A 57671-nucleotide genomic window follows, 5' to 3' on the forward strand; every position below is an offset into this window, starting at 1 on the left:
CGATAGAGCGGGATGATTATTGATTGAATCGGCCGCGATTTCCCTTCACCTACCCGCCCAACTCGGGTCTACCCGAGTTGGGCATTATATCGATCGAAGTCGGATATATCCGACTTCGATTGGGAGAGGTCGGCGCCAACGGGTCGCGCGAATGCGCGCCCGATGACAAGCTCCGCGCCGGGTGAGGGGTTAGGGCCTCTCGTTTGGCATACGAGCCCTCACCCGATTTGCACCGGACGATGCTTCGCATCGCCGGGAGCAAATCGACCTCTCCCCGCCGGGGAGAGGTGAAGGGAAGCAGCCCCGGCTCAATCTCATCTCATCGTGCGCTAGACGCCTACCCCGTTCGCGCCCGCTTCGACTTGAACGGCAGTGCCACGCCGGTCTTGATCTCCTTCAGGATCATGTTGGTGCGAACGGTTCGGATGCCGGGCAGGCGGAACATGAAGTCATCGAGGAACTGGTTATAGGCCTGCATGTCGCGCACCACGACGCGCAGATGATAATCGGCATCGCCGGTGGTGGCGAAACATTCCAGCACCTCGGCGCGCCGCGTCACTTGCGATACGAACTCGTCGACGAATTTGGCATCGTGACGCTCCAGCGAGACATGCAGGATCGCCGAGGTCGCAAAGCCGGCGCGCTCGCGCTCCACCAGCGCTGAGTAGCCGCGGATGACACCGGATTCCTCCAGGCCACGAACCCTGCGCCAGCACGCCGAGGTCGACATGCCGACCGCTTCGGCGAGTTGCTGATTGGTGGCCCGGCCATCCCGTTGCAGCGTCGCGAGAATCCGTTCGTCCTGCTCCTCAACCATGAAATCCTCGTAGATCGGTAGATATTGCCAATAGTACACAGTAGCCGAAATATTCTACCATTTCTCTGCCTCTCAGGAAATGAATAGGTAAGACCTACCGGACGACAGGCCCTACCGTGGATCGCGCAACATGATGCAGCGGGATCGGCCAATGGACGACACTCCAGCCCTCGACGCCTACCAGCTTTCCGACCGCTACGACCGCGAGCGCGGCCGGGTGTTCCTGACCGGCACGCAGGCGATCGTCCGCATCGCGCTCGACCAATCGAAGCGAGACCGCGCCGCGAAGCTCGATACCGCCGGCTTCATCTCCGGCTATCGCGGCTCTCCCCTCGGCGGCATCGATGTCGAGCTGTGGCGCATCCAGGAGCGGTTGAAGACGGAGCGGATCGAATTCCTGCCCGCCGTCAACGAAGACCTCGCGGCGACCGCCGTGCTGGGCTCGCAGCAGGTCGAGACCCAGGCGGGACGCACGGTGCAGGGTGTGTTCGGTCTCTGGTACGGCAAGGGGCCGGGTGTCGACCGCTCCGGCGACGCCTTGAAGCACGGCAACGCCTATGGCTCTTCGCCGCATGGCGGCGTGCTGGTGGTCGCCGGCGACGACCATGGCTGCGTCTCCTCGTCGATGCCGCACCAGTCCGACGTCGCCTTCATGAGCTGGTTCATGCCGACGCTGCATCCGGCCAGCGTCGGCGAATATCTCGCATTCGGCGAATATGGCTATGCGCTCAGTCGATTCTCCGGAATGTGGGTCGGCTTCAAGGCGATCTCCGAGATCGTGGAATCCGGCGCCTCGGTCGAATTGCAGCCGCCGCGGAATTTTGCAGTGCCGGACTTCACCCCGCCGCCGGGCGGCCTGCATTATCGCTGGCCCGATTTGCCAGGCCCGCAGATCGAGGAGCGGCTGGAGGCCAAGAAACACGCCGTCTACGCCTTCGCCAAGGCCAATCCGATCGATCGCCGGATCTACGACGTCGCGCAGGCCACCTACGGCATCGTCACCACCGGCAAGGCCCATCTCGACCTGATGGAAGCATTGCGGTTGATCGGCCTCGATGAATCGAGTTGCCGCCGTCTCGGCATCGACATCTACAAGGTCGGCATGGTGTGGCCGCTGGCGCTGCACGACGCCATGGCGTTCGTCAAAGGCAAGCGCGAAATCCTGGTGGTGGAAGAAAAGCGCGGCATCATCGAAAGCCAGTTCAAGGAATATTTCTACGACTATCCGGGCTCCAAGCCGGAGCGGATGGTCGGCAAACACGACGAAAGCGGCGCGCGGCTGATTTCGTGGACCGGCGAATTGTCGCCGCGCGGGCTGGCCTTCGTGCTGGCGCGGCGGCTCGATCCGATGTTTCCGGGACTTGCGCTCGGCGCCCGTGCGGCCGCGCTGAACCCGGACCTCCAGCGCATGATCACGGTCGCGGGTGCAACGCGCACGCCGTATTTCTGCTCGGGCTGCCCGCACAACAGCTCGACCAAAGTACCCGAAGGCTCGAAGGCGCTGGCCGGGATCGGCTGTCATTTCATGGCAAGCTGGATGGACCGCGAGACCTCGTCGCTGATCCAGATGGGCGGCGAAGGCGTCAACTGGGTGGCATCGTCGAAATTCACCGGCGGCAAGCATATCTTCCAGAACCTCGGCGAAGGCACCTACTACCATTCCGGTTCGATGGCGATCCGGCAGGCGATCGCGGCCGGCACCAACATCACCTACAAGATCCTGTTCAACGATGCGGTCGCGATGACCGGCGGCCAGCCGGTCGACGGACCGGTCAGCGTCCACGCCATCGCCCACAGCGTTCGCGCCGAAGGCGTCGCGCGCATCGCGCTGGTGTCGGACGATGCGTCCCAATTCGAGGCCGCCGACTTTCCCGGCGGCGTCACCCTCCATCCGCGCGAAGATCTCGACGCCGTGCAAAGGGAGCTGCGCGATGTCTCCGGCGTCTCGGTGCTGATTTATCAGCAGACCTGCGCGACCGAGAAGCGCCGCCGGCGCAAGCGCGGCGAGATCGCCGATCCACCGCGCTTCGCCTATATCAACGATCTCGTCTGTGAAGGTTGCGGCGATTGCTCGGTCGAATCGAATTGTCTCAGTGTCGAGCCAAAGGAAACGCCGTTCGGCCGCAAGCGCCGGATCAATCTTTCGACCTGCAACAAGGATTTTTCCTGCGTCAACGGCTTCTGTCCGAGTTTTGTCACGATCGAGGGCGGCAAGCGCCGGGCGAAAGCCGCAAGCGTGATCGATCCGCAGGCGCGCGCCGACACGCTGCCGACACCTGCCCTCGCGCCGCTCAGCCGCCCCTATGATCTCCTGGTGACCGGCGTCGGCGGCACCGGCGTCATTACCGTCGGTGCGCTCATCAGCATGGCGGCCCATCTCGAGGGACGCGGCACATCTGTGCTGGACTTCACGGGATTCGCGCAGAAATTCGGCCCGGTGCTGAGCTATCTGCGGATCGCATCGACCCCTGAGCAATTGTATCAGGTTCGCATCGATCAAGGCGCGGCCGACGCGCTGATCGGCTGCGACCTCGTCGTCAGTTCCTCGCCCAAGGCCTCCGGCGCCTACCGCGCCGGTATGCGCGCGGTGATCAACACCGCGGAAATGCCGACCGGCGACGTCGTGCGCTTCCGCGACGCCGATCTCGCGGTCGACGAGCGGCTGCGGGCCATCGGGCGCGTCATTGGCGACGATCATCTTGCGACGATCAACGCCAATGTGCTTGCCGAGCAGCTGCTGGGCGATAGCGTCTACGCCAATGTCATCATGCTCGGCTTTGCCTGGCAGCAAGGCCTGCTGCCGCTGTCGCTGCAAGCGCTGTGGCGCGCGATCGAACTCAACGGCGTCACCGTCGACCGCAACAAGCAGGCGTTCGCGTGGGGCCGGATCGCGGCCGCCGATCCCGATTTCCTGCCGCGTTCCACCGGCACGCCAGCCAAGGAGACCGAGACGCTCGACCAGGTGATCGCCCGTCGCGTGGCCTTCCTCGAGGCCTACCAGAACAGGGCCTATGCCGCGCGTTACGAGGCTGTGGTCGCGCGGGTGCGCAGCGCTGAGGCCGCGTTGGGAACTCAAGCCCTGACGGAGGCCGTGGCGCGGGCGCTGTTCAAGCTGATGGCCTACAAGGACGAGTACGAGGTGGCGCGCCTGCACATGGCAAGCGGCTTTCTCGACGAATTGCAGCGCGAATTCGAAGGCAACTTCTCCATCAACTACCATCTGGCGCCGCCGTTGCTGCCGGCCGGGCTCGACGCCCGCGGCCGCCCGCGCAAGCGCAGCTTCGGGCCGTGGATCCAGCGACCGCTCAAGATATTGGCGCGACTGAAAGTGCTGCGCGGCACGCCGCTCGATCCGTTCGGCTACACCGCCGAGCGGCGCGCCGAGCGCGGGCTGATCGGCTGGTATGAAGCGCAAATCGATCACCTGCTGGGCAAGCTCGATGCGAAGCGTTTGCCCGAGTTGCTGAAGATCGCGCGCGCGCCGCTCGACATCCGCGGCTACGGCCCGGTGAAGGAAGCCGCGATGCGCAAGGTGCAGGCCGAAGTGGCGCAACTCGCAGCGCGGCTGGCGTGAGCGGCGCGCGGTGCCGAGACGATTTAGCGGGCGGTGTTTTGCCCAGCTTCGCAATTTACGATCGGTTCCACCGCCGTCGTCCCGGCGAAGGCCGGGACCCATAGCCCCTGGCCTTGATGAATGCAGAAGGCATTTGCTTCATTGCCTAAACGTGAGTCCTCGCCGTATGGGTCCCGGCGCAAGGCCGGGACGACGGCTGGATATAAATCCGCATTCCCGCGACACGATGCGCCCGAGTTTTGCAAATTCATTCGCCCTCAAAAAACAGAGAGGGCGCAGGGAAGACCGGGTGCGCGCTGCACCCGCGGTCTCGTGTGCAAAAGTAGCGAACAAAAACACACACGAGCATACAGGTTCAGCGGAAACACTCCGGCCTTCCCTGCGCAATGGCTTTACGGCTTATTCCGTGCTCTCCCCGGCGAGACCTGGCTTGCTTGTCACCGTCGTTCCCGAGAGGCGTGAGCTTCCTAGGAACTTGACACCTGCCATCGGGGCGTCAGGACCACACGACTTTGCCGTACGCGATCGCTTGCGTTCGTCGTTCGCAAACTCCGCGTCCACCGCATCCCACCGCGCGTTTCGTGACGTGCGCAACGCCCCTCTTGTCGGGTAGGACGGCACCGAATACGCAACTGATTTGGGTCAAAAACAAAGCGGAATATTTTTGGCGCGGATACTGGACCCAGCGCTGGTGTGATCGGCTCGACGAGCAACGTAGGGATTGTGGGTGCTCGAACGTGGCAATTCAGTTCGTGTCTCGTAGGGTGGGCAAAGCGAAGCGTGCCCACCATGACAAATCCGGACTAAAATGGTGGGCACGGCGCAAGGCGCCTTTGCCCACCCTACCAGCTACGGTCTGCGTATGTATCACGACCGCGCGGTTGCAACTGCCCTCGGCGAAATCAACCCGACGACCAATGTGGCGACGGCGGCGACCACGATGTTGAGGATCAACGCGCCGAGCCCGACGTAAAACACGTAACTGACGCCCTCGATATTGATGGTCGCAAGCGGCTTCAGCCCGCTGCTCCACGCCGTCCACGATCCCCAGCCGATTCCGACCGCCCAGCCCAGCAGCAGAGCCTCGGCGCGGAACCAGCGCGTGAACAGGCCAAACACCAGTGACGGAAAGGTCTGCAATATCCAGAGGCCGCCGAGCAATTGCAGGTCGAGCGCATATTGCGTCGGCAGGAACAGGATGAAGGCCAGCGCGCCGACCTTGACCACCAGCGAGGCGATCTTGGCGACCGCGGCTTCACCGGCATGGCTGATGTCCGGGTTGACGTAGGATTTCCAGACGTTGCGGGTGAACAGATTGGCCGCGCCGATGCTCATCACCGCGGCCGGCACCAGCGCACCGATCGCGATCGCCGAAAACGCAAAGCCGGCAAACCAGGACGGGAACAACGCCTTGAACAGCGCCGGCACCACGTCATTGGGCGTATCGACCTTGATGTGGGCCGCGTAGGCCATGTAGCCGAGCAGCGCGATCAGGCCAAGCAGCAACGTATAGGCCGGCAGCAGGATCGCGTTCTTGCGGATGGTGTCAGCGGATTTGGACGCGAAGATGCCGGTGAGCGTATGCGGATACATGAAGGCCGCCAGCGCCGAACCCAGCGCGAGCGAGGCGTAAGGCAGCATCTGCGCCGGCTTCAGGGTCAGACCGGTCGCACCGCCCTTGGCCGCAAAGGCGTCACCGGCGGCGGCAAACACCGCGCCGTAACCGCCGAGCTTCCACGGCACCAGCACCACCGCGACCAGCACCACGATATAGATCATGATGTCCTTGACGAAGGCGATCAGCGCCGGCGCGCGCAGGCCCGAGCTATAGGTGTAGAGCGCCAGCACGATGAAGGCGGCGATGATCGGCAATTCTCCGGTGAGGCCCATCGCCTTGATCACCACCCCCATGCCGATCAGTTGCAGGGCGATATAAGGCATGGTCGCGACGATGCCGGTGAGTGCTACCGCCAGTTCGAGCCCACGCGAATGGTAAGTGCCCTGCACCACGTCGGCGGCGGTGACGTGGCCATTGGCATGCGCCACCTTCCACAACAGCGGCATGACGGCGAACACGAAGGGATAGACGACGATGGTATAGGGCAGTGCGAAGAAGCCGTAGGCGCCAACCGCATACACCAGCGCCGGCACTGCGATCACGGTATAGGCGGTATAGAAATCGCCGCCGACCAGAAACCAGGTGATCCAGGTGCCAAATTGCCGCCCGCCCAATCCCCATTCGTCAAGGTGCTGCTCGGTGGCCGGACCTGACTTCCAGCGCGCCGCGAAGAAGCCCATCACCGTCACGAGCGCAAAGAAGAAAACGAAAACCGAGAGCGCAACCCATTCGATTTGATCCGACATCGTGATGCTCTTTCCGGTCTTACTGCGCTTCGTCGGGGGTACGGCTGCGGTAGACCAGCCAGATCAGCAGCGCCGTGATCGGCACCCACGCGAGCTGATACCAGTAGAAGAACGGAAAGCCGAACAGCGACGGCTCGGCAAAATTGAAGAACGGTACCCACAACAGGCCAACAAAAGGCAACAACAACAGGACCCACATAGGCACCTCCCAGGCTTGCCGCCGATTGATGTTTCGGCGGCTCTCGCTCCAGCGATTTAGGATTGCGCGGCGGTTTCGTCCAGTCATTCCGCTGCTGCGGTGCGGTGCGGTAAACGAATATCGGCCATCCGAAACCGGATGCCGATGATTTCGACGAAGGCCCCTCGCCATTCTCTAGAGCATGATGATTATTGATTGAATCGGCCGCGATTTCCCTTCACCTCTCCCACCCAACTCGGGTTTACCCGAGTTGGGCATCATATCGATCGAAGTCGGATATATCCGACTTCGATTGGGAGAGGTCGGCGCCAACGGGTCGCGCGAATGCGCGCCCGATGGCAGGCTCCGAGCCGGGTGAGGGGTTAGGGTCTCTCGTTTGGTAAAGGGCCCTCACCCGATTTGCACCGGACGATGCTTCGCATCGCCGGGAGCAAATCGACCTCTCCCCGCCGGGGAGACGTGAAGTGAAGCGCGCGGATAGCTCCGGCCCAATCTAATCTCATCAGCTCCAGGCCGGTCGAGGCGTGTTATTTACCGTTCACGACTTCGGCGCCGACCTTGCAGATCGTGGCGTCCTGATCGCCGGTGCCGCCGCTGCAGCCCACCGCGCCGATCAGCTTGCCGGCTTCGACCAGCGGAAAGCCGCCGGGGTTCGCGGCCAGGGTCGGGTCGAGTGTCCCGGCAGAGGTATGGCCGGCTTCATAGGCATTGTAGAACAGCCGCGTTTCGCGGCGGAAGCGGGCCGAGGTCCGGGCCTTGTTGATCGAAATCGGACCGGACGCGATCTGCGCGCCTTCCATCCGCTCGAAATGCACCAGCTCGCCATTGGTATCGACCACGGCGATGTTCATCTTCCAGTTTCGCCGCTTGGCTTCGGCTTCCGCCGCGGCCATCACCTGCTTGGCCCGCTCCAGTCCGATCGAGACGCCATAGGGAATATCGAACGGCATCGCGTCGGGTGTTCCGCCCGCGGACGGCGGCGCCGGCGGGGCTGCGGGCGCCGGCGTCTGGGCAAAGGCCGGCGAACCCAAAGCCGCAACGGCGCACGCCGCCAGTGTCATTGAAACGATTGAACGCATGCTCTTCTCCAGGTTGACGTCTGTCGTCGTTTTCATTTGTCGAAGGATCGGTAAGCCGCCTATCACATCGGCGGCGTCAGGCCGTCCTTGCCGTAGGTGATGCGCGGGGTTTGCAGGGTGCCATCGGGCAGCTTCTTCGCGGCACCGACGAAAACCTTGATGCCCGGCTTGAGATCGTCCTTGCTGCCCGCGACATAGGTGACCACCGCGGTCTCCGGTGTCACCAACAGCTTCTTCTCGCCATCCTTGTACTTGACGGACAGCATTTGGCCATCGACGCCGCCGACCGTCTGCTCGACATTGGCGTTGGTCATCTTGGTGTTGGGCTTGAGGTCCCAGTCGTAATGGCCCTCGCCGGTGCCGCGCATCGATTCCGGAAAGATGTGGACTTCGATGGCCTTCTGGCTACCATCGGCCTGCGTCATGCCGGTGGCGCCGACGAACATGCCGGGCTTGATGTCGGCCATGGTCGATTTCACGATCGCGACGAACAGTGGATTATCGGTCACCGTCAGTTTCAACTCGGCGCCGTCGCGGTTCTTGATCAAATAGACCGGCCCGTCGACGCTCTCGATGGTGCCGCGGATACGGACGGTGTCTTCCGCCGACGCGGAAGATACCGCTCCCATCAGGACGAGACTGGATAGGACGAGGCTGGCGGCAGCGAGCTTGCGCTTGATCGTTCTGGACATGGTGATCCTCTCGGATTTGGGGATTGGGGGCTGGCGCTTCGAAGGAAAGGCACGACGATTTGAGTACCGCGGACGCTCCTCTGCAACCCCAGCGATGTCGGAATATTCCGAAAAAGCAACACGTCGCGGGCGAACCAGCTTGCCGCTACCGCGCCGCAACCCGCGATATCCTCTGATCATTCGACCTTGATTCCGGCATCCTGGATCAGTTTGCGCCAGCGCGCTTCCTCAGCCCGGAAATAACGATCGAGCTCCGCGGGCGGGCGCGCGACCATGACGAGGCCTTCGTCGACGCCGAGCTTCTGGAAGGCGTCGGATCGAACGGCCATGGCGGCCGACTGATTGAGGCGATCGATCGCCTCCGGCGGCGTCCTGGCCGGCGCGAACAGGCCATACCAGCTTTCCGCGGCATAGCCGGGAACGCCGGCCTCGGCGACGGTCGGCAATTGGGGAAACGCCGGCGAGCGCTCCGCCGAAGTCACCGCGAGCGCGCGCAACTGGCCGCTCGCGATCAGCGGCGCCGCACTTGCAACCGTCGTGAACATGACCTGGATCTGGCCGCCGATCAGGTCGGTGAGGGCCTGGGCTGCGCCCTTGTAGTGGATGGTCGCCAGATTGACCTTCGCCATGTCCTTGAACAGCTCGCCCGCCAGATGCGCCGAGGTGCCGATGCCGAATGTGCCATAGGACAATTTGTCGGGCTCGGCCCTGGCCACCGCGATCAGGTCCGCGATCGATGTGATCGGGGATTTCGGATTGACCACGACCACATTGAACGAACGCGCCACCAGCGCCACAGGCGCGAAATCCCGGTGCGGATCATACGGCAGCGTGGCTTTCAGGCTGGGATTGACCGCGTTGGCGAAGGTGCCCATCAGCAGCGTGTAACCATCGCCTTCGCTGCTCGCGACGGCCTGGGTGCCGATGATGGTCCCAGCCCCTGGCTTATTCTCGATCATGACATGGACGCCGAGATTTTGCGCCATCTCCTGCGCCAGCGTCCGCGCCACCACATCGGTGCCGCCGCCCGGCGGAAACGGCACCACGATTTTGACGATCCGATCGGGATATCCGGCCAGTGCGCGCGTGGTCGAAGCCACCGACAGCAGCGCGAATGCTGCGAGCGCGAACAAGACGTTGGTTTTCAGATTTCGTCGAGGCGACATTTTCAACGCAACCACCAGAGAGGACATTTTCATACCCTGAAACCCGAGACTTCGTTGCGGGCCATGCGCAAGGCGATGAACGGTCATGACGCGGATTTCAGCAGCAAAGATGGACGTCAGCACTTCCGATAGACTAGAACCCGCCGCAAAGACAAAAGCAAAACGAGCGCCCTGGAGAGCGAGCATGAAGCATTGGCTGGTTGGATTATTGTTGCTGGCGGCATCGCCGGCTTTGGCACAGCAGAATGTGCCGGTGATTCCCTTCGAGTCCGTCCCCAATCCGTTAAAGCTGCCGCCCAACATGTATTTCGGCGAAGCATCCGGCGTCTCGGTTAATTCCAAGGGTCACGTTTTCGTGCTGTCGCGCGGCAACACCAGCGGACCGGCCTATGCCGCGGCCGCGACACAGCTTTTGGAATTCGACGCCAAGGGCCAGTTCGTCCGCGAAATCGGCAAGAACCTCTACGCCTGGTCGTTTGGCCATGCCGTCAAGATCGATCCCCAGGACAACATCTGGGTGACCGACAAGGGTTCCGACATGGTGATCAAGTTCGATCCCGAAGGCCGCGTCATCATGGTGTTCGGCCGCAAGCAGGAAGCCTCCGACGAGGATACCGAACCGCTCAAGCATCCGAAGCCGCCGCTGCCCGCCGAGGACGGCAAGTTTCGCCAGGTCACGGATGTGGCCTGGGACAAGGCCGGCGACACCTTCATCAGCGATGGCTACATCAATTCACGCGTCGCCAAGGTCGACAAGGACGGCAACTGGCTGAAGTCATGGGGCGAGCGCGGCAAGGAACCCGGCCAGTTCAACACCCCGCACTCGATCGCGACCGACGCCAATGACAACGTCTACGTCGCCGATCGCGGCAACCACCGCATCCAGGTGTTCGACAAGGATGGCAAATTCCTGCGCCAGATCGTGATCGACGTGCCGGTGCCGCCGGATGCCAAGCCCGCGATCGGCAAGCTTCCCGATGAAGCGATGATGGCCGGCGGCACCTTCCATCCGGGTTCGCCGTGGGCGATCTGCATCACACCGCCGCCGCACCAGGTACTCTACAGCTCGGACTCCTGGCCCGGCCGCATCTACAAGCTCTCGCTCGACGGCAAGGTGCTCGGCATGCTCGGCCAATCGGGCAAGCAGCTCAAGCAATTCGGCTGGATCCACGCACTGGCCTGCCCGTCGGAAAACGTGATCTACGCGGCTGAGCTGTTGAACTGGCGGGTGCAGAAGCTGATTCTGAAGCCGTAAGGGGCGCGGGGCTGATACTGAAGTCGTCATTCCAAGAGCCATCTCTGCCGTCATCCTGAGGTGCGAGCTCTTGCGAGCCTCGAAGGATGTTGTTCCGCTCAGTGCGTGCAGCCATCCTTCGAGACGCGCGCGAGAGCGCGCTCCTCAGGATGACGGTGGTGCACCTTCAAATCATCCGCGCCACCAACGGAATCCGTCGTAGCAGCACGGTCAGCGCCCAGCTTCCCGACAGCGTACCGATCAACACGATCGCGGCCTTGACGCCGGCGGGAAGTGCTAGGCCGTACATCACATATTGCAGCCAGATGATGAAAATGTAGTGCAGCAGATAAATCCCATAGGCCTGCGGCCGCATCGCATCGAGCAGACTCAGGCTGGTCCGCGCCAATCGCAACGAGGTCGCCAGGATCGTAAACGGCATCGCCGCGCTGAACAGCGCAAAGGCCATGCCGTACGCCACCTTCCACCACAGCGCCGGCGAATAAAAATCCGCCAGCCAATTGTGGTGGGCATAGACCAATAGCAAAATCGCGCCATAAAACACGACCGCAAAGCCAAGCCAGACGGCCCAGCGCTTGGCGATTGGGCCTTGTTCGGCGAGCACGCCTGTCGCAAGGCTGACGGCGCCGATGCCGATGCCGACAAAGAAGAACGCCGGATACAGCAGGATGCGGCTGGTCTGGATCGGGAACGGATAGTGGCCGGGCTCGAACCAGGCGCCATCGCCGAACACGAGATGCATCGGCAGATAGACTACGACCGATAAAACAGAGAACGCGACAAACGCCGCGACCGGCCGCGCGCGCAGCGCGGCGATCCATTGACCGAGGCCCGTGAAGATCTGCGGCGCCGTCGACCAGATCGCGGCGGCGACAATATCGAACACCAGCAGCACCCACAGAAACCACGACTGTCCCGACGGCCATGGTCCGACCGTCAGCATGTGCCACCAGAAATGAACAAAATTGAAATCGGTGGTGCCGGCCGGATGATAGCGCAGGAACGAGGCATAATAGGCGATCGGGATCAGCACGAAGATCGAGATCAGCAGCGGCACTCCGAGCCGCCAGGCACGGTGGCGCAAATAACCCGCCGCGCCCCGGCGCGCCAGGCTGTCATGGACGAACAGTCCCGAAATCAGGAACATGAAGGCCATGAAGAAGCTGTCGCAGAACAAGGCCACCAGATCGAAGCCGAGCCAGCGCATGCTGTCGCCGTTACCGAATACCGTGTAGTCGATGACGGAGTGGTAGAGCAGTACTAAGAAGGTGCCAAAGGTGCGCGCGCGGTCGAGCGCGACGATGCGCCCCTGCACGATGGCGGCCTGCGCGCATGCGCCGGTGTCCTCCAGCGTCGATACGGTCTCCGAAACCGACATTCGATCGCCCCTCAAATCATCCGCGCCACGAACGGGATCCTTCGCAACGCTGCGACCAGCGCCCAGCTTAGCGACAGCGTAGCGGCGAACACGATCGCCGCCTTGACGGCCGCGGGAAGCGCATAGTCATAGAGCGCGTATTGCAGCCAGATGATGAAGATGTAGTGCACCAGGAAGACGCCGTAGGCCGAGGGCCGCAGCCGATCCATCCAGCGCCAATCGGCGTTGGCAAAGCGCAGGAAAATCGTAGGCTCCGCGAAGGCCATCGCGGCGCTGAACAGCGCAAAGGCAAGCCCGTAGCCGACCTCCCAGTCCAGCGGCGGCGAATTGAAATTGGCCACCCAATTGTGGTGCGCATAGACCAGAAGCAGGATCGCGCCATAAAACAGCAGCGCGAAGGCCGACCAGACCAGCCAGCGTTTTACGACCTCGCCGTTTTGGGCCAGCAGGCCATCTCTCAGGTTGAGCGCGCCGACACCGACGCCAACGAAGAAGTACCCGCCATAGAGCAGGATACGGCTGGTCTGGATCGGAAGCGGATAACCGCCCGGCTCCAGCCAGCTCGAATCACCAAACGCCATCCGCATCGGCAGATAGATCACGACCGAGAAAACCAGAAACGCAGCGAAGGCCGTGACCGGCCGGTTGCGCAAGGAGAATATCAACCGGCCGAGTGCCGCGATGGGGCCGGGGGCAACCGACCAGACCAAAGCTACGATCGCGTCCAGCGCCAGCAGCACCCACAGGAACCAGGCCGGCCCCGACGGCCACGGCCCGACCGTCAGCGTGTGCCACCAGAAATGAAAGAAATTGAAGTCGGTGGTCCCCGGCAGATGATAGCGCAGGAACGTCGGATAATAGGCGATCGGCATCAGCACGAAGATCGACAGCAGGAACGGCACCCCCAGCCGCCAGGCGCGCTGGCCCAGGTAGCTCGCCGGGCCATGCCGCACCAGGCTGTCACGGGCGAACAGACCGGAAAGGAAGAACATACACGCCATGAAGAAACTGTCGTTGAACAGCACGACCAGATCGAAGCCGAGCCAGTGTGCGTGATCTCCGTTGCCGAAATAGGTGTAGTTGACGACGGAATGGTGCACCAGCACCAGGAGCGTGATGAACGTCCGCGCCCGGTCAAACGCTGCGATACGCGCCGGGGCCGTCGTGACGTCTTCGCCTGTGTCTGATTTCCGCAGCATTGCTTCCGTTCCACGCAAAATATCGACCGGGTGAAATATCCACCGGGTCGATGGATCAGTTCTCGAACGCGTCGTAGATGATCTTCTTGACCGTCGTTATGACGTGTATTCGCCCCGACGGCGAATCCTGCATCACGACGAAAAACATGTCCTCGGCGCGATCGACCACGATGTAGCAGCCGGTGGCGCCGTCCCATTTGATTTCGCCGAGCGAACCCGGCGGCGGCGGCACCGCGTTGCCGGGGCCGGTGCGGACACCGAAGCCATAGCCAAATCCGAAGCCGTCGCCGGGGTAATAGAAGTAATTGCGCGCCACGCCCGACCCCGGCCCGATATGATCCGTCGTCATCGCCGCAAAAGTCGCCGGGCTGAGATAGGTTTTTCCGTCGAGCTTGCCGCCGTCGAGCAACATCTGGCCGTAGCGTGCGAAATCGCCGACGGTCGAGACCATTCCACCGCCGCCGGATTCCCATCGCGTGACGTTGAGCGAGTTGCGCTCGACATGGCGGTCCTTGTCGAGCGGCTGGGCGTAGCGCGCCCGTTCCGCCGGATCGGTCAGGAAGAATTTGGTCGTGGTCATGCCGAGCGGATCGAGCAGATTTTGCTTCTCGAACTGATAGAGCGACTGGCCGGAGGCCACTTCGATGACGCGGCCGAGCACGTCGGCCGAATGACCGTAATCCCACAGCGTGCGCGGCTGTTCGGCCAGCGGCCGCGTCGCGATCCGTTCGGCGAATCCGGCATTGTCGAAATCGCCGAGATAGATGCCCTGATACGCGACCTTGACCAGTCCCGCGCCGTAGAAACCGTAGGTGATGCCGGAGGTATGCAGCAGCAGATCTTCGATGTTGATCGGCCGCCGCGGCGGCACCAGATCGAGCACCGGTCTGCCTGATTCATCCTTCCGCTCGACGCCGACTTTGGTGTCGGCAAAGGACGGGATGTATTTGCTGACGGGATCGTCGAGCGCGATCGCGCCGCGATCCACCAGCAGCATCGCTGCCACGCTGGTGATGGTCTTGGTCACCGAATGAATCGGAAAAATCGTATCCAGCGTCATCGGCACGCCGGCGTTGACGTCGCGTTTGCCGAACGCCTTCAGATACACCGGCTGGCCGTGTCGCTGGACCAGTACGACCGCGCCGGGAATGTGGCCCGCGGCGATCTCGCCATTGATGAAGCCTTCGATCGGCGCGAGCTTTTCCGCCGACAGCGCAGCTCCAGGGCGCGGCCCAAACGCCGCATCGGCCGCCGGCGATGCGCCCGCCGCGAGCAGAGCGCCCAACAGCGTCGCATAGCGAAGGCAGGACGCCGACACTGCTGAGTTACGCGCAAACATAGCCTGGCCCGACCACTCCAATCCGGTGACGTTAGGGCATAGCAGCGGCCTGATCCAGACGTCGGAAGGTACCGGTACCGCCGTCAGGAATACGGATTGATCAACTTTTGCTGTTCGGCGCTGTGGTGGGCGAGCAGATCGATGAAGGTACGGACCTTCGCCGACAGATGATGGCGGTGCGGATAGATCGCGTTCATCGACATTTCGACCGGCCGGTATTCCGGCAACAGGCGGATCAGCCGGCCCGATTCGAGGTCGTCATGAACCAGAAATCCCGCCGCCAGGCTGATGCCGACGCCTTCCAGGGCTGCCAGCCGCAACGTCTCGCCGCTGTTGGTGAGCAGATTGCCCGAGATCCGGATCACGGCGGGCGCCCCCTTGCGGTCGGTAAAATGCCATCCATCCTCAAATGGATAAAGCGCGTGGCGAACGCAATTATGCTGCGTGAGCTCGGACAATTGCTGCGGTCGCGGGTGCTTTTCGAGATACGAGGGCGAACAGCACAGTACATGCCGCCAGGTCGCCAGGCTGCGCACAATCAGGCTGGAATCCGGCGGCGGCGTCAGGCGAATCGCGATATCGAATCCCTCGTCGACGATGTCGATCATTCGTTCGCCCATGGTCATATCGACCTTGACGTCGGGATAGGCGGCCAGGAATTCGCCGACCACGGGCGAGATAAAGGGAATGATGTGCGTCGCCGTATAGATGCGCAGCGTGCCGCGCGGCGTCGATTGCATGGCGCCGGCGATGTCGTCCGCCTGCTCGAGATCGGCCAGGATCTGCGTGCAGCGGTCGTAATAGGCTTTGCCGATTTCGGTCAGGCTGACCTTGCGGGTAGTGCGATTGAGAAGTCGCGCGCCGAGCCGGTCTTCGAGCGACTGGACGTGATTGCTGACCATGGTGGTCGACATGTTGAGATGCCGGCCGGCCGCCGAAAAGCCGCCGCTGTCCACCACCCGAACGAACGCCGTCAGACTCGTCAGCCGGTCCATGGTTGCCTCCGATTATCCTCTCTTACCGGACAATCCTTCCAGTTTTTCGGGGATTATCACATTGCGCGGGACATTGCATCTATGGGCCAACACGGGGGCGCCCGACCAGGGACGCCGTGTCTTTGTCGGAGGATGCTATGGCGGACCTTACCTATGCTGCTGATTTGAATACGAAAACGGGCTTTCATTCCTATCGGCAGGCGGCCAAGCGCGCAGGCCTGGGGTTGGCGTTGGCGCTCGGCGTCGCCGCCGCCGTCGACTTCGGCTACGGCTATCTGACCACCGGGCGGTACCTGGAATCCACCGACGACGCCTACGTCAAGGCCGACTCCACGATCGTCGCACCAAAGGTCTCCGGTTATCTCGCGGAGGTGCTGGTGGCCGATAACGAGCCGGTCAAGGCCGGGCAATTGCTGGCGCGGATCGATGATCGCGATTTCAGGACGGCGCTGGCGCAGGCCCACGCCGATGTCGCTGGGGCCGATGCCACCGTGCGTAACCTCGATGCGCAGATCTCGTTGCAACATCCGGTCATCGAACAGGGCAGCGCCGATGTCGCCGCCGCCCAAGCAAGCCTGCAATTCGCGCGGCAGGAACAGGCCCGCTACGACGATTTGATGAAATCGGGCGCCGGCACGGTGCAGCACGCGCAGCAAACCGATTCGGCGCTGCGCGAGAAAATCGCGCAGTTGCAGCATGGCCAATCCGGCCTGATCGCCGCGCAGAAGAAGATCGACGTGCTCACCACCGATCGGGCCAAGTCCGTGGCGCAACTGGATCACGCCCGCGCGGTCGAACAGCAGATGCAGCTGAACTTGTCTTATACCGAGATCACCGCACCGGTCGACGGCACCGTTGGCGCGCGGACCTTGCGGGTCGGCCAATTCGTGCAGGCCGGCACGCAACTGATGGCGGTGGTTCCGCTCGATGCGGTCTATGTGGTGGCCAATTTCAAGGAAACCCAGCTCACCCATGTGCGCAATGGCCAGCCGGTCGAGATCGAGATCGACAGTTTCCACGGCACCAGGCTGAAGGGCCATGTCGACAGCCTGTCGCCAGCCAGCGGCCTCGAATTCGCGCTGCTGCCGCCGGACAACGCGACCGGCAATTTCACCAAGATCGTGCAGCGCGTTCCGGTCAAGATCGTGCTCGACGATCACCGCCTGACCGGCCTGCTGCGTCCGGGAATGTCGGCGGAGCCGACCGTCAACACCAAGGCCACGGTGGTCGCCGAGCGCGAAGCCAATCGCCGGGTTGCGCAACTGCTTCCCTCCCTGCCCCCGGGAGAGAACGGCGAGCATCGCTAGGTGCGAGCCAGTGAGAGGTGACGTCTCGACAAGAAGACGCCCCCTCACGCGTTACTTCGCTGGATGGTGTTCGCACCCAAGGCAACAACCTTCAGCATCAAGAACTTTTCAGTATCAAGTCTTGCTGGATAATCCTTCCGCCTTTTTGCGGATTATCTGATGCGTCCGCCCAATGCATTCTGCCGCTGTCGCCAAAGAGGAAACAGCCATGACCACGCTGCCAACCGCCGTCAACGCCGCATCCGCCAATCACAACGGCGACCGTCCCGCCAGCCCGGCCGCACCTGAAAGGCCGGCCGCGGCTCCGCAGGCCGTGCCGTTCAAGACCTGGATCGCGGTGCTCGGCGCGACACTCGGCGCCTTCATGGCGGTGCTCAACATCCAGATCGTCAACGCCTCGCTGGCCGACATCCAGGGCGGGATCGGCGCCGGCATCGACGACGGCGGCTGGATTTCGACCTCTTATCTGATCGCCGAGATCATCGTGATTCCCTTGAGCGGCTGGCTCGCGCAGGTGTTCTCGGTCCGGATCTATCTGCTCACCAACGCCGTGCTGTTTCTGGTGTTTTCGGCGGCCTGCGCGCTGGCGCAGGATCTGTCGCAAATGATCGTGCTGCGCGCGCTGCAGGGCTTTTTCGGCGGCGTGCTGATCCCGCTGGCCTTTACCCTGATCATCACGCTATTGCCGAAGGCCAAGCAATCCGTTGGCCTGGCGCTGTTCGCGGTGTCGGCCACCTTCGCGCCCGCGATCGGCCCGACCATCGGCGGCTATCTCACCGAGAACTGGGGCTGGCAGTACATCTTCTATGTCAATCTGGTGCCGGGCGCCCTCATGGTCGGCATGCTCTGGTTTTCGCTGGAATCCAAGCCGATGAAGCTCGCGCTGCTGCGCGAGGGCGATTGGCCCGGCATCGCCACCATGGCGATCGGCCTTGGCGCGCTACAGACCGTGCTCGAGGAAGGCAACAAGGACGACTGGTTCGGATCGGACTTCATCGTCCGCCTGTCGGCCATCGCAGCCATCGCCCTGGCGCTGTTCTTCTGGATCGAACTGACCTGCAAGAAGCCGGTGTTGAATCTGCGGCTGCTCGCCCGGCGCAATTTCGGCTTCGGCGTGCTGGCCAACTTCCTGATGGGCACGGCGCTTTACGGTTCGGTGTTCATCCTGCCGCAATATCTGGCGCGCATCCAGGGTTACAATTCCGAGCAGATCGGCATGGTGCTGGCGTGGACCGGCCTGCCGCAGCTCGTCCTGATCCCGATGGTGCCGCGGCTGATGAAGCGCTTCGATGCACGACTGATCATTGGCGTCGGCTTCGCGCTGTTCGCCGCTTCCAACTTCATGAACATCTACATGACGACGGATTACGGCTCTGATCAATTGTTCTGGCCTAACGTGGTTCGCGCGGTCGGTCAGGCGCTGGCGTTCGCGCCGCTCTCCGCCGTCGCCACCGCCGGCATCGAGGCCGAGAATGCCGGTTCGGCGTCAGGGTTGTTCAACATGATGCGCAATCTCGGCGGCGCGGTCGGCATCGCGATGCTGCAGACCTTCCTGACCAAGCGCGAGCAATATCATTCCAACGTGCTGACGCCGTCGGTCTCACTGTTCGAACAGGCGACGCGCGCGCGGATCGATCAGCTCACGCAATATTTCATCAATCACGGCATCACCGAGCGCGCCGACGCCACGCGCCGCGCGTTCGTCGCCATCGGCGCGGTGGTGCAGAAACAGGCCTTCATCCTGGCCTTCAGCGACACCTTCTATCTGATGGGCACAGCACTGCTGGTGGCGCTCGTGGCCGTCCTGTTCCTGCGGAAGGCCGGCCACCTCGACGCCGGCGGCGCCCATTAAGACATCCCCCAAACGACAACCAAAGGAGAATGACCATGAAACCCCGCATGAACTTCTATCAGGCCGCGCCCGATACCATCAAAGCGCTCAGCGCGCTCGAATCCCAGGTGCAGGCGAGCGGTCTTGAGCAATCCCTGATCGAACTGGTGAAGACCCGCGCGTCACAAATCAACGGTTGTGCCTTTTGCATCAACATGCACACCCAGGACGCGCGTAAACACGGCGAAACCGAAGCGCGGCTTTATCTGCTGAACGCCTGGCGAGAATCGCCTGGTTATTCCGACCGCGAGCGCGCCGCCCTGGCCTGGACTGAAGCGGTGACGCTGATTTCGGAAACCCACGCGCCCGACGACGTTTACGAAGCGGTGCGCGCGCAATTCTCCGAAGCCGAGACGGTCAATTTGACCATGCTGATCGCAACCATCAATGCCTGGAACAGGCTGGCGATCAGCTTTCGCGCGGTGCCGCAGATCAAGGCCAGCGTCAAGGCCGACGCGGCGTAGGCTTTGCGCCGTATTTCCAAATCGTCATGCGCGGGCAGATTGAATCGGTCGCGATTTCCCTTCACCTCTCCCCGGCGGGGAGAGGTGAAGGAAGCACGCGGATAGCCCGGCTCAATCTAGTCTCATCGCGTTCTAAACAGCCGTCTTCCTGGCGAAGTCCACATAGATCTCGCGCAGCCGGTCGGTCATCGCTCCCGGTTTGCCGTTGGCGATCTTCTTGCCGTCGATCGAGACCACCGCCTGCACGAACGAGCTGGCGCTGGTGATGAAGGCTTCCTTGGCCGCGAGCGCCTCCTCGATGGTGAACGCCCGTTCCTCGACCCGGAGCTGCCGCTCTTCGGCGAGCGCCACCACCGCCTTGCGGGTGCAGCCCGGCAGAATTTCGCTGCCGTTCTGCCGCGTCACCAGCACATCGTCCTGGGTCAGGATGAACGCCGATGACGAACCGCCTTCGGTGACCTTGCCGTCCTCGATCATCCAGGCTTCGCCGGCGCCGGCTTCCGCCGCCGCCTGCTTTGCCAGCACCTGCGCCAGCAGCGCCACGCTCTTGATGTCGCGCCGGGTCCATCGGATGTCCGGCACGGTGATGACGCCGATCCCGGTCTTGGCCGATGGCGCGTTGACGATATCCTTCGCCGAGGTGAACAGGATCAAGGTCGGCTTGACGCCTTTCGGAAACGCAAAATCCCGGCCGGTGTCGGCCCCGCGCGTCACCTCCAGATAGACCAGGCCGCTCACGAGATTATTGCGCGTGACCAGTTCTTTCTGGATCTCCTCGATCCGCGCAAGGCTCTCCGGCAGCGCCAGCGAGATTTCGCCGACCGAACGCGCGAGCCGGGCCAGATGCGATGCGTTGTCGATCAATTTACCGTCCAGCACGGCGGCGACCTCATAGATGCCGTCGGCGAACAGGAAGCCGCGATCGAGCACCGAAACCTTGGCCTCGGAAAGCGGCACAAATGATCCATTGACGTAAGCGATCGAGTCCAAGTGGGTTCTCCTGTCGGGCAGTGAAGGGATGGCGGCTGTTAGTATACAATAATTATTAAGGCTTGATCGAGGAAATTGGATCACTTCCGTCATTGCGAGGAGCGTAGCGACGAAGCAATCCAGCTTTGCTGTGTGGCGTGGATTGCTTCGTCGCTACGCTCCTCGCAATGACGTTGGGAGCGCCCTGCCCTAATGCGACAATATCTTCGACAGGAACTTCTGCGCGCGATCGCTGCGGGGGCTACCGAAAAAATCGGTCTTCAGCGCGTCCTCGACGATTTCGCCCTGGTCCATGAAGATCACCCGATGAGCCACCTTGCTGGCAAAGCCCATCTCGTGGGTCACGACCATCATGGTCATGCCCTCGCGGGCGAGGTCGACCATCACATCGAGCACTTCGCTGATCATCTCGGGGTCGAGCGCCGAGGTGGGCTCGTCGAACAGCATCGCGATCGGATCCATCGCCAGCGCCCGCGCGATCGCGACGCGCTGCTGCTGGCCGCCGGACAATTCGGCCGGGTGCTTGCGGGCGTGATCCTTCAGCCCGACCCGGTCGAGCAATTTCGAGCCCTTTGCCATGGCCTCGTCGCGCGACCGCCCCAGCACCTTCTGCTGCGCGAGACAAAGATTGTCGATGATCCGAAGATGCGGGAATAATTCAAAATGCTGGAACACCATGCCGACCCGGGCGCGCAGCTTCGGCAGATCCGTCCTGGGATCGCTGACGCTGATGCCATCGACCACGATGTGGCCGGCCTGGAACGGCTCCAGCGCATTGACGCACTTGATCAAGGTCGATTTTCCGGAGCCGGACGGCCCGCAGACCACCACCACCTCGCCCTTGGCAACGCTGGTCGAACAATCCTTCAGCGCCTGGAAGCTCGGCCCATACCATTTGTCGACGTGGCTGATCTCGATCATGACGTTCTCACTACCGGACAATGGCGATGCGCGACTGCAGGCGCCGGACACCGAAGGAGGCAAAACTGGAAATCGCGAAATAAACCACGGCCGCGAACAGATACATTTCAACCAGCCGGCCGTCGCGTTGCGCGACCTTGCTGGCCGCGCCCAGGAAGTCCGGGATCGACACCACATAGACCAGCGAGGTGTCCTGAAACAACACGATGGTCTGGGTCAGCAGCACCGGCAGCATGTTGCGAAACGCCTGCGGCAGCACGACGTAGCGCATGGTCTGACTGTAAGTCAGGCCGAGCGCCTGGGCCGCGGCGGGTTGCCCTTTGGAGATCGACTGGATACCCGCACGCATGATCTCGGAAAAATACGCCGCCTCGAACATCACGAAGGTAACCAGCGAGGAGGCGAACGCGCCGACGTGAATCGGCCGCGACGCTCCGGTCAGCCATTGCCCGACATAGGGCACCAGGAAATAGAACCAGAAAATCACCAGCACCAGCGGCAGCGATCGTATCAGGTCGACATAGAGGCCGGCGATGTGTCCCATCAGCCTGAACCTCGACAGCCGCATCAACGCGATCAGCGTGCCGAACACCAGGCCGCCGAGGCCGGCAAGGCCGGTCAGCATCAACGTGAAGGTCATGCCGTCGAGGAACAGATAGGCCAGTGAGCGGCGGATCACGTCGAAATCGAAATTGGCGAACATCGGTGCGGCTCACTTCCCGCTGATATAGCCGGGAATCGCCAGGCCGCGCTCGATGAGGCGCATGGCGATGACGACCACGACATTGATCATGAGATACAGCAGCGTCGCCGCCGTGAAGGCCTCGAACACCTGGAAAGAAAACTCCTGCATCGAGCGCGCGGCACCGGTCAACTCGATCAGGCTGATCGTGATCGCCACCGACGTATTCTTGATGGTATTGAGAAATTCCGAGGTCAGCGGCGGCATGATAATTCGAAACGCGATCGGCAGCAGCACATAACGATAGGTCTGCGCCGTCGTCAGCCCGAGCGCGGTCGCGGCGAGCTTCTGTCCGCGCGGCAGCGATCCGATCCCCGCTCTCAATTGCTCGGCGACTCGCGCCGACATGAACAACCCGATGCCGATCGCCGCGGTATAGAACGGCCCATTATGAAGCTGTTTGAGCCAGAGTCCCCACGCCGACGGCAGCAGTTCCGGCAACACGAAGAACCACAGGAACAGTTGCACCAACAGCGGCATGTTGCGGAAGAATTCGACGTAACAGAAACCGATCCAGGAAGCGGTCTTCGATGGCAGCGTGCGCAGCACGCCGACAATCGATCCGAACGCCAGCGCGATGATCCAGGCGCAGATCGCGACCTCGATGGTCACAAGCAGGCCCGACAGCAACATATCGAGATAGCTGCCGGTCCCGTCAGGGGCCGGCTCCCAGAAGATGCGCCAGTTCCAATGGTAATTCACGGAGCCTACATCGCCTTGGCCTTACATCGCCTTGTAGGAGGCCGGATCGGGCGAGTCCGACGGTTTGGCGAATTCGTGCTTGAGCTCCGCGCCGATCGGCGTGTTGAGATTCAACCCCTTCGGCGGAATCTTCTGCGTGAACCATTTGTCGTAGAGCTTCTGGCCCTCGCCGCTGGTGTAGAGTGCGGCGGTCGCGCCATCGACGACTTTCTTGAAGGCCGGATCATCCTTGCGCAGCATGATGCCGTAAGGTTCGGGCGTCGAAAACGCATCCGTCGAGATCACATAGGCATCCGGATCCTTTGATCCCGCCACGAAGCTTGCGAGCAGAATGTCGTCCATCACATAGGCGACCGCGCGATCGGTCTCGACCATCAGGAACGCCTCGGGATGATCCTTGGCCGTGATGACGTTGATGCCGAGATTGCGGGCGGCATTGGCTTCGACCAATTGCTTGATATTGGTGGTGCCCCCCGTCGAGACCACCGACTTGCCCTTGAGATCGTCGATCGAGTTGATCTTGCTGGATTTCTTGGAAACGTAACGGCTCGCGGTCAGAAAATGGGTGTTGGTGAAGGAGATCTGCTTCTGGCGGTCGGCGTTGTTGGTGGTCGATCCGCATTCGAGATCGATGGTGCCGTTGGCGAGCAGCGGAATCCGGGTCGACGACGTCACCGGATTGAGCTTGACTTCGAGCTTGTCGAGCTTGAGCTCGGCCTTCACCGCATCGACGATCCTGTAGCAGATGTCCATCGCGAAACCGATCGGCTTCTGGCTGTCATCGAGGTAGGAAAACGGGATGGAAGCGTCACGATAACCAAGGGTGATCGCACCGGTTTCCTTGATGTTTTTCAAGGTCCCGGTCAGTTCTTCGGCATTCGCGGCGCCCGCGGAAAACGCGGCGGCCAGCGTCAAGCCAATGATACCCACATGTTTCATTCGTATTCTCCTTAGCCCGGGAAAACTAATGCATAGATCGCGCCAGAACGGCACTTACGGGCTCATTCTGGGCCATAAAATCGACCGCTGACAAGGGAGGGCCCGACGGTTTCGAAGGGTTTCGGTCGCAGCGGGACTAATTGCCTAGAAGATGCCCCTTTGTGTAGAAGATCCGCCTGCCTCAGCGGCGTGGCCATAAGCCATCGCTTGATGCGACGGGGGCGGAATGTCATGGTCGCTGCGGGGAGATAGCGGGTTTGACACCGCCATGACTGTAGAATCATGAAAAAAGAAATCCGGTTGAACGCGTTCGCCATGAACTGCGTCGCGCATCAATCGCCCGGGCTATGGACCCATCCGCGCGACCGCACTGCCTGTTATAACCGGCTGCCGTACTGGCTCGATTTGGCCAGGACGCTTGAGCGCGGGCGGTTCGACGGGCTTTTTCTGGCCGATGTGCTCGGGGTCTATGACGTGTTCGGCGGCAGTCCGGATGCGGCGCTGCGCAACGCCACGCAGACGCCGGCGAACGAACCGCTGCTGCTGGTCCCGGCGATGGCGGCGGTCACCGAGCATCTCGGCTTTGGCGTCACCAGCAATCTGTCCTACGAGCCGCCCTATCCGTTCGCGCGGCGGATGTCGACGCTCGACCACCTGACCGAGGGGCGGATCGGCTGGAACGTGGTGACCGGCTATCTCGATAGCGCCGCCCGCGGCGCCGGCAAGGACAAGCAGACCGCGCATGACGACCGCTACGATGTCGCCGACGAATATATGGACGTGGTCTACAAGCTCTGGGAAGGAAGCTGGGAAGACGACGCGGTGCTGCGCGATCGCGCGCGCAGCCGGTTCGTCGATCCGGCCAAGGTCCATCGCGTCCAGCACCAGGGCAACAATTACCGGCTCGACGCCATTCATCTCAGCGAGCCGTCGCCACAGCGCACGCCGGTGCTGTATCAGGCCGGCACCTCGCCGCGCGGACGGCAGTTCGCCGCACAGCATGCCGAATGCGTCTTCATTTCGGGCCCATCCGCCAAGATCATCGCGCCGCGCGTGTCGGCCATTCGCGCGCTCGCTGCGGCTGCCGGGCGCAACCCCGCCGAAATCCTGATGTTCAGCATGATGACGATCGTTCTCGGGCGCACCGAGGCCGAGGCCAAGGCGAAATACGCCGACTATCGCAGCCACATCAATCCCGAGGGCGCACTGACCCTGATGTCCGGCTGGACCGGCGTCGATTTCTCGACCTACGATCTCGATCAAGAGGTTCGCCACGTCGAGAACGATGCCGGCCGTACCGCGATGGACAACATCACCCGCGCCGATCCCGACCGGATCTGGACCGTGCGCGAAGTCGCCCAGCATGTCGGCATCGGCGGCATCGGGCCGGTCATCGTCGGCACGCCCGAAAAGGTCGCCGACGACATCGAGGCCTGGTTCGACCAAACCGACGTCGACGGCCTCAACGTTCCGTTCGCGGTCTCGCCCGGCGATTTCGAGGACATCACCGAGATGCTGGTGCCGGAACTGACCCGGCGCGGGCGCTACAAGCGCGCCTATCGACATGGCACGCTGCGCGAGAAATTATTCGGCGACGGCCGCGCAAGGTTGGCGGCACCGCATCCGGCGGCACAGTATCGGCCGAAGACGAAATGAAGGTCTCCGTCATTCCGGGACACGCACCTTTGCGTGGGCCCGGAATCCATAACCCCTGTATCTCAGTTAAGTAACGAACGCTAACACAGGGAGTATCGATTCCGGGCTCGTGCTTCGCACGCCCCGGAATGACGGTGGAAGCTCAATTCACCGAATTATTCACCACCACTTCGATCAATTTCGTGCCTGGCCGGCTGAATGCCGAGGACAGCGTCGACTTCAATTGACCGGGATCGGTGATGCGGATCGCTTCCAGCCCGAGCGATTTTGCCAGCCCGGTGAAATCCACCGGCGGATCGACGAAATCCATCCCGACGTAATGGTCGTCGCCGTGAAACGCCAGCAGGCGCTGCTTGATGATGCGATAGCCGCCATTGTTGACGATGATGAAGGTCAGCGGCAGCTTGTGATTGGCCGCGGTCCACAGCGCCTGGATCGAGTACATCGAGCTGCCGTCGCCGGAGAAACACACCACCGGGCGGTCGGGATTGGCGAGGCTGACGCCGACCGACGCCGGCAATCCCCAGCCGATGCCGCCCGAGGCCAGCGCATGATAGCCGTAGCGATCGCGGTGCGGGCGCAACGCCGTGATCTGCCGCGACGATGTCAGCCCCTCATCGACCAGGATGGCATTCTCAGGCATCGCCTCGACCACCTGCAAGGCCAGCCAGTCGGCATCGATCGGCGAGGTGTCACTGGCCTTGGAAATCTGCTCGACCAGCGTCTTGCGCCGCGCGGTCCAGTTCTTCGGCGCCAGCGCGTCGATGCCCTTTTTGGCGCGGATTTCGAGCGCGGCGCCGCCGGCGGCTTGCAACGCCGGGATCAGCGCGCGCAGGGTTTCCTTCACATCGGCCTTCACCGCGATCTCGGCGCTGTAGTTCTTGGCGATGTCCCAATCGACCAGCCCGACCTGAATGATCGGCATCCCCTCAGGCAACGGATCGACCTCGCTGTACACCGACATCCGCAATGGATCGGCGCCGAGCACGATCATCAGATCGTAAGGCTGTAGCACCTCGCGGACCTGGCTCTGCAAACGCGACAGCGCCCCCATGAAGCATGGGCTTTCCGACAGGAATTGCGCGCCATAGGGCGTCGAGCACTGATAGGCCGGCGCGCCGAGCGTGGCGGCGAAGCTCGCAGCCTCCTGCAACGCATCGCTCTTGACGATTTCATCGCCGGTGATGATGACCGGGTTTTGTGCCTTCAAAATGCGCTGCGCCAGCGCCTGCAACGCCTCGTCGGACGGGCGCACACGGGTGTCGACGCGGGTCGAATGTCCGAGTTCGATGCCGGCTTCGGCGTTGAGAATGTCGCCCGGCAGCGAGATGAACACCGGGCCGGTCGGCGGCGTGGTCGCGATCTTGGCGGCGCGGCGCACGATCCGCGGCAGATCTTCCAGCCGCGTCACCTCGACCGCCCATTTCACCAAGGGCTCGGCCATCTGCACCAGCGGCCCGTACAGCACCGGCTCCATCAAGCCATGACCCTGCTCCTGCTGGCCGGCGGTCAGGATCATCGGCGTGCCGGTGAATTTCGCGTTGAACAGCGAGCCCATCGCATTGCCGAGCCCGGGCGCGACATGGACGTTGCAGGCCACCAAACGCCCCGAGGCGCGGCTGTAGCCGTCGGCGATCGCGACCACCAGGCTTTCCTGCATCGCCATCACGTAAGTGAGGTCGGGATGGTCCTTGAGCGCGTGCATGATCGGCAGTTCGGTGGTCCCGGGGTTGCCGAACAGATGCGTGATGCCCTCATCCTTCAGCAATGCAAGAAACGCCGAGCGGCCGGTGATGCGATTCATGAAACGGTCTCCTCCTGCCCGCGGTCGTTCCGCCGGGTTCGAATCATCATGGACGATGGGCGGCGGCAAGATCAATGGAAGGCGGTCATGGCTGCCCTGCGCGGACGGGCATCGGAAGCGGGCCAACCCGGTTGCTTCAGCTCAGAACATTCCCTCGTGCTCGATCGGCTTCTTCTTTTTCGAGCGCTGCCAGACCACGCCCGGAAAGCCCTTCAGCGGCCCCAGCGGCTCGCCGGTATAGGCCCATTCCTGCAACTCCTCGATCGCGATGTGATAGAGCGGCTGCCGGCCGGTGCGCCCAGTCAAGAGCGCGCGCGGGATATTCACCATGTGCGGGGAACGCGGACGTTCGTAGAACAAAGGCGAGCCGCAATGGGTGCAGAAGCTGCGGGTGGTCGAGGTCGCCTTGTCCTGGTAGCGCGAGATATTCGTTTGGCCCTTGGTGATGCGGAAACGCTTGCGCCAGCTTCCGACATAGGTCGCATATGCCGCGCCATGGGCGCGGCGGCTCGCGGCCGAATGGTCATGCCAGGCCCAGCGCGCGGGCGTGTCGATCTCGAAGCCGACCTTGCCGCACAGGCACTGGCCTTTCGAAACGCCGACGGGTGTTGCAGTCTTGGTCACGGGCTGTCCTCGTAGCCCGGATGAGCGCAGCGACATCCGGGACCAGCATCGACAGCGTTCCCGGATGTCGCTTCGCTCATCCGGGCTACGATGGGTTCACACCTTCTCCAACTCGCTATGCTCCGGATAATCCGTGTAGCCCGCGGCGTCGCCGCCGTAGAACGTCGCGCGGTTATAGGGCGTCAGCGGGAAACCATGCGCGAGGCGGCGCGGCAAATCGGGGTTGGAAATGAAGATGCGGCCGAACGCAATCGCGTCGGCATGCCCCTCGGCAATCGCGGCGTTGGCGGCCTCGCCGCTAAAGCCGCCGGCGGTAATCAATGTGCCGCGCCACAGCGGGCGAAACAGCACCATCGCCGACGGCACGTTCTGATGATTGACTTCGGCACGCCCGGTCCCGCTCGAACGCGGCTCGATGAAATGCAGATAGGCAAGGCCCAGAGGATCGAGCGATGTGATGGCATGGCTGTAGAGCGGCATCGGATCGGCCTCGCCGCTGCCATTGGCCACGCCGTAAGGCGACAGCCGCACGCCGACCCGGTCGGCGCCCCAGACCTCGATCACGGCTTTGGTCACCTCCATCAAAAATCGCGTCCGGTTCTCGATCGAGCCGCCATACTGGTCGGTGCGCAGATTGGTGTGCGATTGCAGGAACTGCTCGATCAGGTAGCCATTGGCGCCATGGATTTCGACGCCGTCGAAGCCGGCCTTGAGCGCGTTCGCAGCGCCCTGCCGATAGGCCTCGACGATACCAGGGATTTCGCTGGTCTCCAGCGCCCGCGGGGTCTCGTAGGACACCACCTGGCCGTCCGCCGTCGAGGTTTTCAGCTCCGCCGGAATTGCCACCGCCGAGGGGGCGACCGGCAACACGCCGCCGGGCTGCAGCGAGGAATGCGAGACCCGCCCGACATGCCAGAGCTGGAGAAAGATGATGCCGCCCTTGGCGTGGACGGCATCGACCACCTCGCGCCAGCCGGCAATCTGCTGCTCGGAGTAGATGCCGGGCACCCCGGGATTGCCAAAACCGCTCGCCATCACCGGCGACGCCTCGGCGATCAACAGTCCACCGGGCGTGGCGCGCTGGGCGTAATATTCGGCGTTCAGCGGCCGCGGCGCCAGAGACGGCCTCGCCGCCCGCATCCGTGTCAACGGCGCCAGCATGACGCGGTGCTTGAGGTGGTAGGGACCGATCTGTAGCGGTGAGAATAACGACGGAAAGTTCATGCCTGCCCCGGATTTTCTTGCGTGGTTCTCGGATATGGTGCGACTTCATCTTGTTCGCAAATCGCCGCGGTGGCAATGTAGGCCCCGAGGCGAGAGAGCACACGTCCATGCAGAAATCCGGCACCACAGCGCTGCCCTCCCTGAGCGTCCGGATCGATCTCGACGCCGAGGGCCGCATCGGGCCGGGCAAGATCCAGCTTTTGGAAAACATTCACGCCTGCGGCTCGATCTCGGCGGCCGGTCGCGCGATGGACATGTCCTACAAGCGGGCATGGGACCTGGTCGACGAAATCAACCGGATCTGCCGCCATGCCGCGGTCGAGCGGCAAACCGGCGGCAAGAACGGCGGCGGCGCGGTGCTGACACCTTTCGGTCTGTCGCTGGTCGCGCGCTACCGCAAGATCGAACGCGACGCTGCCAGCGCGGTGAAGAAGGACCTGGCAGCCCTGCGCAGCGACATCGGCCGGCCGGTGAAGGCTGTGAGCCGGTAGAAACGATCACCATTGCCGATGTTTCGTCATGGCCGGGCTTGTCCCGGCCATCCACGTCTTTGGTCGCGACGACGAAGATAAGACGTGGATGCCCGGGACAAGCCCGGGCATGACGAACTTTGTTGTCCTAGCCCGTCTTGATCCAGACCGCCTTGACGTTGAGGTATTCTTCGAGATGCTGCTTGCCGGACTCGCGGCCGTAGCCGCTCATCTTGTAGCCGCCGAACGGCACCGCCGGGTCCATCGCCTGATAGCAGTTGACCCACACCGAGCCCGCGCGCAGCGATTTTGCGACCTGATGCGCCTTGCTGACATTGGTGGTCCAGACGCCGCTGCCGAGCCCGAAGGTGGTGGCATTGGCGCGCTGGATCAGTTCGTCGGTATCCTTGAACGAGATCGCCGAGATCACCGGGCCGAAGATTTCTTCCTGCGCGATCCGCATATTGTCCTGCACGTTGGCGAACACGGTTGGCGCCACGAAATATCCCTTGGATAACGCGCCCTCGGTCAGCGGCGTGCCGCCGGCCAGCGCCTTGGCGCCTTCCTTCTGGCCGATCGCCAGATAATCCGACACCCGGTCCATCTGCTGCTTCGAGACCAGCGGTCCGATCTGGGTGTTGGGATCGAGACCGTTGCCGACTTGCAGCTTCTTGCCGTATTCGGCGACCCGGCCGACGAATTCGTCATAGATCTTGTGCTCGACGAACAGCCGCGTGCCGGCGCTGCAGATCTGGCCGGAATTGGCGAACACCGCCATCGCAGCCCCCGGCACCGCCGCGTCGAGATCGGCGTCGGCGAACACGATGTCAGGCGACTTGCCGCCGAGTTCGAGCGACACCCGCTTGAGGTTGCCGGCCGAGGCCCGGATGATCGCCTGCCCGGTGACGTGCGAGCCGGTGAAGGCGACCTTGTCGACCCCGGAATGCGCCGACAGCGCCGCACCCGCGGTCTCGCCAAAGCCGGGCACCACGTTGACGACACCCGCTGGAATGCCGGCTTCCATCACCAGTTCGGCCAGCCGCAGCGAGGTCAGCGGCGCCTCCTCGGCGGGCTTGAGGATCACGGTGCAGCCGGTCGCGATCGCAGGACCGATCTTCCAGATGCTGGCGCCGAGCGGGCCGTTCCACGGAATGATCGCGCCGACCACGCCGACCGGCTCCTTCAGGGTGTAGGAGAAGATATCCCCGGGCAGCGAGTTCTCGATGGTCTCGCCATGCAGCGCGGTGGCCTGGCCCGCGTAATACCGCAGCATGCCGAGCACGCGCAGCTTGTTGCCGCGGGTGCGGCTGATCGGCGCGCCCATGTCGAGCGTATCGAGCTGTGACAGTTCCTCGAAATTCTTCTCGACCAGATCCGCGAGCTTGAGCAGCAGCGCCTGCCGCTCGAACGGCTTGACCTTGCTCCACGGTCCCTCGAAGGCGCGGCGGGCTGCCGCGACCGCGCGATTGATATCCTCGGCATCGCCCTCGGCGACGGTGGCGAGCAACTCGCCGGTGGCGGGATTATGCGTCTCGAATGTCTTACCGGAGGCAGCATCCACCCATTTGCCGTCGATCAGCATCTTCTTGTAGGAACCATCCGCGTAAGGATGGCGCGTCATCGGAATAGCTTGCGTCACAGCCATATCGGCACTCCCTTGATGTCACTTGATATTTTTGAAGTCGTTATATTCCAAATTCTACAACGCTGAGCCGATAGCGTAAAGCGCGCTTGCGGTTGAATGAAGGCGTCAGGCGAGGACCTCCCATGTCGTTTCGTGCATGGCAGCCGCGCCGTGATAGCGTAATTCGACATAGCGTAATTAGATCTCGCCGAGAAAAATCGATCAGGAGCGGTCCATGCCCCACCCAGCCATGTCACCCGATAACGTCGCGGTCATTACCGGAGGCGCATCCGGCATCGGGCTCGCCGCCGCGATCCGGTTCGCCAGCCTCGGCATGCGGGTCTGCATTGCCGATATCGGCGCCGACCGCCTCAAGGACGCCGAAACAAAACTGTCATCTGTAGCGCCCGGCGGCGCTGCCAACATCATGACTGCTGCGATCGACGTCAGCCGCGTCGAGCAACTCGCCGGCCTCGAAGCCGCGGTGCGACAACGGTTCGGCGGCACCGACATCCTGATGAACAATGCCGGGATATCGCCGGGCGCCGGGATGTTCGGGCCGCTGGAGAACTGGCAGCGCCTGCTCGCGGTCAACCTCTGGGGCGTGATCCACGGCACGCAAACATTCGCGCCGCAGATGATCGAACGCGGCCGGCCCGGGCTGATCATCAACACCGGCTCCAAGCAGGGCATCACCACACCGCCCGGCGAGCCCGCCTACAACGTCAGCAAGGCCGGCGTGAAGGCCTTTACCGAGGCATTGCAGCATGAACTGCGCAACACCGCCGGCAACAAGATCAGCGCCCATCTGCTGATCCCGGGTTTTGTCTTTACCGGTTTGACCTCGCGCGGCCGCGCCGAGAAGCCGGCCGGCGCCTGGACGCCGGAACAGACCGTCGACTTCATGATCGAACGGATCGACGCCGGAGATTTTTACATACTGTGTCCCGACAATGATGTGCCGCGAAGCCTCGACGAACGCCGCATCCAGTGGGCCGCCGGCGACCTCGTCGAAAACCGCCCGCCACTGTCGCGCTGGCATCCGGACTACGCCGATGCGTTCGCGAAGTTTGCGAAGGGGGAGTAGCGGCGTCGTAGGCAGGACGCTTCTCCACATGACCACGTCGTCCCGGCCTTGCGCAGGGACCCATCACCCCTGGCGTTAGTTAGCGCAGAGGGCGTCGGCGACACTGCCGAAACGAGAACACACGGCGTATGGGTCCCGGCGCGGAGGCCGGGACGACGTGGGTATATCGCTCGGATTCAATTTTTGCCCCATAGGGCAGCCCCGCTGGTGCTCACGTCATCCTGAGGTGCGAGCTCTTGCGAGCCTCGAAGGATGACCGCAGGCACCGTGCTGAACAACATCCTTCGAGGCGCGCCGAAGACGGCGCGCACCTCAGGATGACGCTGCCGTTGCTACTTCTCCGCCGGCAGCGCCACCGGAATAAACCCAAACGCTTTCAGGCTCGCTTGTCCCTGCGGCGATAGCAGATACATCGCGAAATCGGCCGCACCCGGCTGCGCTTTGAGCGACACCGTCAATCCATATTCGGGACCGACCGCAAGTTCATCCGGCAGCTCGACCGATCTATATTTCGATGAGGCCTTCACGATCTCGCGCGCGCCCGAGCAATAATAGATGAACAGGTCGATACGGTGCTCATCGAGTGCCGCCAGCAATGGGGAGCGTCCGTTGACGGCTGGCGCGGAGGTCGGACCGCCGATCAATTGCTGGGCTTTTTCCGACAAGGTCTTGAACGCGCCGGGCCGCCGCGTCTCGATCCGGTGGAAGATCTCCCAGGTATAGTCGCCGGATGGATCCGACACCGGCGTCGATGTTCCGATCCGAACCTCCGGCTTCAGCAGCGTATCGATCAGATTGCCGGTGTTAGCGGCGCCGTCGGCCGTGGTCACGACGCACAAAGCGTTGCGCGTGAACAGCACGCTGGGGCCGGAGATACCGGCGCCGGTCAGGGTTTGCGCGTGCGGCAATGCGGCGGAAGCAAAGATGTCGAAGGCCTCGCCTTTTTGCAGCCGGTCGCGCAGCAACCCGGACGGACCCCACACTGGCGCGAAGCTCGCGCCGGTCTGTTTGGCGTAGTCGGCGAAGATCGCGGTGAAGGCATCTTTCAAGCTGCCGGCCGCCATCACCCGGATGTCGCCCGCGGACGCCGCGTGGGAGGTTAGTGCCATCATCAGGGCTACCAGCCAGGTTCGCATGGGGTGGTTCCAACTTGCCGTCATTCCGGGACACGCGGCTTCGCGTGGGCCCGGAATCCATAACCCCTGTATTTATGTTCAGCACCCATCCGCTGTCACAGGGGTTATGGATTCCGGGCTCGCGCAAGAGCGCGCCCCGGAATGACGATGGATGAAATTCAGTGCCGCGTCAAAACGCCGCCGAAGCAGGCGCTCAATTCGTGCGCAGCATCGTTTTCGCGACCGGCTGGGCCACCAGCGCTTCGCCGAGTTCGCTTTGCTGGTCGCGCGGGATCGAGAAGCAGACGGAAAAGCCGTCGACGGTGCGCAGCGTGACCATGCCCTGGGTGGGATCGGACGATTGCTCGACCGCCCAGGACGCCAACGGATAGGCGTAGCGCAGGCTCTGGTCGCCGAAGCGGGTCTGCAGCGCCTTGTCGATCAGTCCCGGCAAGGTCATGGCGAGCGCACCGACCTGGTTGAGCGACAGCCGGATGGTCGCGGGCTTGCCTTGTGAATCGACGAAACCCAGCGAAATCGCGCCGCCATCCGGGGCGACCTCGCAGGTGGTGAGGGCTTGCGTCTCGATTTCCATGGCGGCGGCTCCGGCGCGGCGAATGCGTTATATTCGTAAGTATATATCGATTTTGGCGCCGGCGTCCAAGCCCGGTTTTGGGGAACCGGCAGGGCGCGAGAGGCCGTAGTCGGCCGGCCGAAACCGTGATATGCGTAGGAATATAGCGAGACCTCCCAAGAGGTCCGTTCCACAGGGAGAGAAAACCAGATGAGTGAATTCAACCTTCTCATTGACGGCAAGATGGTTCCCGGCGACCAGACCATGGCGGTGCTCAATCCCGCGACCGAAGAAATCGTGGCGCAGTGCCCGCGTGCCTCCAAGAACCAGCTCGATACCGCCGTTGCCGCCGCCAAGGCGGCCTTTCCGGCCTGGGCCGCGACTCCGATCGAGGAACGCCGCCGGCTGGTCGGCAAGATGGCGGATGTCATCGAAGCCAACACCAATGAATTGGCGCGTCTCTTGACCAGCGAACAAGGCAAGCCGCTCGCCGACGCGACTGGCGAAGTCATGGGCATGGCAGCCTTCTTCCGCTACCTCTCCTCGCTCGATTTGCCGATGAAGGTGATCGAGGACTCCGGCGACCGCCGCGTCGAAGCCCATCGCCGCCCGCTCGGCGTGATCGGCGCCATCATCCCCTGGAACTATCCGCTGCTGATCCTCAGCTTCAAATTGCCGTCGGCGCTCCTGGCCGGCAACACGCTGGTGGTCAAGCCCGCGCCGACCACCCCGCTGGCGACGCTGAAATTCGCCGAACTGGTCAAGGATGTGCTGCCCAAGGGCGTCCTCAACGTCATCACCGACGCCAACGACCTCGGCGACTTCATGACCAAGCACCCGGACATTCGCAAGATCTCGTTCACCGGCTCGACCGCGACCGGCCAGAAGGTGATGGCGAGTGCGGCGGCGACATTGAAGCGCATCACGCTGGAACTCGGCGGCAATGACGCCTCGATCGTGCTCGACGACGTCGATCCGAAGAAGGTCGCGCCCGGTATCTTCGAAGGCGCGTTCCAGAATTCCGGCCAGGTCTGCCTCGCGATCAAGCGGCTCTATGTGCACGAGTCGGTCTATGACGAAATCTGCAACGAACTGGTGGCGATCGCCAAGAACACCGTGGTGGACGATGGCTCCAAACAAGGGACAAAACTCGGGCCGCTGCAGAACAAGATGCAGTACGAGAAGGTAAAGGGCTTCCTCGAAGACGCCCGCAAGAACGGCAACATCATTGCCGGCGGCTCGGCGATGGATCGTCCGGGCTATTTCATCGAGCCGACCCTCGTGCGCGACATCAAGGAAGGCTCGAAGCTGGTTGACGAAGAGCAGTTCGGCCCGGTGCTGCCGATCATCAAATTTTCCGACAATGACGACGTCATCCGCCGCGCCAACGCCACCAATTACGGCCTGGGCGCGTCGGTCTGGTCGTCGGATGTTGCCCGCGCCCACAAGGTTGCGAGCCAGATCGAGGCCGGAACGGTCTGGATCAACAAGCACCTCGACATGGCTCCGCATATCCCGTTCGGCGGTGCCAAGCAGTCCGGCATCGGCACCGAGTTTGCCGAGGAGGGTCTGGCGGAGTTCACCCAGCTGCAGATCATCAACGAGGCCCGGACCTGACGGACTTGTTTTGGGCCCTAGATTATTTGGGTCCTTGAGTACTTGCGATCGCGGCGAGTGATCTCGCCGCGATCGTCGCAGTGACGGAAGAGGCTTTTGCCGCCGCAACAATCTTGCCGTCCCAAGCCCACTTCCGGTTTCAGCAATTTGGGAGCTAGCGCTGTGCGCGGAACGCCGAACCCGCGCGCCGCGGCGTCCTACGAGATTCGGCGTCAGGTCCGGCCATCGCCGGACACTCCGGGAGAACGTTCATGTATCATGAGGCGATTGAGAAGGTCTCCAAGCAGGTTCTGATCCGCGACCGCTACGACAATTTCATCGGCGGCAAATGGGTGGCGCCAAGCGAGGGACGCTATTTCGACAATCCGAGCCCCGTCACCGGCAAGAAGCTCTGCGCGGTACCGCGCTCGACCGCGGCCGATATCGAACTGGCGCTCGATGCCGCCCACAAGGCCAAAGACGCCTGGGGCAAGACTTCGGTGGCCGAACGTTCGCGCATCCTCAACAAGATCGCCGACAAGCTTGAATCCAACCTCGATCTGCTCGCGCTGGTCGAGACGCTCGACAACGGCAAGCCGATCCGCGAGACCACCTACGCCGACATGCCGCTGGTGGTCGACCACTGGCGCTATTTCGCCAGCGTGATCCGCGCCCAGGAAGGCGGCATTTCGGAGGTCGATGCCGATACCGTCGCCTATCATTTCCACGAGCCGCTCGGCGTGGTCGGTCAGATCATTCCGTGGAATTTCCCGATCCTGATGGCGACCTGGAAGCTGGCGCCGGCGCTTGCCGCGGGCAATTGCGTGGTGCTCAAGCCCGCCGAGCAGACCCCGCTCGGCATCCTGGTGGTGATGGAACTGATCGCCGATATCCTGCCGCCCGGCGTCATCAATGTCGTCAACGGCTTCGGGGTCGAGGCCGGCAAGCCGCTGGCGCAGAACAAGCGGATCGCCAAGATTGCCTTCACCGGCGAAACCACGACGGGGCGGCTGATCATGCAATACGCCTCCGACAACATCATTCCGGTGACGCTCGAACTCGGCGGCAAGTCGCCGAACATCTTCTTTGCCGATGTCGCCGACGCCGATGATGACTTCTTCGACAAGGCGCTGGAAGGCTTTGCGATGTTCGCGCTCAACCAGGGCGAGGTCTGTACCTGTCCGAGCCGCGCACTGGTCCAGGAAAAGGTCTATGACCGCTTCATGGAGCGCGCGCTCGCCCGCACCAAGAACATCAAGCAGGGCCATCCGCTCGATCCGGCCACGATGATCGGCGCGCAAGCCTCCAACGACCAACTCGAAAAAATCCTGTCCTATTTCGATATCGGCAGGCAGGAGGGCGCCAAGGTCTTGACCGGCGGCAAACGCGCGCAGCTCGGCGGTGAGCTCGCCGAGGGCTATTACGTCGAGCCGACGATCTTCGAAGGCCACAACAAGATGCGCGTGTTCCAGGAAGAGATCTTTGGACCCGTGGTCTCGGTGACCAAGTTCAAGGACGATGACGAGGCGTTGGCGATCGCCAACGACACGCTCTATGGCCTCGGCGCCGGCGTCTGGACCCGCAACGGCAATCGCGCCTACAAGTTCGGCCGCGCGATCCAGGCCGGCCGGGTCTGGACCAACTGCTATCACGCCTACCCGGCGCACGCCGCCTTCGGCGGCTACAAGGCATCGGGCATCGGTCGTGAGAACCACAAGATGATGCTCGACCACTACCAGAACACCAAGAACATCCTGGTCAGCTACGGCACCAAGGCGCTTGGGTTCTTCTAAAGGCTTGGCGAGAGTAAAATAGGAACCGTCATTGCGAGGAGCGAAGCGACGAAGCAATCCAGTGCTTCCTGTGTTGCCCTGAATTGCTTCGCGGAGCCTGTCATCGGGCCGGCCATAGGCCGGACCCGTTCGCTCGCAATGACGAGGAGGGTTTGATCATGGTTCATCGCGTCGAGATCACCGACAAGGCGGCGGAAGTCGTCGCACGGCTCAAGGCCATGCACGGCGCCCTGATGTTCCACCAGTCCGGCGGCTGCTGCGACGGTTCGGCGCCGATGTGCTACCCCAAGGGCGATTTCCGGGTCGGCCCGCAGGACGTGCTGCTGGGCGAGATTTCCGGCTGTCAATTCTACATCGGCGCCGCGCAATTCGAATATTGGCAGCATACCCAGCTGATCATCGACGCGGTGCCCGGGCGCGGCGCGGGATTCTCGCTGGAAGCGCCCGAAGGGGTCCGGTTCCTGACCCGCAGCCGGGTCTTTACCGATGCCGAGGTCAACGAACTGGAAGCGGCCGGGCCGCCGTTACGGGCGGCCTGACCGGCGCCCGGTAGTCGGCAGGCCGAGGCCGTGATATGGTTGCCGCTACAACGACCTTCGAAGGCCCATCATGTTCGACTCCCTGTGCGACCTCGCAGCTTTGGTCTACGACAAGCATCAGGACCCCGACCAGATTCTGCGGGAATTCGCCGCCGATTTGAACCATCGCGGCTATCGCGCGGTCGGGCTGGTGCAGCTTGGCCACCATTGCGTCGACGACAATCTGTCGGCGATGCTGGTGCACAATGGCGAACAGTTGCGCCTGTTCCAGGACCTCGGCAGTTGCTCGACCGGCTGCCGGCTCGATGTCGGCCAGTTGCTCGACGCCGGCCAGCAGATCGCCGACGCGATCGACCAAGGCGCCGATCTTTTGATCGTCAACCGCTTCGGCCGCCAGGAGCGCGAAGGCAAGGGCCTGTCCTATCTGGTCGAGCGCGCGCTGAGCGCGGATATTCCGGTCGTGATCGCGGTGCCCAGCCACCGATTCGAAGACTGGATCAAATTCGCCGACGGCATGAGCGTCAAACTGGCCTGCGAGCGTGAGGCGCTGGAGGGCTGGTGGAGCGCGGTTTCGGCGCGCAATGCGCGGATCGTCCCGCAAGATCACCAAAGCGTCTGCGAAGTTTTAAAGTAGCCGAACGCGAAGACAGCCTAAGAATTCGTCATGCCCGGGCTTGTCCCGGGCATCCACGTCTTTGCTACATCTCGAACAAGAAAGACGTGGATGGCCGGGACGAAGCCCGGCCATGACGGAAAGCTACAGCGTCTCTTGCTTGTGGCCGCATTCCTTGCAGGCGAATTTTACCCGCGTGACGCCTTTTTCCGCCGAGACGCGATTTGGCGCGCCGCATTTGCCGCAGACCGCTTCGATCCGGGTATTGCCCTGCTTGATGACAAGGGCCTTCTTCGCCATGGTTTCGCGGATCAGCCGCTCCGCCTCTTCACGCATCGCCTGCTTCGACATCCGTCCGCACCCGTCTTGAAAAGCAACTGCCGGGGCCGTCTTATCACAGCCGGATGAAATTTCGACAGGGGATACGAAAAAAGAAGCCTTGCACGATCCGCCGATCATGGCGGATGCGCCTTTGCCCAGCCAAGCTCTAGGCGGCGTTTACAGCTTTCCGGACCAGTCGTTGCAGCATCTGCGCAACTTCGGAGCCGCCGATCGGCCGGCTGAAATAATAGCCTTGCATCTGCACGCATGCCTCCGCGCGCAAGGCATCCAGTTGCTCCCTGGTTTCAACGCCCTCGGCCGTCGTCGTCTTGCCGAGGCTGACGGCAAATCGAACCACGGCATGCGCGATCAGGCGCGATTCTTCGTTTTCACCCGACAACTCATTGACGAAGCTGCGATCGATCTTGATTTTGTCGAACGGGAATTTTTGCAGAAAACTGAGAGATGAATAGCCGGTGCCGAAATCGTCCAGGGCGATGCGCACGCCCAATTTGTGCAGTTGGCCCAATGCCGCGAATACCGCTTCGCTGTCATGCATGATGACCGTCTCGGTAACCTCCAGCTCAAGTCTTTGTGGCGCGAGCCCCGATGCCGCGAGCGCATCGATCACGACTGGAACGAGCTTCTTGCTTCTGAATTGAGCGGGTGACAGGTTTATCGCGATCTTGAGATCGGCGGGCCATTTGGCCGCCTCGACACACGCCGCCCTCAGCGTCCATTCTCCCAGTGGCACAATCAACCCGGTTTCTTCCGCAAGCGGGATAAAGTCCGCGGGCATGACCAAGCCGCGCTCGGGGTGATGCCAACGCAGCAGCGCCTCGCAGCCGTGGATTTCGCCACTCTTGACGTCGACAAACGGCTGGTAGTGCAGTTCGAACTCGCCGTTGACGAGCGCATTGCGCAGATCCCGTTCGAGGTTACGGCGGGCATGCATGAGCTGGTCGAGCTTCGGTTCGAAGAAACGGAACGTGCCACCACCACTGGTTTTGGCTGAATAGAGCGCGAGATCCGCGCTCTTCAATATCTTTTCGGAATCATTGCCATCGGCCGGCGCGATCGCAATGCCGATGCTGGTTGCGGTGGTCACCTGATTGTCGCCAAGATCGAATGGTTCGCAGAGTGCCATCCGAATTCTCTCGGCCAGAGCTGTGGCCTCGGTAGCCGGATTGGCCACGCACTCGATAACGGCAAACTCATCGCCGCCGAGGCGGGCGATAAAGGCCGCTTCCCTGACGCATTGACGCAACCGCGCGGCAACGGCTTGCAGCAGGGTGTCGCCTGCCGGATGTCCCAGCGTGTCGTTGACTTCCTTGAAACGATCGAGATCGAGCATCAGCACCGCCAAACCGGGCCCTCCCCTGTTGGTGCGTGCAAGGGCCTGCTCCAGCCGTTCCCGGAGCAGCAGGCGATTTGGCAGGTCGGTCAGCGCGTCATGCTGCGCCATATAGGTGATCTTGGCTTCAGACCTGCGTTGCTCGGTGACGTCGAGGTGTGTTGCCACCCAGCCGCCGCGCGCCATCGGCTGCCGCGTCACGCAGATCAACCGGCCATCCGCGAGTTCGTCAATCCGGCTCGAGGTGGCGTCGGCCGGCAACGCGCCGAGGGTGGAAATGAGCTGGTTTGCGGCATGATCGCTGGTCGGCCCCTTGAGGATGCCGTTGGTGATGCGATGTTTGATGATTTCGCGATGAGGTGTCCCGGCGCCTAGCAGCTCCGGCGGCAGCCGGTACATCCTGGCGTACCTGTCATTGCAGACGACCAGCCGTTTTTCCGCATCGAACATGCACAGACCCTCGCCCATATTGTTGAGCGCACTATCCAGCCTGGTTTTCTGTTCGCGCAATTCGCTTTGGGAGTCCTCGATCTGCCGCTGAGCATGCGAAAGCTGGCTGATTATTTCTTCAAATTTCCGGGTTCGGTTGGCAAGGCGGCGATCCGCCAGCACGCCGACCAGACTCATGCCGAGTACCGATAAAGCCACGCCGGCGATCGCTACGGCGAGAAAGGCGGGAGAGAGCGACGCGGCGTCAGGCCCCCGCGTCGGATCCGCAACGATCTCCACCGCGCCCATCGCAGTGAAGTGATGTGAGACGATTGCAAGCGTCAGCAAAAGCGCAGCTGCAAATGTTCCCCATTTATCCGTGTAGCGTACCGCGATGGCAAGCGCGGCAGAACCCAAGACCATCCCGAGAGCGATGGATGCGAACACGAGGTCCAGCGACCAGACCACCCGGCCCGGAACTTCCAGGGCCCACATACCAAGATAGTGCATGCTGGCAATGCCTGCACCGATGATGGCGCCGCCAATGGGCGCGCGCCGTGGCCCGGGATAACTCGCGGCAAAGCCAAGACCGATAGAAGTGAGGACCACGGCGGTCGCGAGCGACAATGCCGTCAGAACGAAGCCGTAGGCGATCGGAACGCCGGGCTCATACGCCAGCATTGCAATGAAATGCGTCGCCCAGATGCCATATCCGATCGCAGCGCCGGCAATCGCAATCCAGATCAGGCGCGTTCTGGCTTGCGAGGCAATCGCACGATGAAAGATATTGACCGCGACAATGCTTGCGACGAAGCAAACCAGACCGGCCAGCAGCACCAGCCGCCAATCGTGCTCAACGGCAAGACAGCTAAGAACACGGAACATGTCATTCGCCCATGGTTACGCCTGCCATGGATAGTCCGACTGGATATTCTTCCCGCTAATTCGTGACAAGTTTCGGTCGCATTGGTTATCGCAGCGTGAAGCTTTGCATCACGGTTTCATATGGGTACAGAAGCCCAGCACAGCCCGCGCATTCGCTGCCGCTAACGCGACTCGTCAGTTGGTCTCGACGATGACGTAGCTGTCCTCGATATGCACCGGAAAGGTTTCGGCCACATAGGGGCCTTTGGCCATTCCTTCGGCGAGCTCTTGCGCCAGTTCTTGCGCAAGTTCCTGGCCACTTTCGACCGCGACCGGAAAAGAGCGCACCTTGACGCGCTTGGGGTCGAACCAGGATTGCCCGTTGCGCATGTCGAATTCCCAGCCATGCCAGGGACAGCGCAGCATTTCGCCGGCCCGGGAGCGCTGGTAGACGCCCGGCTCCGGCGAGGTCAGCCGCGCCACGCATGCGGCTTTTTCGAGTGGCGCGCCTTCATGCGGGCAGCGATTGAGCAGCGCGAAGAACTCGCCGTTGACGTGGAACACGACGATGTCGCGCCCCTCGACGCCGAACACCTTGTTGCCGCCGGGTGGGATATCGCTGGTGCGGGCGACGATGTGACGGGCCATGCGAGACGCTTCAGAGTTTGTACAGCGCGCGGGCGTTACCGCTGAAGATCTTGGCCCGCTCGGTTTCCGACAGCGGCGTCTTGAAGGCAAAGCGCGGATCGTCAAAATCCCAATGCGGATAATCCGACGAAAACAGCAGCCGGTCGACGCCGACCCATTCGATCAGCGCCCGCAGATGTTTTGCTTCATCCGGCTCGTCGATCGGTTGCGTCGTGAACCAGAAGTGCTCCTTGACGTATTCCGACGGCCGCCGCTTGAGATGCGGGACCTCGCTGCGGAACGCCTCGAAATGCCGGTCCATCCGCCAGGTCGCCGACGGAATCCAGCCAAAGCCGCCTTCGATGAACACGATCTTGAGTTCCGGAAAGCGTTCCGGAATGCCTTCGAGCACCAGGCTCGTCAGTTGCGCCGCCACCGTATGCGCGTTGCTCTGGTGCTCTTCGACATAAAACGACGGCCAGCCGCCGCCGGTCGGCGCATGTCCGCCATAACCGCCGACATGAATGCCGAGCGGCAGTCCGAGTTCCTGGGCGCGCGCGTAGATCGGCCAATAGCGGCGCCGTCCCAGCGGCTCGTTGGCGCGCGGGCAGACATTGATCTGCACATAACGGCCGATTTTCGCGCAGCGCTCGATCTCGGCGATCGCCAACGCCGTGTCGTCCTGGCCGGCCAGGATCGAGGCCTTCAGCCGCGGGTCGCGGTCGGACCAGAACGCCAGTTGCCAATCGTTGATCGCGCGCTGGATCGCCGCGCCGAATTCGAGGTTCTGTTGCGAGAAGATAAAGAGATCCAGCACCTGCAGGATGCCGTACTCGACATCGAGCGGATCGAGATGCTGCTTCTGCATGAAGGCGAGATCGGACCCCGGCGGTCCGCCGGTCGGCGGCCACGCATCGCGGCGCGCGATCAGCGGCGAGGACCGCGGATAGGGCGTGGTGCCGATATAGGGCGTGCGCAAATGACTGCCGTAGGTTTGCAGATGCTCCTGCCAGCGCTTCGGCATGAACTGATAGAGGTCGCTCTGCGCATGGATGCTCGGATGCACATCGCAATCGATGATGCGCAGCCGGCTTTGGGCGGCGACTTCCTCTTTCAGAATGGGGCGGTCGATGACATCACTCATGCGATCCTCCTTTAGACAACGAAAACATCAGGCGGCGAGCTTCAGCCGCGGAAAGGTTTCAAGCGGATTGTCGGCACACATACGCGAGACGATACTGGCCGGCAGATGCGGCGGCATCGCGTCGTCGCCGTCGAATTGCCAGTGCGGATAGTCGGACGCGAACAGGAACATCTTGTCGGAACCGATCTGCTCGATGATGTCGGCAACGCCGGCCGCGTCGGGCGGCCCATCGAAGGGCTGCATGGTGAACCGGATATGGTCGCGGATGATCGCGGCCGGCTCACGCTCGACCCAGGGCACCTCGACGCGCACGCCGCGCCAGGTCTTGTTGGCGCGCCACATGAACGCCGGCAGCCAGCTCACGCCGGATTCCATCAGCACCACCTTGAGGCCGGGGAACTTGCCGAACACGCCCTCGTAAACCAGACTGAGGATCTGGGCCTGAAACGCCTGAGCCTCGGCCAGATAATATTCGTAGCGGTAGGACGGCCAGCCGATCGAGCTCGGCGCGCCGCGATACTGGCTGCCGGCATGGATCGCGATCGGCAGTTTGTGCTTTTCGGCGGCCTGCCAGACTGGCCAGAAATGCCGCTTGCCGAGCAGCATGTCGCCTTGCGCCAGCACCAGCACCGAGACGAAGCGGTGGTCGCCGGCGCGGCGTTCGATCTCCTCGATCGCGAGATCCGGCGCCTGCATCGGCACCACAATCGAAGCGCGCAACCGTGAATCCTTGGCGAGCCACTCGGCCGCGATCCAGTCGTTGATCGCCTTGCAAAACGCCGCCGCCATGTAGGGGTCGAACACCGCCTGCGCGCCATAGAGCACATTGCAGATCGCGTGGCTGGCGCCGAGCTGGTCGAACGCGCCGCGCTGCACCATCGCGAGATCGCTGCCCGGCTTGCCGTGCGCAGGACGCCAGTCGGCGCGGCCGCAGAACGGCATGTTGGGCGGATAGGAATTGAGATCGAGACCGTCGATCGCCCGGCTGACCACCTGTTCTTTCCAGTGATCGTCGAGATAGGGCAACAGCGTGGTGCGCGTTCCCTCCACCGCGGGATGGATGTCGCAGTCGATCCGCGTGGCCGTTGCCGCCATGGATGTTTCCCGGATTTTTTGCACTTCTTGGCGGCCTGCGCCGCAGCCCGAACAGTGCCCTCAGGACCGGCCGAACGCAAGAGACAGCCGCGACCTCCGCGTCGGGTTATTGAGGTCCGCGGCCTCGATGGCGATCGTTCCGAGGCCTGACCGGCGTCCCGCCGCGAGGCGGCGCGCCAACCTCGCCCTTGCGGCTAGAGCGGAATGACTTAATCGTCATTCCGCCCTATCTATTTATTTGAGCATGATCTCCGGACGAACGCAAAGCGTTTGCCCGAAGATCATGTTCAATGAATGATGAAATTGTTCGCGTGCAAGTCCGCCAAATGGACATTCGTCAAGGTGATGCTGTCATGATTGCCGAGATTAATCACGGTATCGTGGCCGCCGTTCGCCGCCGTGAACAGCGACTGCGGCTGGCCGGCTTGCGCCTCGCTCAAAAGCTGCGCCAATTGGTGGCTGTTGGCAACCGACGAGAATCCATCCAACTCGATCGTATCGGCGCTTCCGGCGTTCACGATGGTCTCCGAGCCGACCCCCGGGTGGAACACAAAAGCGTCATTGCCCGGGCCGGCGATGGTCACCGAGACCGCTTGAGTGGCCGAGCTGTGGGTGCCGTCCGCATGGTTGTCGGTGACGGTGACATCGTACGATTGGGTCATTGTCCTGGCGGGCGGGCTGGAATCGAAATTGAAGTGCCATCCGACCTGGTCCTGCGCATTGGCGGCATCGACGGTGAAGTTTCCGATATAACCTGCCCCGCCGTTCAGCGGCGTGACGCCGACGGCTTGCTGATCTGTTGAAGCGGCATCGCCGAATGAAAGGGTCCCGCCGGCGACATCCTGTTTCGCCACGGGATCGATAACGACCGTGCCGCCGCTTCCATCGCTGGATAGCGAGAAGGTCGAACTCGTATAGTCGCCGGCCAGCTTGATTTGCGCGGTGTGGTCCTGGGCGTCACTGACCGTCAACGTCCCGCCGGACGAGGTGCCGGTATACGAAACCGTCGTTCCCGCCGCGAATGCGATATCCTTCAGATCGAGTTGATCCGAGCTCGACGGGTTGCCATCGCCGGTGAAATTAAACACCTGACCGCTGAACCCGGACGAGTGGTCGAGTATTAACGAACCTGTCGCGCCGTTGAACGTGACCGACGCGGAGTCAGCGCCGGTCAATTCGAGTTTCGCCGCCGCATCGATCGTTGCCGCCTGAATCATGTGGCTCAACGTCAACACGATGCTGCCGGTCGCCTCGATCACGGTCGAGGCGGTGTCGATTACGCCATCGCCGTTGAGGTCCTGGTGGAAAGACGGTCTCCAGCGATTCCAGCGTCGCGCTGGTTCCCGACACCGAGCTGGCGAGAGCGGTGAGCACGTTGCCGTTGCCGTCGGTCTGCCAGACGGTGTACGCGTCGGTCGCCGCATTCTTCATGGCCACGTCATAGCCACCGCCCGAAATCTGCTCGCCGCCAATCGGCGTCCAGCCGGGAAACTCACCCGCCGTAACGGGCGAACCACCCACGCTCAGCTCCGGGCCCGTGCTGGTACCGTTGGCATAGAAATAATAATTTTCGCCGACCTGCGTCAGGCTGGTCGAGCCGGCTTGCTCGATCACGGTGGTCGGGATACCGATCACCCCGTCGCCGTTGAAATCCTGGTGAAAGACGGTCTCCAGCGATTCCAGCGTCGTGCTGGTCCCCGATACTGAACTAGCGAGAGCGGTGAGCACGTTGCCGTTGCCGTCGGTCTGCCAGACGGTGTACGCGTCGGTCGCCGCATTCTTCAAAGCCACGTCATAGCCGCCGCCCGAGATCTGCTCGCCGCCAATCGGCGTCCAGCCGGGAAACTCACCCGCCACAACGGGCGAACCGCCAACGCTCAGCTCCGGGCCGGTGCTGGTACCGTTGGCATAGAAATAATAGTTTTCGCCAACCTGCGTCAGGCTGGTCGATCCGGCCTGCTCGATCACGATGGCCGGGATACCGATCACTCCGTCGCCGTTGAGGTCCTGGTGAAAGACGGTCTCCAACGATTCCAGCGTCGTGCTGGTTCCCGACACCGAGCTGGCGAGAGCGGTGAGCACGTTGCCGTGGCTGTCGGTCTGCCAGACGGTGTACGCGTCGGTAGCCGCATTCTTCATGGCCACGTCATAGCCGCCGCCCGCGATCTGCTCGGCGCCAATCGGCGTCCAGCCGGAAAACTCACCCACCGTAACGGGCGAGCCGCCCACGCTCAGCTCCGGGCCGGTGCTGGTGCCATTGGCATAGAAATAATAGTTTTCGCCGACCTGGGTCAGGCTGGTCGAGCCCGCCTGCTCGATCACGGTGGCCGGGATACCGATCACCCCGTCGCCGTTGAGGTCCTGGTGAAAGACCGTCTCCAGCGATTCCAGCGTCGTGCTGGTTCCCGACACCGAACTCGCGACAGCGGCGAGGACGTTGCCGTGGCTGTCGGTCTGCCAGACGGTATAGGCGCCGGTAGCCGCATTCTTCAAGGCCACATCATAGCCGCCGCCCGAAATCTGCTCGGCGCCAATCGGCGTCCAGCCGGAAAACTCACCCACCACAACGGGCGAACCGCCAACGCTCAGCTCCGGACCGGTGCTGGTGCCGTTGGCATAGAAATAATAATTTTCACCAACCTGGGTCAGGCTGGTCGAGCCCGCCTGCTCGATCACGGTGGTCGGGATACCGATTACGCCATCGCCGTTGAGGTCCTGGTGAAAAGCGGTCTCCAGCGATTCCAGCGTCGTGCTGGTTCCCGACACCGAGCTGGCGACAGTGCTGATGATGTTGCCGTTGCTGTCGGTCTGCCAGACCGTGTAGACATCGGTAGCCGCATTCTTCCAGGCTACATCATAGCCGCCGCCCGAGATTTGCTCGCCGCCAATCGGCGTCCAGCCGGAAAATTCACCCGCCGTAACGGGTGATCCGCCATCGCTCAGCTCCGGGCCCGTGCTGGTACCGTTGGCATAGAAATAATAATTTTCGCCGACCTGCGTCAGGCTGGTCGAGCCAAACGACTCGATCACCACTGGGGCAGGCGTGCCAACGAAACCATGTTGGTCGCCGCTCGTATCGTTGAAGTAGCCGGTGATTTCACCGCTCGCGCTGACGCCTATAATATCGGTTTCCGTTGCGCCGGGAACATCGACGCTCGCAATCACGCCGCCTTGGTCGACAAAGCCGTGAACATTGCCGCCACTGTCGGTATAATAGCCGACGATTTCGCCGGCCGCGTTGATGGCCTGAATACTCGTGCTGGTGGCGCCCGAAATGTTGATTGTCGTAATGACGCCATTGGTGTCGACAAATCCATGCAGGTTGTTGGCGCTGTCTTGATAATTTCCGACGACCACGCCAGCGTCGTCGATGCCGACGATGCTGGTGTCGATCGATCCGGCCGGGTCGATCGTTGTAAAACCGCCGCCGCTTTCGACGAATCCGTGGCCGACACCGTCGGCATCGGTAGACGTGCCGGCAATCTGGCCACTCGCATTGACACCGACAACCGAGGTGCTGGAGGATCCGGGAACGTCGATCTGGGTATAGCTGCCATTGGTGTCGACAAAACCATGGACGTGATTGGAGCTATCGGCAAATTCGCCGTAGATCACGCCGCTGCCGTTAACGCCGTCGACGGTGGTGCTGTTGGCCAGGAAGACATCGACTTTCGTAACGACGCCGGCGTTGTCGACGAACCCATGCTGGTGGAGGACGTTGTCGACATAGTCGCCGAAGATTTCCCCGCTTGAGGTAATGCCCACGACGTCGGTGTTGGTTGACCCAGGCGGGTTGTAGGTTATCCCACTGCTGCCCTCGGTCACGAAGCCGTCGAAGGTTCCGTCGCCCTCCCCGTCAACGTTGCCGTAATTACCGACCGCCTCGCCGGCGGCATCGACGCCGTCGGCGGAAATGTAAGCATAGGTGCCAGCCGCGGCGGGCACATCGATCTTTATGAAGCTGAAATTTGACATTGCTTCATTGGGTCGCGGTCGGTCCCTCCCGGGTTCGAACGCGGACCACATTAATGATCCGTAAGGTCATGCGGATCATAGCGAAATCCGTACGGTTGACAGCGAAATCCAAACATCCGCAAGATCGCATCCCGCTGCGGACCTCCGCGGCCGCGATCCGCCATCAAGGCGGACGAAACAATGGGGAGTGAGTGCCTGTGAGATTGTACGTGCTGGCTTGCGCCATACTCGCAAGCCTGACATCCGGCGTTTCAGCGCAGATCTCCGATGATGTCGTTCGAATCGGCGTGCTGACCGATCTCTCGAGCTGGGGCCGCGACAATAGCGGGCCCGGCTCGGTGGAAGCAGCAAAAATGGCGGTCGAGGAATTCGGCCCGACCGTGCTCGGCAAGCCGATCGAGATCGTCAGCGCCGATCACCAGATGAAGGTCGACGTCGGCGTCCAGATCGCGCGGGAATGGTTCGACAACGGCAAGGTCGACGCCGTCGCCGATATTCCCAACTCAGGGATCGCGATTGCGGTTCATAATTTGGTCAGGGACCGCAACAAGATCGCGCTGTTGTCCGGTCCCGGCGCGAGTTCGCTAACCGACGAGCTGTGCAGCCCGAACACCGTACAATTTGCCTATGACACCTATGCGCTGTCCAAGGTCACCGCGTCGGCCGTGATCAACGAGGGCGGCAAATCCTGGTTCTTCATCACCGCCGATTACGCCTTTGGCCAGCAGCTCGAAAAGGACGCCACGCGGTTTATCAAAGAGCTCGGCGGCACCGTGCTCGGCAGCGTACGGCATCCGACCAACACGGCCGACTTCTCCTCCTTTGCCTTGCAGGCGCAGGGCTCGAAAGCCGACGTGGTCGCGTTCGCCAATGCCGGCCAGGACACTGACAATTCGATCAAGCAGGCCGGCGAATTCGGCCTGGTGAAAGGCGGCCAGAAGCTGGTCGGTCTTCTGATGTTCGACACCGACGTGCACGCCATCGGCCTGGAGGCGGCGCAAGGCACCTACATGACCACGGCGTCGTACTGGAACATGGACGACAAGACCCGCGCCTGGTCGAAGAAGTTCTTTGCCAAAACGAATGTCATGCCGACCATGATCCATACCGGGGTCTATGGTTCGGTGCTGCATTATCTGAAAGCCATCAAGGCCGCCGGAACCGACGATCCGCAAAAAGTAATGGCGAAGATGCGGGAGCTTCCGATCGAGGACGTCTTTGTCCACGGCGGCAGGCTGCGCGAGGACGGCCGCGTGATCCGCGACATGTATCTGGCGCGGGTGAAGAAGCCACAGGAGTCGAAAGAGCCGTGGGACACTCTCGAGATCGTCAAGACCGTGAAGGGCGACGACGCCTATCGTCCGGTCGCCGAATCCAAATGTCCGCTGCTCAAGAAGTAGGATCGTCTCACGTGGCAAATGACCAACAACAAGAAACCTACCAATGCGACGTGCTGGTGGTCGGCTCCGGCTGCGCCGGCCTCTCGGCCGCGGTCACCGCCGGGCATCGCGGTCTCAACGTCCTGGTGGTGGAAAAGGAGCCGCAGTTCGGCGGCACTACCGCGCGCTCCGGCGGCTGGCTGTGGATTCCCGGGACCTCGCTGGCGCGGGCCTGGGGCATCAGCGAAAGCCCCGACCAGGCGCGAACCTATCTGCGTCACGAGGCCGGTAACTCTTTTGACGCCGCCCGCGTCGATGCCTTCCTGAGCAACGGGCCGGAGGCGGTCGACTTCTTCACCAGCAAGACCGCGCTGCGTTTCGACATGCCGCTGACGTTTCCGGACTATCACGCCGAAGCGCCCGGCGGCGCGCAAGGCGGCCGCTCGATGGTGACGCGGCCGTTCGACGGCCACGAACTCGGCGAGCACATCAGGGATCTCGGCGCACCGCTGCCGGAGCTCACCGTATTCGGCATGATGCTGGGCTCCGGCAAGGAGATCATCCATTTCATGCGCGCGACGAAATCGTTTGCATCGGCGTTCTACGTCGCCAAGCGCCTCTCGAAACACGGCATCGACGTGCTGCGCAACGGCCGCGGCATGACCTTGACCAATGGCAACGCACTGGCCGGACGTCTCGCCAAATCGGCATTCGACCTCAAGATACCGCTATGGCTGAAGTCGCCGGTGCGCGAACTGATCGTCGAGGACGGCGCAGTCCGCGGCGCGGTGATCGAGCGCGACGGCCAAAGCATTCGCGTCACGGCAAGGCGCGGCGTGATCCTGGCTTGCGGCGGCTTTCCGCACGATGTGGCCCGGCGCCAGGCGATGTTCCCGCATGCCCCCACCGGCAACGAGCACTTCTCGCCCGGCCCCATCGGCAATACCGGCGACGGATTGCGGCTGGCGGAAGCCGCCGGCGGCCACGTCGAGGACAGCTTGCCGAATGCCGCGGCCTGGGTACCGGTGTCGATCACCACGCGCAAGGACGGCAGCAAGGGCGTGATGCCGCATTTCATCGACCGCGCCAAGCCGGGCGTGATCGCGGTGACACGCGGCGGCGTGCGCTTTGCCAATGAAGGCAATTCCTACCACGATTTTGTCCAGGAGATGGTCAAGGCCTCAAAGCCCGGCGAGGAGATCACCGCGTTCCTGATCACCGATCATCGCTCCCTGCGCAAATACGGCTTCGGCTGCGTGCCGCCGTTTCCGATGCCGCTCGGTCATCATTTGCGCACCGGCTATCTGTTGCGCGGCGCGACCCTGGCCGAACTCGCAACCAAAGCCGGGATCGATCCGAAGGCGTTCGAGGCCACCGTCGAAAAATTCAATCAAACCGCCACGGAGGGGCGCGATCCGGATTTCGGCAAGGGCTCGCGCGCCTACAACCGCTATCAGGGTGACGCGCTGCACGGCCCCAATCCCTGCATCGCGCCGATCCAGCACGGCCCGTTCTACGCCATCAAGATGGTGATCGGCGACCTCGGCACCTATGCCGGCATCAAGACCGACGAGAACGCCCGCGCGCTCGATGCCGACGGCCACCCGATCGCGGGGCTGTATGCCGCCGGCAACGACATGGCGAGCATCATGGGCGGCAACTACCCCGGCGCCGGCATCACGCTCGGCCCGGCGCTGACGTTCGGGTATATCGCGGGGAAACATATCGCGGCCTGAGCGGCCCAGAGGAAATCTGGGCCACCAAATTCGCGCATTGCCAAGCATCGAAGTGTTTGCGCTCGGCCTCTCCTTGTGACAACACTACAACCTGCGATTGATTATATTTCCGCCCCAAACTTTTCCCGGCTCACCCGATCATGTCCGATTCATCTGATGATCCGCTCCGCGGCTTGGTGCACGACTGGCCCTACGCTCGGGAATTCGTCCTCGACACCATGGATCCTGTTTTGATCCAGCGGCACGGCGAACTATTGCTGAGCCGCGCGGTCAATATCGGACGCATCGTGGCGTTTGTCGGGGCCGGCGTCTCGATGTCCTATGGACGCATCAGTTGGCGCGAACTGGTGCGCGAATTGCTGGAATCGGCGCAACGCGCGTATCGGAAAAGCAAAACAGATTACAAAGTAAAGCATCCGCGGATCAACATCATCTACGATACCCTCCAAGCGCTTAAGCCGAATCCCGGCGCTGACGAAGACGGCGCATGGAGGGACATGCCTCCAGCGCGTCTGCTCATCCTATTCCAGATCGCGGATGAACTTGGGGAAGCCATCCATCGCGTGAAAAGCCATAACACCCGTGACTTAAACCCGGTACGCCGCAAAGCCAGACAACTTGTCTATGACGACGCTGGACACGCCCGCCGTTTGTTCGAGTCGAGCTACAAGAATCGCTCCAACGCGGAAAAGAAGAGTGGCGATGCGGTCATCAACGACCTGATGGGATATCTGGACGACCGACCACTTTCTCGCGATCTGTCGAACTCCCAACCGCGCTACGAGCCGATATTTGATTGGGCGAAACTCGACGACATTATTGAGGGAATTCCACCGAAACTTGAGTTTCTTGTAAGGCTCTGCAAGGAATTTCGAAACTATCGCGGCGCGCAAGTCGCCTCTCTTAATCCGACACATCGCTTCATTGTTGCCGCGGCGTTGGCATCGACAACTGGATATGAAAGTGACGAGCGATTTCGGGGATGGGTATCGGATCGTAAATCAAAGGAAGCCGAAGCGGATCGTAGATCAAAGGAAGTCGAAGCCTCAAGCCAGTTGCCGGCCACCGGAGACGAGCCACGCCGTTTTCGCGGCGAAACGGTCGACCAGGAGCGTGACCCGCTATTGTTGCTGGTTAACCGACTAGGCGTTCGGCGCTTTATCACCACCAACTACGATCTCGATATCGAGCGAATGATGCTCGATCGGGGCTATCGCCTGCGACTATCCGGCCACGACGACGTTTCCGGCCACAACTTCATCGCAGAAAGCGTAAACACGATGGAAGCACGCGCACGTGACTTCGTGTTCAATGAGCAGCGCGCGGCCCACCTCATCGATTTCGCCGTGCAGGATGGACGTTTTGCGCTTGACGTCGTCCATCTGCATGGCCGCGCTACCGATGGAGACGATATCGTCGCCACCGAAGCCGATTATCAGCGACTGTACTTGCGTGACGATAGCGGACGCGGACGCGGACGCGATCTTCTCGACGGAGCGATCAACCTCGCGTTTCGTGGCAATGCGCTGTTGTTCGTCGGCAACGGGATGGGCGAGGACGATCTGCTGCGTCCCTTGCGACACTTCATGAGCGAGGGACCGAGCGGCCGAGAGTCCGATGCGATCGCTCTATTGCCAGATCTCAGAGGAGCGCAATCAAGGTTGGAAGAAAAGGCTACACTGCTGAGACGCTACGGTGTTTATACGATCCATTTCGGAAGAGGCAGCCTCGACCGCGGCGATCGGAAAGAAGAATTCCTGCTTTCCGGCCTAATCAAATTGATCAGATTCCTCGCCAGACAAATTATCGAGATACGCTCGAGAAAGGTACCGGCCAAGGGAGTCGATGAGGCGATAAAAGAATTGCTCGATAGCGTTCAGGGCGAGCTACGCAAAGGCGAGGTATCAAAAGACGAGACAACGGGGGCAAACGGTGAGGCGGCGACACAGAAAACGGGTGCGCGGGAAGACGAACATAAAGAAGCGGGCGTATCCCGACGACTCGTGGTCATCTGTGACGAGCCGGGTCTCAAGACCATAAAAGTCGAAAGTGTTTACGAAATCGAGGGGCGACCACCGTCTTTGATCAACTGCGAGTTGGAGGCCATCAATTACCTCCTCGATTTTTGCATTCGAGCCGCTTGCGGCAACCCTGATGAGTATTTTCCTGAATCCAGGGCCGCGCAAATAATCGCGGAAAATACCGAAGATTCCATAGTGGCTGGTTTTCTTTCGGCGACCATTTCACGCCTGCAGGAAACCTGGAGCGATTGGCGCAAGGAATGGTTCGGAGATATCGCACCGCGCCTGCCGGCCTCCCCTTCGAAAGGCTGGGGTAATGGAAAGGCCAGCCCGTTGCTGGCGGAAGGCGCGAAGATTGATCGCCGCCGCGCCATCGATCTGCCTCCCGATTACAACTTTCAGCCACCTGCTCGCGCGGCAAACGACAAGGGTGACGCAACACCGGACAATAGCACTTCCGAAGACAACGAACCACCAGATGGTCGCTTTCGTATCCACACCAGTCAAACCCTGGCGCGGGCCTGCTACTCGCTATCCCGGCACGTTCTGGTCTCCCGAGAAGGCAGGAACTCAGCGATGCTCGCCACAGGACGGCGGGTCTTCGTGCTTGCCGGCGCGCGGGGCATCGGCAAGGGCCATTTCTTTTCAGCGCTGACCGAAGATAAGGGACTTCTCAAATTTCTTGAGGCCACATGGCGAGAGAAATGGCGAACGCCAAAATATTCTGCTGCCTTCGCTTTCAATTTCAGCTTCTCGGTCGAGCTCGGCTCCGGCTTTGATCGTCTTGTGCGTTTCCTGGGTGAAACGATTGAAAACATCTATTGCGAAGATCAAGCGGCTCGCAAAGAATTTAACAAGCTCTACGAGCAGATCGCAGGAAAGGAATCGAGCCCCGCAACGCCTGCTTCTCCGCATTCCGGACACCGGATTGGCCTGCTTGACTTTCTGTTTAAGGTAATCGCCGGAAAAATCGAGGATCTACCTGAAATCAGCAACCGTTTCGTTCTGCTCTTCAATGCCACACACCTGCTGTTTGACGAACAAGGCATCGCCAAGAGTGCAGACGTCACGCGAATTATGAAGGTGTTGCTTGACGAAGAACATGCCGATGCCGGAATCGACGTGATTTTCATTACCGACGAACGGGGTATTCCGGCCGAATTTCGCGACTACGAGTCCGACAGATTTTCAAAGACCAAGGAAATTTTGATTCTGAAGGAAGAACCACCCCGCAAATGGGCTCTTGAAATTGTCCATTCACCAAGCGACCACCTGCGGAGCGATGCTGAAGATGAGGCTGTCATAACCCGGCTTAACCTACGACGAAGCATACCGGCTCCCAGGGGCAGCCGCACATCGGAAAACGTGGCCATTTTCCTGAGACTGCAGCCGGCAATGCTAGCGGTGGTCGCAACCGCCGCATTTCCCCGAACACTCGCCGCTATCGTCTGCGTCGCTCGCGACAAGGAACCCCGTCTCTTCCCCGATCAGCTGAATGACCTGGGAAGGGACGCTCAGATAATTCTGAAAGACCAGGCGAAACGCAACGAGATATCCGAAGGTGTCGTCGATCGTTACGAATATGTCAAAGAGATCGCCACTCTTGGCCGCGCTAAACCGCTGGAGAAATCCGACTCCGATCTTGAGAAGATCGACAGGGAGTTTGGCACGTTTTTCAAGGCCTTCGGGGGAAATCGCTTTGCGATAACCGTTGCGTTCGCCGTCGCCGACGAGGAGCTCGTCGTCGAGACGAATACCAAGGATGCGCTCGGTCGAACCCTCATCAGGATTCGCGACGAGGTCAGCGGCATCGACGATCCTTCACGCGAAGATTCCATCGTACGCGCAGCGATTGCCATCCATCGGCGCCGCGGCATCAGACAAGCCGCTTTTCCGGATATTCTAAAAAAGCTGATCGAGTCATTGGGATGGACCGCTCAAAAACATCAACCAGCGCGGCTCTTTCATCGACTTTCTGAAATTTGCGAAGAGCTACTCGTTGTACTATCCATGATCGGCTACCCGATCGAGCAGGATTGCCTTGTCGCGTTGAAATTTCGAGCCTGGACAGGTTGGTCCACCGATTTTGGAAATGACGTAACACCCGGCGCCCGGAAGGCTGTGGTTGCCGCTGCATTGCAAATCCTGGTTCAACGCTGTCTGATTTTCCGGTTCGAGCCTCAAGAGCAAAAGAAGAAGCCGGAACGCCTCGAGCCAAAGCCCTGTAAAATCCTCCCCGAACAAGAGGGAACCGAACGGTTTGGCGTTCATCGCCACATCCAACGGCATATCTTCCGTCAGCTGAAGCAGCCCTTCGTCGAGCACGCCGAGATCGAATCGTATATGCCGACGCTCTATGCGAGCCAGCCCAACGACTTGCCCTACCCGACAATCTCCGCGCAGAGCAGGATCAGGGAGATCCTTGCCTCATTGTCGCGCTATCCATCGTACAGCCGCCTGCATGAAAGCCGAAATGATCAGAACGAGCATACGGAGTTGCAAAGCCGGATGTTGCGCGCCGCCTACGGAGCCATTCGAACCGTCTACGGCGTGGGCGTGGTCGCGCGTTTCAATGAATTCGGCGATAGCAATGTGCCGCCTGCCGTAGGTTATTTCGAGGAGCATCGCCAGCAAGTTCGCTGGCTGTTGAAGCGGGGCAAGGAAATTGAGCAACTGCTGCGGACGGGTGTAAAAAACGAATTAGACGAATTTTCCAAGACATTTGGAGCCGGGGCTAAGGCGCATGAAAAAGAAATTCGCGAGGAAGAGAAGTTTCTCAACGACAAGTTGGAACGAAATCTTCCGTTCTATTCCGGCGATATCGCATGGCTGTACAACGAATGTGGCGTGCTCTGCCTCGTGCAGGGACGACTGAACGACGCCAGCAAGCTGTTTTCCGAAGCCATGCGTGCGCTGCTTCCGATCGAACGCCGGGGAACACCCGCGGCGTTGACGGCGTCTGTACGTCTCAACCGCGCGCTCGTCGATATCGAGCTGGGGAACTTGCCAAAGGCAGGAACGGCGCTGCGCGACATCGTTTCGCAGCAGGACGAACACCGGGCCGTACGATGGATTGCCTTTGGCTACCTTGGACTGATTGAGCACATCCGCGGCAACCTCGACGAAGCGCGATCGCGATACGATAGTGCGATAAAAGCCCTGACCGCGATGAAACGTAATCGGGCCGCCAGCATCTTCTCCAGGCACTGCGCCGACCTGTGCCGTAACCTCAAGGGCGAGGACAACCTCAAGCTGGCGGAACAGATAGCGGACAATGCGGTCAACCTCGCTGCGGCAGGCAGCCACGCCGACGTGCTGCAGCAGGCGCGATTATCCCGGCTGCGGATTCAAGCCGACCGTCACGGTTCGGCGCTGTTCGCGAGATTGCGCAAGGAGCTGGAAGGCATCGAAGCCTACGCCAAGGTTATGGGCATGCCGCGCCTCGAAGTCGAGACTGCCCACGTCGATGCGTACTTCCGCTGCCAACTCGGCGATCTCACTATGGCCATGAAATCCATCACACGAAGCCTGGCGATCGCCAATGATTGCGACCTCGTGTTGCGAAAGATCAGCGGGACGCTGCTCGCCGCCGAAATCAGCAAAGGTCTCGGCATGCTGGATGGCGCGAGGACACTGGCGGAAACTGCCAAGGTGATGGCCACGACGGCGGAATTCTCGGCAGCCCAGGACAAGGCGCAAACGATATTGGCGTCTCTTTGATCGCCGGGCGTGCATCAGCCGCATTCGCATGACTTTACGGCTCGAAATGACGGTCGCGATCACCGTAACTTGATACGAAGTTTACCTTTGTAGTTTGCCTTCCTATCTGCTAGACCTTGCGGCATGAGCAAACGGAAAGCAGAACTCGACGCCGCACGCGCCTCTGCCCTGGCGGCGGAACTGCACACGCTGAGCAAGAAACTCACGCGGCGTCTGCGGGAGCAGGCATCGGCGGGAGATCTGACACCCTCGCAAACGTCGGTGCTCGGGCGCC

Annotated in this window: 46 protein-coding genes (2 of these 46 running past the window's edge); 18 read left to right on the forward strand and 28 right to left on the reverse strand. The window is 61.9% G+C overall.

The genetic code is table 11. From position 1 onward, the window contains the following. Nucleotides 1–6, forward strand: partial view of a fumarylacetoacetate hydrolase family protein gene (locus GSQ88_RS11475; RefSeq protein ID WP_159007854.1) — the final stretch only. The gene continues 792 nt to the left of window position 1, outside the view; 6 of the gene's 798 nt are visible here — the last part of the coding sequence; the start codon falls outside the window, past its left edge; it ends in the stop codon at nucleotides 4–6. 331 nt (nucleotides 7–337) lie between these two features. Here the strand turns inward: GSQ88_RS11475 and GSQ88_RS11480 are convergent, their stop codons facing one another. After that, nucleotides 338–817 carry an Lrp/AsnC family transcriptional regulator gene (locus GSQ88_RS11480; RefSeq protein ID WP_159007855.1) on the reverse strand — a complete coding sequence of 160 codons (480 nt, stop codon included), beginning with the start codon at nucleotides 815–817 and terminating at the stop codon, nucleotides 338–340. Nucleotides 818–968: 151 nt separating this feature from the next. Between GSQ88_RS11480 and GSQ88_RS11485 the strand changes: the two genes are divergently transcribed. Then, entirely contained in the window at nucleotides 969–4391 is a 3423-nt protein-coding gene (locus GSQ88_RS11485) for an indolepyruvate ferredoxin oxidoreductase family protein (RefSeq protein WP_159007856.1), read from the forward strand. Nucleotides 4392–5258: 867 nt separating this feature from the next. Here the strand turns inward: GSQ88_RS11485 and mctP are convergent. The 5 genes from mctP to GSQ88_RS11510 form a co-directional block, all read right to left on the reverse strand. Then, complete coding sequence (mctP, locus tag GSQ88_RS11490; protein WP_159007857.1) at nucleotides 5259–6755, reverse strand: monocarboxylate uptake permease MctP; 1497 nt, start codon at nucleotides 6753–6755, stop codon at nucleotides 5259–5261. A gap of 19 nt (nucleotides 6756–6774) precedes the next feature. Further along, on the reverse strand, nucleotides 6775–6954 hold the full coding sequence (locus GSQ88_RS11495) for a DUF3311 domain-containing protein (RefSeq protein WP_174247983.1): 180 nt from the start codon (nucleotides 6952–6954) through the stop codon (nucleotides 6775–6777). A 527-nt stretch (nucleotides 6955–7481) separates the two neighbouring features. After that, nucleotides 7482–8033 carry a GlcG/HbpS family heme-binding protein gene (locus GSQ88_RS11500; RefSeq protein ID WP_159007859.1) on the reverse strand — a complete coding sequence of 184 codons (552 nt, stop codon included), beginning with the start codon at nucleotides 8031–8033 and terminating at the stop codon, nucleotides 7482–7484. A 62-nt stretch (nucleotides 8034–8095) separates the two neighbouring features. Continuing rightward, on the reverse strand, nucleotides 8096–8725 hold the full coding sequence (locus tag GSQ88_RS11505; protein ID WP_159007860.1) for a hypothetical protein: 630 nt from the start codon (nucleotides 8723–8725) through the stop codon (nucleotides 8096–8098). 176 nt (nucleotides 8726–8901) lie between these two features. Continuing rightward, on the reverse strand, nucleotides 8902–9891 hold the full coding sequence (locus tag GSQ88_RS11510) for a tripartite tricarboxylate transporter substrate binding protein (protein WP_246735233.1): 990 nt from the start codon (nucleotides 9889–9891) through the stop codon (nucleotides 8902–8904). Nucleotides 9892–10075: 184 nt separating this feature from the next. On the opposite strand from GSQ88_RS11510, the gene GSQ88_RS11515 reads away from it, so the two are divergent. Further along, nucleotides 10076–11146 (forward strand): peptidyl-alpha-hydroxyglycine alpha-amidating lyase family protein, encoded by a 1071-nt coding sequence (locus tag GSQ88_RS11515; RefSeq protein WP_159007862.1) that lies wholly within the window; start codon nucleotides 10076–10078, stop codon nucleotides 11144–11146. A 166-nt stretch (nucleotides 11147–11312) separates the two neighbouring features. Here GSQ88_RS11515 and GSQ88_RS11520 read toward each other — a convergent pair whose 3' ends face one another. The 4 genes from GSQ88_RS11520 to GSQ88_RS11535 all read right to left on the reverse strand — a co-directional run bounded on the left by GSQ88_RS11520 (nucleotide 11313) and on the right by GSQ88_RS11535 (nucleotide 16057). Continuing rightward, on the reverse strand, nucleotides 11313–12524 hold the full coding sequence (locus GSQ88_RS11520) for an acyltransferase family protein (RefSeq protein ID WP_159007863.1): 1212 nt from the start codon (nucleotides 12522–12524) through the stop codon (nucleotides 11313–11315). An 11-nt stretch (nucleotides 12525–12535) separates the two neighbouring features. Further along, a complete protein-coding gene (locus GSQ88_RS11525; RefSeq protein WP_159007864.1) occupies nucleotides 12536–13723 on the reverse strand; it encodes an acyltransferase family protein in 1188 nt (395 codons plus the stop codon). Between the two features lie 55 nt (nucleotides 13724–13778). Further along, the gene (locus GSQ88_RS11530; protein WP_159007865.1) at nucleotides 13779–15062 is read right to left on the reverse strand and encodes a serine hydrolase domain-containing protein; all 1284 of its coding nucleotides are present in this window, start codon (nucleotides 15060–15062) and stop codon (nucleotides 13779–13781) included. 83 nt (nucleotides 15063–15145) lie between these two features. After that, nucleotides 15146–16057 carry a LysR family transcriptional regulator gene (locus GSQ88_RS11535; protein WP_159007866.1) on the reverse strand — a complete coding sequence of 304 codons (912 nt, stop codon included), beginning with the start codon at nucleotides 16055–16057 and terminating at the stop codon, nucleotides 15146–15148. A 137-nt stretch (nucleotides 16058–16194) separates the two neighbouring features. Here GSQ88_RS11535 and GSQ88_RS11540 point away from each other — a divergent pair, with 137 nt between their 5' ends. The 3 genes from GSQ88_RS11540 to GSQ88_RS11550 all read left to right on the forward strand — a co-directional run bounded on the left by GSQ88_RS11540 (nucleotide 16195) and on the right by GSQ88_RS11550 (nucleotide 19719). Further along, nucleotides 16195–17364: an HlyD family secretion protein gene (locus tag GSQ88_RS11540; RefSeq protein ID WP_159007867.1), complete on the forward strand. Its 1170-nt coding sequence runs from the start codon at nucleotides 16195–16197 to the stop codon at nucleotides 17362–17364. A gap of 208 nt (nucleotides 17365–17572) precedes the next feature. Further along, nucleotides 17573–19216: an MDR family MFS transporter gene (locus GSQ88_RS11545; protein WP_159007868.1), complete on the forward strand. Its 1644-nt coding sequence runs from the start codon at nucleotides 17573–17575 to the stop codon at nucleotides 19214–19216. 35 nt (nucleotides 19217–19251) lie between these two features. Further along, nucleotides 19252–19719: a carboxymuconolactone decarboxylase family protein gene (locus GSQ88_RS11550; protein WP_159007869.1), complete on the forward strand. Its 468-nt coding sequence runs from the start codon at nucleotides 19252–19254 to the stop codon at nucleotides 19717–19719. Nucleotides 19720–19851: 132 nt separating this feature from the next. Here GSQ88_RS11550 and GSQ88_RS11555 read toward each other — a convergent pair whose 3' ends face one another. The 5 genes from GSQ88_RS11555 to GSQ88_RS11575 form a co-directional block, all read right to left on the reverse strand. Further along, complete coding sequence (locus GSQ88_RS11555; protein ID WP_174247984.1) at nucleotides 19852–20709, reverse strand: D-amino-acid transaminase; 858 nt, start codon at nucleotides 20707–20709, stop codon at nucleotides 19852–19854. Between the two features lie 189 nt (nucleotides 20710–20898). Then, nucleotides 20899–21630, reverse strand: a complete 732-nt coding sequence (locus GSQ88_RS11560) for an amino acid ABC transporter ATP-binding protein (protein ID WP_159007871.1) — start codon at nucleotides 21628–21630, stop codon at nucleotides 20899–20901. Between the two features lie 10 nt (nucleotides 21631–21640). After that, nucleotides 21641–22333 (reverse strand): amino acid ABC transporter permease, encoded by a 693-nt coding sequence (locus GSQ88_RS11565; RefSeq protein WP_159007872.1) that lies wholly within the window; start codon nucleotides 22331–22333, stop codon nucleotides 21641–21643. A 9-nt stretch (nucleotides 22334–22342) separates the two neighbouring features. Next, entirely contained in the window at nucleotides 22343–23074 is a 732-nt protein-coding gene (locus GSQ88_RS11570) for an amino acid ABC transporter permease (protein WP_159007873.1), read from the reverse strand. A gap of 21 nt (nucleotides 23075–23095) precedes the next feature. Beyond that, on the reverse strand, nucleotides 23096–24013 hold the full coding sequence (locus GSQ88_RS11575; RefSeq protein WP_159007874.1) for an amino acid ABC transporter substrate-binding protein: 918 nt from the start codon (nucleotides 24011–24013) through the stop codon (nucleotides 23096–23098). A gap of 282 nt (nucleotides 24014–24295) precedes the next feature. On the opposite strand from GSQ88_RS11575, the gene GSQ88_RS11580 reads away from it, so the two are divergent. Then, on the forward strand, nucleotides 24296–25669 hold the full coding sequence (locus tag GSQ88_RS11580; RefSeq protein ID WP_159007875.1) for an LLM class flavin-dependent oxidoreductase: 1374 nt from the start codon (nucleotides 24296–24298) through the stop codon (nucleotides 25667–25669). 142 nt (nucleotides 25670–25811) lie between these two features. Here the strand turns inward: GSQ88_RS11580 and GSQ88_RS11585 are convergent, their stop codons facing one another. From GSQ88_RS11585 to GSQ88_RS11595, 3 genes are all read right to left on the reverse strand, one after another. Beyond that, on the reverse strand, nucleotides 25812–27473 hold the full coding sequence (locus GSQ88_RS11585) for a thiamine pyrophosphate-binding protein (protein WP_159007876.1): 1662 nt from the start codon (nucleotides 27471–27473) through the stop codon (nucleotides 25812–25814). 141 nt (nucleotides 27474–27614) lie between these two features. Further along, nucleotides 27615–28097 carry a GFA family protein gene (locus tag GSQ88_RS11590; protein WP_502706719.1) on the reverse strand — a complete coding sequence of 161 codons (483 nt, stop codon included), beginning with the start codon at nucleotides 28095–28097 and terminating at the stop codon, nucleotides 27615–27617. 96 nt (nucleotides 28098–28193) lie between these two features. Further along, a complete protein-coding gene (locus GSQ88_RS11595; protein WP_159007878.1) occupies nucleotides 28194–29321 on the reverse strand; it encodes an alkene reductase in 1128 nt (375 codons plus the stop codon). 107 nt (nucleotides 29322–29428) lie between these two features. Here GSQ88_RS11595 and GSQ88_RS11600 point away from each other — a divergent pair, with 107 nt between their 5' ends. Further along, entirely contained in the window at nucleotides 29429–29812 is a 384-nt protein-coding gene (locus tag GSQ88_RS11600) for a winged helix-turn-helix domain-containing protein (RefSeq protein WP_159007879.1), read from the forward strand. Between the two features lie 127 nt (nucleotides 29813–29939). Here the strand turns inward: GSQ88_RS11600 and GSQ88_RS11605 are convergent, their stop codons facing one another. After that, nucleotides 29940–31436, reverse strand: a complete 1497-nt coding sequence (locus GSQ88_RS11605; protein WP_159007880.1) for an aldehyde dehydrogenase family protein — start codon at nucleotides 31434–31436, stop codon at nucleotides 29940–29942. A 214-nt stretch (nucleotides 31437–31650) separates the two neighbouring features. Here GSQ88_RS11605 and GSQ88_RS11610 point away from each other — a divergent pair, with 214 nt between their 5' ends. Next, complete coding sequence (locus GSQ88_RS11610; RefSeq protein ID WP_159007881.1) at nucleotides 31651–32502, forward strand: SDR family NAD(P)-dependent oxidoreductase; 852 nt, start codon at nucleotides 31651–31653, stop codon at nucleotides 32500–32502. A gap of 332 nt (nucleotides 32503–32834) precedes the next feature. Here GSQ88_RS11610 and GSQ88_RS11615 read toward each other — a convergent pair whose 3' ends face one another. Further along, on the reverse strand, nucleotides 32835–33638 hold the full coding sequence (locus tag GSQ88_RS11615) for a substrate-binding domain-containing protein (RefSeq protein ID WP_159007882.1): 804 nt from the start codon (nucleotides 33636–33638) through the stop codon (nucleotides 32835–32837). Between the two features lie 193 nt (nucleotides 33639–33831). After that, a complete protein-coding gene (locus GSQ88_RS11620) occupies nucleotides 33832–34212 on the reverse strand; it encodes a hypothetical protein (protein WP_159007883.1) in 381 nt (126 codons plus the stop codon). 189 nt (nucleotides 34213–34401) lie between these two features. Between GSQ88_RS11620 and GSQ88_RS11625 the strand changes: the two genes are divergently transcribed. The 4 genes from GSQ88_RS11625 (at nucleotide 34402) to GSQ88_RS11640 (ending at nucleotide 38753) form a co-directional block, all read left to right on the forward strand. Continuing rightward, complete coding sequence (locus GSQ88_RS11625) at nucleotides 34402–35808, forward strand: aldehyde dehydrogenase family protein (RefSeq protein WP_159007884.1); 1407 nt, start codon at nucleotides 34402–34404, stop codon at nucleotides 35806–35808. Nucleotides 35809–36059: 251 nt separating this feature from the next. Then, complete coding sequence (gene adh / locus GSQ88_RS11630) at nucleotides 36060–37580, forward strand: aldehyde dehydrogenase (protein ID WP_159007885.1); 1521 nt, start codon at nucleotides 36060–36062, stop codon at nucleotides 37578–37580. Between the two features lie 158 nt (nucleotides 37581–37738). Continuing rightward, entirely contained in the window at nucleotides 37739–38119 is a 381-nt protein-coding gene (locus tag GSQ88_RS11635) for a DUF779 domain-containing protein (protein WP_159007886.1), read from the forward strand. Nucleotides 38120–38189: 70 nt separating this feature from the next. Continuing rightward, nucleotides 38190–38753, forward strand: coding sequence for a DUF2478 domain-containing protein (locus GSQ88_RS11640; RefSeq protein ID WP_174247985.1), 564 nt, complete (start codon nucleotides 38190–38192; stop codon nucleotides 38751–38753). 123 nt (nucleotides 38754–38876) lie between these two features. Here GSQ88_RS11640 and GSQ88_RS11650 read toward each other — a convergent pair whose 3' ends face one another. Continuing rightward, a complete protein-coding gene (locus GSQ88_RS11650) occupies nucleotides 38877–39083 on the reverse strand; it encodes a hypothetical protein (protein ID WP_159007918.1) in 207 nt (68 codons plus the stop codon). 136 nt (nucleotides 39084–39219) lie between these two features. After that, nucleotides 39220–41673 carry a bifunctional diguanylate cyclase/phosphodiesterase gene (locus tag GSQ88_RS11655; protein ID WP_246735237.1) on the reverse strand — a complete coding sequence of 818 codons (2454 nt, stop codon included), beginning with the start codon at nucleotides 41671–41673 and terminating at the stop codon, nucleotides 39220–39222. Between GSQ88_RS11655 and GSQ88_RS35600 the strand changes: the two genes are divergently transcribed. Then, nucleotides 41614–41787: a hypothetical protein gene (locus GSQ88_RS35600; protein ID WP_246735238.1), complete on the forward strand. Its 174-nt coding sequence runs from the start codon at nucleotides 41614–41616 to the stop codon at nucleotides 41785–41787. The genes GSQ88_RS11655 and GSQ88_RS35600 overlap by 60 nt on opposite strands. A 108-nt stretch (nucleotides 41788–41895) precedes the next feature. Here the strand turns inward: GSQ88_RS35600 and GSQ88_RS11660 are convergent, their stop codons facing one another. The 5 genes from GSQ88_RS11660 to GSQ88_RS11680 form a co-directional block, all read right to left on the reverse strand. Next, nucleotides 41896–42348 (reverse strand): Rieske (2Fe-2S) protein, encoded by a 453-nt coding sequence (locus GSQ88_RS11660; protein WP_159007889.1) that lies wholly within the window; start codon nucleotides 42346–42348, stop codon nucleotides 41896–41898. Between the two features lie 10 nt (nucleotides 42349–42358). Continuing rightward, nucleotides 42359–43471 carry an amidohydrolase family protein gene (locus GSQ88_RS11665; RefSeq protein ID WP_159007890.1) on the reverse strand — a complete coding sequence of 371 codons (1113 nt, stop codon included), beginning with the start codon at nucleotides 43469–43471 and terminating at the stop codon, nucleotides 42359–42361. Between the two features lie 27 nt (nucleotides 43472–43498). Continuing rightward, nucleotides 43499–44566: an amidohydrolase family protein gene (locus GSQ88_RS11670; protein WP_159007891.1), complete on the reverse strand. Its 1068-nt coding sequence runs from the start codon at nucleotides 44564–44566 to the stop codon at nucleotides 43499–43501. 287 nt (nucleotides 44567–44853) lie between these two features. Continuing rightward, nucleotides 44854–45825 carry a hypothetical protein gene (locus GSQ88_RS11675; protein WP_210253788.1) on the reverse strand — a complete coding sequence of 324 codons (972 nt, stop codon included), beginning with the start codon at nucleotides 45823–45825 and terminating at the stop codon, nucleotides 44854–44856. Next, the gene (locus GSQ88_RS11680; RefSeq protein WP_159007893.1) at nucleotides 45728–48541 is read right to left on the reverse strand and encodes a hypothetical protein; all 2814 of its coding nucleotides are present in this window, start codon (nucleotides 48539–48541) and stop codon (nucleotides 45728–45730) included. The genes GSQ88_RS11675 and GSQ88_RS11680 overlap by 98 nt, the downstream gene beginning before the upstream one ends. A gap of 197 nt (nucleotides 48542–48738) precedes the next feature. Here GSQ88_RS11680 and GSQ88_RS11685 point away from each other — a divergent pair, with 197 nt between their 5' ends. The 4 genes from GSQ88_RS11685 to GSQ88_RS11700 form a co-directional block, all read left to right on the forward strand. After that, on the forward strand, nucleotides 48739–49941 hold the full coding sequence (locus GSQ88_RS11685; RefSeq protein ID WP_159007919.1) for an ABC transporter substrate-binding protein: 1203 nt from the start codon (nucleotides 48739–48741) through the stop codon (nucleotides 49939–49941). An 11-nt stretch (nucleotides 49942–49952) separates the two neighbouring features. Then, a complete protein-coding gene (locus GSQ88_RS11690) occupies nucleotides 49953–51656 on the forward strand; it encodes an FAD-dependent oxidoreductase (RefSeq protein WP_246735235.1) in 1704 nt (567 codons plus the stop codon). Nucleotides 51657–51796: 140 nt separating this feature from the next. Further along, complete coding sequence (locus tag GSQ88_RS11695) at nucleotides 51797–57397, forward strand: SIR2 family protein (RefSeq protein WP_159007895.1); 5601 nt, start codon at nucleotides 51797–51799, stop codon at nucleotides 57395–57397. A 123-nt stretch (nucleotides 57398–57520) separates the two neighbouring features. Further along, a protein-coding gene (locus GSQ88_RS11700; protein WP_159007896.1) for a MarR family winged helix-turn-helix transcriptional regulator crosses the window boundary here: on the forward strand, nucleotides 57521–57671 show its 5' portion. It continues 302 nt past the right edge of the window; 151 of the gene's 453 nt are visible here — the first part of the coding sequence; its start codon is at nucleotides 57521–57523; the stop codon falls past the right edge of the window.

The organism is Bradyrhizobium sp. S69 (assembly GCF_009766005.1).
Classification (GTDB): Bacteria; Pseudomonadota; Alphaproteobacteria; order Rhizobiales; family Xanthobacteraceae; genus Bradyrhizobium.

Bases quoted from the DNA above. Each gene is read 5' to 3' on its own strand.
- GSQ88_RS11610 (WP_159007881.1), top strand. From the start codon at position 31,651: ATGCCCCACCCAGCCATGTCACCCGATAACGTCGCGGTCATTACCGGA.
- GSQ88_RS11515 (WP_159007862.1), top strand. From the start codon at position 10,076: ATGAAGCATTGGCTGGTTGGATTATTGTTGCTGGCGGCATCGCCGGCT.
- GSQ88_RS11695 (WP_159007895.1), top strand. From the start codon at position 51,797: ATGTCCGATTCATCTGATGATCCGCTCCGCGGCTTGGTGCACGACTGG.
- GSQ88_RS11495 (WP_174247983.1), bottom strand. From the start codon at position 6,954: ATGTGGGTCCTGTTGTTGTTGCCTTTTGTTGGCCTGTTGTGGGTACCG.
- GSQ88_RS11635 (WP_159007886.1), top strand. From the start codon at position 37,739: ATGGTTCATCGCGTCGAGATCACCGACAAGGCGGCGGAAGTCGTCGCA.
- GSQ88_RS11510 (WP_246735233.1), bottom strand. From the start codon at position 9,891: ATGTCGCCTCGACGAAATCTGAAAACCAACGTCTTGTTCGCGCTCGCA.
- GSQ88_RS11650 (WP_159007918.1), bottom strand. From the start codon at position 39,083: ATGTCGAAGCAGGCGATGCGTGAAGAGGCGGAGCGGCTGATCCGCGAA.
- GSQ88_RS11565 (WP_159007872.1), bottom strand. From the start codon at position 22,333: ATGTTCGCCAATTTCGATTTCGACGTGATCCGCCGCTCACTGGCCTAT.
- GSQ88_RS11665 (WP_159007890.1), bottom strand. From the start codon at position 43,471: ATGAGTGATGTCATCGACCGCCCCATTCTGAAAGAGGAAGTCGCCGCC.
- GSQ88_RS11585 (WP_159007876.1), bottom strand. From the start codon at position 27,473: ATGAATCGCATCACCGGCCGCTCGGCGTTTCTTGCATTGCTGAAGGAT.
- GSQ88_RS11520 (WP_159007863.1), bottom strand. From the start codon at position 12,524: ATGTCGGTTTCGGAGACCGTATCGACGCTGGAGGACACCGGCGCATGC.
- GSQ88_RS35600 (WP_246735238.1), top strand. From the start codon at position 41,614: ATGAAAGATATTGACCGCGACAATGCTTGCGACGAAGCAAACCAGACC.
- GSQ88_RS11620 (WP_159007883.1), bottom strand. From the start codon at position 34,212: ATGGAAATCGAGACGCAAGCCCTCACCACCTGCGAGGTCGCCCCGGAT.
- GSQ88_RS11525 (WP_159007864.1), bottom strand. From the start codon at position 13,723: ATGCTGCGGAAATCAGACACAGGCGAAGACGTCACGACGGCCCCGGCG.
- adh (WP_159007885.1), top strand. From the start codon at position 36,060: ATGTATCATGAGGCGATTGAGAAGGTCTCCAAGCAGGTTCTGATCCGC.
- GSQ88_RS11550 (WP_159007869.1), top strand. From the start codon at position 19,252: ATGAAACCCCGCATGAACTTCTATCAGGCCGCGCCCGATACCATCAAA.
- GSQ88_RS11615 (WP_159007882.1), bottom strand. From the start codon at position 33,638: ATGCGAACCTGGCTGGTAGCCCTGATGATGGCACTAACCTCCCACGCG.
- GSQ88_RS11580 (WP_159007875.1), top strand. From the start codon at position 24,296: ATGAAAAAAGAAATCCGGTTGAACGCGTTCGCCATGAACTGCGTCGCG.
- GSQ88_RS11640 (WP_174247985.1), top strand. From the start codon at position 38,190: ATGTTCGACTCCCTGTGCGACCTCGCAGCTTTGGTCTACGACAAGCAT.
- GSQ88_RS11545 (WP_159007868.1), top strand. From the start codon at position 17,573: ATGACCACGCTGCCAACCGCCGTCAACGCCGCATCCGCCAATCACAAC.
- GSQ88_RS11625 (WP_159007884.1), top strand. From the start codon at position 34,402: ATGAGTGAATTCAACCTTCTCATTGACGGCAAGATGGTTCCCGGCGAC.
- GSQ88_RS11540 (WP_159007867.1), top strand. From the start codon at position 16,195: ATGGCGGACCTTACCTATGCTGCTGATTTGAATACGAAAACGGGCTTT.
- GSQ88_RS11605 (WP_159007880.1), bottom strand. From the start codon at position 31,436: ATGGCTGTGACGCAAGCTATTCCGATGACGCGCCATCCTTACGCGGAT.
- GSQ88_RS11600 (WP_159007879.1), top strand. From the start codon at position 29,429: ATGCAGAAATCCGGCACCACAGCGCTGCCCTCCCTGAGCGTCCGGATC.
- GSQ88_RS11595 (WP_159007878.1), bottom strand. From the start codon at position 29,321: ATGAACTTTCCGTCGTTATTCTCACCGCTACAGATCGGTCCCTACCAC.
- GSQ88_RS11680 (WP_159007893.1), bottom strand. From the start codon at position 48,541: ATGTCAAATTTCAGCTTCATAAAGATCGATGTGCCCGCCGCGGCTGGC.
- mctP (WP_159007857.1), bottom strand. From the start codon at position 6,755: ATGTCGGATCAAATCGAATGGGTTGCGCTCTCGGTTTTCGTTTTCTTC.
- GSQ88_RS11500 (WP_159007859.1), bottom strand. From the start codon at position 8,033: ATGCGTTCAATCGTTTCAATGACACTGGCGGCGTGCGCCGTTGCGGCT.
- GSQ88_RS11480 (WP_159007855.1), bottom strand. From the start codon at position 817: ATGGTTGAGGAGCAGGACGAACGGATTCTCGCGACGCTGCAACGGGAT.
- GSQ88_RS11560 (WP_159007871.1), bottom strand. From the start codon at position 21,630: ATGATCGAGATCAGCCACGTCGACAAATGGTATGGGCCGAGCTTCCAG.
- GSQ88_RS11530 (WP_159007865.1), bottom strand. From the start codon at position 15,062: ATGTTTGCGCGTAACTCAGCAGTGTCGGCGTCCTGCCTTCGCTATGCG.
- GSQ88_RS11660 (WP_159007889.1), bottom strand. From the start codon at position 42,348: ATGGCCCGTCACATCGTCGCCCGCACCAGCGATATCCCACCCGGCGGC.
- GSQ88_RS11575 (WP_159007874.1), bottom strand. From the start codon at position 24,013: ATGAAACATGTGGGTATCATTGGCTTGACGCTGGCCGCCGCGTTTTCC.
- GSQ88_RS11670 (WP_159007891.1), bottom strand. From the start codon at position 44,566: ATGGCGGCAACGGCCACGCGGATCGACTGCGACATCCATCCCGCGGTG.
- GSQ88_RS11535 (WP_159007866.1), bottom strand. From the start codon at position 16,057: ATGGACCGGCTGACGAGTCTGACGGCGTTCGTTCGGGTGGTGGACAGC.
- GSQ88_RS11505 (WP_159007860.1), bottom strand. From the start codon at position 8,725: ATGTCCAGAACGATCAAGCGCAAGCTCGCTGCCGCCAGCCTCGTCCTA.
- GSQ88_RS11485 (WP_159007856.1), top strand. From the start codon at position 969: ATGGACGACACTCCAGCCCTCGACGCCTACCAGCTTTCCGACCGCTAC.